The sequence below is a fragment of the Sphaerospermopsis reniformis genome (assembly GCF_005402885.1).
Taxonomy (GTDB): Bacteria; Cyanobacteriota; Cyanobacteriia; order Cyanobacteriales; family Nostocaceae; genus Sphaerospermopsis; species Sphaerospermopsis kisseleviana.
Map to the genome: position 1 here is coordinate 1 of NZ_BJCE01000010.1, position 50,368 is coordinate 50,368.

Annotated in this window: 55 protein-coding genes and 2 pseudogenes; 14 read left to right on the plus strand and 43 right to left on the minus strand. The window is 37.8% G+C overall.

Annotated elements, in window-relative coordinates:
* Positions 1 to 124: 124 nt before the first annotated feature.
* The 7 genes from FFR48_RS02610 to FFR48_RS02640 all read right to left on the minus strand — a co-directional run bounded on the left by FFR48_RS02610 (position 125) and on the right by FFR48_RS02640 (position 7,093).
* Positions 125 to 904 carry a photosystem II electron transport protein, Sll1252 family gene (locus FFR48_RS02610; RefSeq protein ID WP_137666271.1) on the minus strand — a complete coding sequence of 260 codons (780 nt, stop codon included), beginning with the start codon at positions 902 to 904 and terminating at the stop codon, positions 125 to 127.
* A 117-nt stretch (positions 905 to 1,021) separates the two neighbouring features.
* Positions 1,022 to 1,522 carry a hypothetical protein gene (locus tag FFR48_RS02615; protein WP_096571699.1) on the minus strand — a complete coding sequence of 167 codons (501 nt, stop codon included), beginning with the start codon at positions 1,520 to 1,522 and terminating at the stop codon, positions 1,022 to 1,024.
* Between the two features lie 95 nt (positions 1,523 to 1,617).
* Positions 1,618 to 1,995: a hypothetical protein gene (locus FFR48_RS02620; RefSeq protein ID WP_137666272.1), complete on the minus strand. Its 378-nt coding sequence runs from the start codon at positions 1,993 to 1,995 to the stop codon at positions 1,618 to 1,620.
* Between the two features lie 293 nt (positions 1,996 to 2,288).
* Positions 2,289 to 4,199 (minus strand): TolC family protein, encoded by a 1,911-nt coding sequence (locus FFR48_RS02625; RefSeq protein ID WP_137666273.1) that lies wholly within the window; start codon positions 4,197 to 4,199, stop codon positions 2,289 to 2,291.
* Between the two features lie 127 nt (positions 4,200 to 4,326).
* The gene (gene kaiC, locus FFR48_RS02630; RefSeq protein WP_096571702.1) at positions 4,327 to 5,871 is read right to left on the minus strand and encodes a circadian clock protein KaiC; all 1,545 of its coding nucleotides are present in this window, start codon (positions 5,869 to 5,871) and stop codon (positions 4,327 to 4,329) included.
* A 137-nt stretch (positions 5,872 to 6,008) separates the two neighbouring features.
* Entirely contained in the window at positions 6,009 to 6,323 is a 315-nt protein-coding gene (gene kaiB / locus FFR48_RS02635) for a circadian clock protein KaiB (protein WP_137666274.1), read from the minus strand.
* A 173-nt stretch (positions 6,324 to 6,496) separates the two neighbouring features.
* Positions 6,497 to 7,093, minus strand: a complete 597-nt coding sequence (locus tag FFR48_RS02640) for a KaiA family protein (protein WP_137666275.1) — start codon at positions 7,091 to 7,093, stop codon at positions 6,497 to 6,499.
* Positions 7,094 to 7,737: 644 nt separating this feature from the next.
* On the opposite strand from FFR48_RS02640, the gene FFR48_RS02645 reads away from it, so the two are divergent.
* On the plus strand, positions 7,738 to 11,016 hold the full coding sequence (locus FFR48_RS02645) for an ATP-binding protein (protein ID WP_137666308.1): 3,279 nt from the start codon (positions 7,738 to 7,740) through the stop codon (positions 11,014 to 11,016).
* 58 nt (positions 11,017 to 11,074) lie between these two features.
* Here FFR48_RS02645 and FFR48_RS02650 read toward each other — a convergent pair whose 3' ends face one another.
* Positions 11,075 to 12,892: an ArnT family glycosyltransferase gene (locus FFR48_RS02650; RefSeq protein ID WP_137666276.1), complete on the minus strand. Its 1,818-nt coding sequence runs from the start codon at positions 12,890 to 12,892 to the stop codon at positions 11,075 to 11,077.
* 233 nt (positions 12,893 to 13,125) lie between these two features.
* Positions 13,126 to 13,740 carry a hypothetical protein gene (locus tag FFR48_RS02655; protein ID WP_137666277.1) on the minus strand — a complete coding sequence of 205 codons (615 nt, stop codon included), beginning with the start codon at positions 13,738 to 13,740 and terminating at the stop codon, positions 13,126 to 13,128.
* A 158-nt stretch (positions 13,741 to 13,898) separates the two neighbouring features.
* On the opposite strand from FFR48_RS02655, the gene FFR48_RS02660 reads away from it, so the two are divergent.
* Complete coding sequence (locus FFR48_RS02660) at positions 13,899 to 14,231, plus strand: DUF565 domain-containing protein (protein WP_137666309.1); 333 nt, start codon at positions 13,899 to 13,901, stop codon at positions 14,229 to 14,231.
* Positions 14,232 to 14,416: 185 nt separating this feature from the next.
* Positions 14,417 to 15,472, plus strand: a complete 1,056-nt coding sequence (locus FFR48_RS02665) for a glycerate kinase (protein WP_137666278.1) — start codon at positions 14,417 to 14,419, stop codon at positions 15,470 to 15,472.
* Between the two features lie 44 nt (positions 15,473 to 15,516).
* Here FFR48_RS02665 and FFR48_RS02670 read toward each other — a convergent pair whose 3' ends face one another.
* The gene (locus FFR48_RS02670; RefSeq protein WP_137666279.1) at positions 15,517 to 16,965 is read right to left on the minus strand and encodes a protein adenylyltransferase SelO; all 1,449 of its coding nucleotides are present in this window, start codon (positions 16,963 to 16,965) and stop codon (positions 15,517 to 15,519) included.
* A gap of 234 nt (positions 16,966 to 17,199) precedes the next feature.
* Positions 17,200 to 17,769, minus strand: coding sequence for a GNAT family N-acetyltransferase (locus FFR48_RS02675; RefSeq protein WP_137666280.1), 570 nt, complete (start codon positions 17,767 to 17,769; stop codon positions 17,200 to 17,202).
* Between the two features lie 76 nt (positions 17,770 to 17,845).
* Between FFR48_RS02675 and bioB the strand changes: the two genes are divergently transcribed.
* On the plus strand, positions 17,846 to 18,850 hold the full coding sequence (bioB, locus tag FFR48_RS02680) for a biotin synthase BioB (protein WP_201277565.1): 1,005 nt from the start codon (positions 17,846 to 17,848) through the stop codon (positions 18,848 to 18,850).
* 82 nt (positions 18,851 to 18,932) lie between these two features.
* Here the strand turns inward: bioB and petL are convergent, their stop codons facing one another.
* Positions 18,933 to 19,025 (minus strand): cytochrome b6-f complex subunit PetL, encoded by a 93-nt coding sequence (gene petL / locus FFR48_RS02685; protein ID WP_096571713.1) that lies wholly within the window; start codon positions 19,023 to 19,025, stop codon positions 18,933 to 18,935.
* Between the two features lie 161 nt (positions 19,026 to 19,186).
* Between petL and aroB the strand changes: the two genes are divergently transcribed.
* On the plus strand, positions 19,187 to 20,284 hold the full coding sequence (aroB, locus tag FFR48_RS02690; protein ID WP_096571714.1) for a 3-dehydroquinate synthase: 1,098 nt from the start codon (positions 19,187 to 19,189) through the stop codon (positions 20,282 to 20,284).
* 132 nt (positions 20,285 to 20,416) lie between these two features.
* Here the strand turns inward: aroB and FFR48_RS02695 are convergent, their stop codons facing one another.
* Complete coding sequence (locus FFR48_RS02695) at positions 20,417 to 20,632, minus strand: Txe/YoeB family addiction module toxin (protein ID WP_096571715.1); 216 nt, start codon at positions 20,630 to 20,632, stop codon at positions 20,417 to 20,419.
* On the minus strand, positions 20,613 to 20,819 hold the full coding sequence (locus tag FFR48_RS02700; protein ID WP_096571716.1) for a type II toxin-antitoxin system Phd/YefM family antitoxin: 207 nt from the start codon (positions 20,817 to 20,819) through the stop codon (positions 20,613 to 20,615). Before FFR48_RS02700 ends, FFR48_RS02695 begins: the two co-directional genes overlap by 20 nt.
* 61 nt (positions 20,820 to 20,880) lie before the next feature.
* On the opposite strand from FFR48_RS02700, the gene FFR48_RS02705 reads away from it, so the two are divergent.
* A complete protein-coding gene (locus FFR48_RS02705) occupies positions 20,881 to 21,114 on the plus strand; it encodes a hypothetical protein (protein ID WP_137666282.1) in 234 nt (77 codons plus the stop codon).
* Here FFR48_RS02705 and FFR48_RS02710 read toward each other — a convergent pair.
* The 11 genes and pseudogenes from FFR48_RS02710 to FFR48_RS02750 form a co-directional block, all read right to left on the minus strand.
* Entirely contained in the window at positions 21,111 to 21,299 is a 189-nt protein-coding gene (locus FFR48_RS02710) for a type II toxin-antitoxin system HicA family toxin (RefSeq protein WP_002765632.1), read from the minus strand. The two genes, FFR48_RS02705 and FFR48_RS02710, sit on opposite strands and share 4 nt — an antisense overlap.
* Before the next feature lie 2 nt (positions 21,300 to 21,301).
* A complete protein-coding gene (locus FFR48_RS02715; RefSeq protein ID WP_002765634.1) occupies positions 21,302 to 21,520 on the minus strand; it encodes a type II toxin-antitoxin system HicB family antitoxin in 219 nt (72 codons plus the stop codon).
* Between the two features lie 210 nt (positions 21,521 to 21,730).
* Positions 21,731 to 22,060, minus strand: a pseudogene (locus tag FFR48_RS02720) (XisI protein).
* Positions 22,048 to 22,272 (minus strand): annotated as a pseudogene (locus FFR48_RS02725) (element excision factor XisH family protein); the annotation flags it as partial. The pseudogenes FFR48_RS02725 and FFR48_RS02720, both read right to left, overlap by 13 nt.
* Before the next feature lie 146 nt (positions 22,273 to 22,418).
* Positions 22,419 to 22,700, minus strand: a complete 282-nt coding sequence (locus FFR48_RS02730) for a type II toxin-antitoxin system RelE/ParE family toxin (protein ID WP_137666283.1) — start codon at positions 22,698 to 22,700, stop codon at positions 22,419 to 22,421.
* Positions 22,697 to 22,912 carry a hypothetical protein gene (locus FFR48_RS02735; RefSeq protein WP_027400994.1) on the minus strand — a complete coding sequence of 72 codons (216 nt, stop codon included), beginning with the start codon at positions 22,910 to 22,912 and terminating at the stop codon, positions 22,697 to 22,699. The genes FFR48_RS02730 and FFR48_RS02735 overlap by 4 nt, the downstream gene beginning before the upstream one ends.
* A 287-nt stretch (positions 22,913 to 23,199) precedes the next feature.
* Positions 23,200 to 23,361 carry a hypothetical protein gene (locus FFR48_RS28870; protein ID WP_190346708.1) on the minus strand — a complete coding sequence of 54 codons (162 nt, stop codon included), beginning with the start codon at positions 23,359 to 23,361 and terminating at the stop codon, positions 23,200 to 23,202.
* A gap of 2 nt (positions 23,362 to 23,363) precedes the next feature.
* A complete protein-coding gene (locus FFR48_RS02740) occupies positions 23,364 to 23,837 on the minus strand; it encodes a type II toxin-antitoxin system VapC family toxin (protein ID WP_137666284.1) in 474 nt (157 codons plus the stop codon).
* 22 nt (positions 23,838 to 23,859) lie between these two features.
* Positions 23,860 to 23,991 (minus strand): hypothetical protein, encoded by a 132-nt coding sequence (locus FFR48_RS29965; protein WP_265586230.1) that lies wholly within the window; start codon positions 23,989 to 23,991, stop codon positions 23,860 to 23,862.
* 99 nt (positions 23,992 to 24,090) lie between these two features.
* The gene (locus FFR48_RS02745) at positions 24,091 to 24,489 is read right to left on the minus strand and encodes a PIN domain-containing protein (protein WP_137666285.1); all 399 of its coding nucleotides are present in this window, start codon (positions 24,487 to 24,489) and stop codon (positions 24,091 to 24,093) included.
* Positions 24,490 to 24,493: 4 nt separating this feature from the next.
* Positions 24,494 to 24,712 carry a hypothetical protein gene (locus FFR48_RS02750; RefSeq protein ID WP_096571719.1) on the minus strand — a complete coding sequence of 73 codons (219 nt, stop codon included), beginning with the start codon at positions 24,710 to 24,712 and terminating at the stop codon, positions 24,494 to 24,496.
* Between the two features lie 203 nt (positions 24,713 to 24,915).
* On the opposite strand from FFR48_RS02750, the gene FFR48_RS02755 reads away from it, so the two are divergent.
* Genes FFR48_RS02755 through FFR48_RS02765 form a run of 3 tightly spaced genes read left to right on the plus strand, consistent with a single transcriptional unit; the run spans position 24,916 to position 25,660 of the window.
* Complete coding sequence (locus FFR48_RS02755) at positions 24,916 to 25,131, plus strand: hypothetical protein (RefSeq protein ID WP_137666286.1); 216 nt, start codon at positions 24,916 to 24,918, stop codon at positions 25,129 to 25,131.
* 21 nt (positions 25,132 to 25,152) lie between these two features.
* On the plus strand, positions 25,153 to 25,428 hold the full coding sequence (locus FFR48_RS02760) for a hypothetical protein (RefSeq protein WP_137666287.1): 276 nt from the start codon (positions 25,153 to 25,155) through the stop codon (positions 25,426 to 25,428).
* Positions 25,421 to 25,660: a hypothetical protein gene (locus FFR48_RS02765; protein ID WP_137666288.1), complete on the plus strand. Its 240-nt coding sequence runs from the start codon at positions 25,421 to 25,423 to the stop codon at positions 25,658 to 25,660. Before FFR48_RS02760 ends, FFR48_RS02765 begins: the two co-directional genes overlap by 8 nt.
* On the opposite strand, the gene FFR48_RS02770 is transcribed toward FFR48_RS02765, so the two are convergent.
* The 9 genes from FFR48_RS02770 to FFR48_RS02805 form a co-directional block, all read right to left on the minus strand.
* Positions 25,628 to 26,023 (minus strand): type II toxin-antitoxin system VapC family toxin, encoded by a 396-nt coding sequence (locus tag FFR48_RS02770; protein ID WP_137666289.1) that lies wholly within the window; start codon positions 26,021 to 26,023, stop codon positions 25,628 to 25,630. The two genes, FFR48_RS02765 and FFR48_RS02770, sit on opposite strands and share 33 nt — an antisense overlap.
* Positions 26,020 to 26,247, minus strand: a complete 228-nt coding sequence (locus tag FFR48_RS02775; protein ID WP_137666290.1) for a DUF2281 domain-containing protein — start codon at positions 26,245 to 26,247, stop codon at positions 26,020 to 26,022. The genes FFR48_RS02770 and FFR48_RS02775 overlap by 4 nt, the downstream gene beginning before the upstream one ends.
* Before the next feature lie 32 nt (positions 26,248 to 26,279).
* Positions 26,280 to 26,405 (minus strand): hypothetical protein, encoded by a 126-nt coding sequence (locus FFR48_RS29970; RefSeq protein WP_268932391.1) that lies wholly within the window; start codon positions 26,403 to 26,405, stop codon positions 26,280 to 26,282.
* Positions 26,402 to 26,959 carry a Uma2 family endonuclease gene (locus FFR48_RS02780; RefSeq protein ID WP_137666291.1) on the minus strand — a complete coding sequence of 186 codons (558 nt, stop codon included), beginning with the start codon at positions 26,957 to 26,959 and terminating at the stop codon, positions 26,402 to 26,404. Before FFR48_RS02780 ends, FFR48_RS29970 begins: the two co-directional genes overlap by 4 nt.
* The gene (locus tag FFR48_RS02785; protein ID WP_162501832.1) at positions 26,956 to 27,093 is read right to left on the minus strand and encodes a hypothetical protein; all 138 of its coding nucleotides are present in this window, start codon (positions 27,091 to 27,093) and stop codon (positions 26,956 to 26,958) included. The genes FFR48_RS02780 and FFR48_RS02785 overlap by 4 nt, the downstream gene beginning before the upstream one ends.
* Entirely contained in the window at positions 27,083 to 27,877 is a 795-nt protein-coding gene (locus tag FFR48_RS02790; protein ID WP_137666292.1) for a leucine-rich repeat domain-containing protein, read from the minus strand. The genes FFR48_RS02785 and FFR48_RS02790 overlap by 11 nt, the downstream gene beginning before the upstream one ends.
* A gap of 210 nt (positions 27,878 to 28,087) precedes the next feature.
* A complete protein-coding gene (locus tag FFR48_RS02795; RefSeq protein WP_137666293.1) occupies positions 28,088 to 36,187 on the minus strand; it encodes an Ig-like domain-containing protein in 8,100 nt (2,699 codons plus the stop codon).
* A gap of 749 nt (positions 36,188 to 36,936) precedes the next feature.
* Positions 36,937 to 38,268 carry an O-antigen ligase family protein gene (locus FFR48_RS02800; protein ID WP_137666294.1) on the minus strand — a complete coding sequence of 444 codons (1,332 nt, stop codon included), beginning with the start codon at positions 38,266 to 38,268 and terminating at the stop codon, positions 36,937 to 36,939.
* Positions 38,250 to 39,092: a YaaW family protein gene (locus FFR48_RS02805; RefSeq protein WP_137666295.1), complete on the minus strand. Its 843-nt coding sequence runs from the start codon at positions 39,090 to 39,092 to the stop codon at positions 38,250 to 38,252. Before FFR48_RS02805 ends, FFR48_RS02800 begins: the two co-directional genes overlap by 19 nt.
* 87 nt (positions 39,093 to 39,179) lie before the next feature.
* Here FFR48_RS02805 and FFR48_RS02810 point away from each other — a divergent pair, with 87 nt between their 5' ends.
* Both FFR48_RS02810 and FFR48_RS02815 read left to right on the plus strand, forming a co-directional pair.
* Positions 39,180 to 40,253 carry an NAD(P)/FAD-dependent oxidoreductase gene (locus FFR48_RS02810; RefSeq protein ID WP_137666296.1) on the plus strand — a complete coding sequence of 358 codons (1,074 nt, stop codon included), beginning with the start codon at positions 39,180 to 39,182 and terminating at the stop codon, positions 40,251 to 40,253.
* 528 nt (positions 40,254 to 40,781) lie between these two features.
* A complete protein-coding gene (locus tag FFR48_RS02815; RefSeq protein ID WP_137666297.1) occupies positions 40,782 to 41,159 on the plus strand; it encodes a hypothetical protein in 378 nt (125 codons plus the stop codon).
* Between the two features lie 178 nt (positions 41,160 to 41,337).
* Here FFR48_RS02815 and FFR48_RS02820 read toward each other — a convergent pair whose 3' ends face one another.
* The 9 genes from FFR48_RS02820 to FFR48_RS02860 form a co-directional block, all read right to left on the minus strand.
* Complete coding sequence (locus FFR48_RS02820) at positions 41,338 to 41,571, minus strand: hypothetical protein (RefSeq protein WP_137666298.1); 234 nt, start codon at positions 41,569 to 41,571, stop codon at positions 41,338 to 41,340.
* Between the two features lie 137 nt (positions 41,572 to 41,708).
* A complete protein-coding gene (locus FFR48_RS02825; protein WP_201277566.1) occupies positions 41,709 to 42,059 on the minus strand; it encodes a type II toxin-antitoxin system PemK/MazF family toxin in 351 nt (116 codons plus the stop codon).
* Positions 42,037 to 42,225 carry a hypothetical protein gene (locus FFR48_RS02830; protein WP_137666299.1) on the minus strand — a complete coding sequence of 63 codons (189 nt, stop codon included), beginning with the start codon at positions 42,223 to 42,225 and terminating at the stop codon, positions 42,037 to 42,039. Before FFR48_RS02830 ends, FFR48_RS02825 begins: the two co-directional genes overlap by 23 nt.
* 197 nt (positions 42,226 to 42,422) lie before the next feature.
* On the minus strand, positions 42,423 to 42,812 hold the full coding sequence (locus FFR48_RS02835) for a hypothetical protein (protein ID WP_201277567.1): 390 nt from the start codon (positions 42,810 to 42,812) through the stop codon (positions 42,423 to 42,425).
* Positions 42,812 to 43,021 (minus strand): hypothetical protein, encoded by a 210-nt coding sequence (locus tag FFR48_RS02840; protein WP_137666301.1) that lies wholly within the window; start codon positions 43,019 to 43,021, stop codon positions 42,812 to 42,814. Before FFR48_RS02840 ends, FFR48_RS02835 begins: the two co-directional genes overlap by 1 nt.
* 7 nt (positions 43,022 to 43,028) lie before the next feature.
* The gene (locus FFR48_RS02845) at positions 43,029 to 43,244 is read right to left on the minus strand and encodes a hypothetical protein (RefSeq protein ID WP_137666302.1); all 216 of its coding nucleotides are present in this window, start codon (positions 43,242 to 43,244) and stop codon (positions 43,029 to 43,031) included.
* On the minus strand, positions 43,237 to 44,121 hold the full coding sequence (locus tag FFR48_RS02850; RefSeq protein WP_137666303.1) for an ATP-binding protein: 885 nt from the start codon (positions 44,119 to 44,121) through the stop codon (positions 43,237 to 43,239). The genes FFR48_RS02845 and FFR48_RS02850 overlap by 8 nt, the downstream gene beginning before the upstream one ends.
* 785 nt (positions 44,122 to 44,906) lie before the next feature.
* A complete protein-coding gene (locus FFR48_RS02855; RefSeq protein ID WP_137666304.1) occupies positions 44,907 to 45,251 on the minus strand; it encodes a XisI protein in 345 nt (114 codons plus the stop codon).
* A complete protein-coding gene (locus tag FFR48_RS02860; protein WP_137666305.1) occupies positions 45,239 to 45,655 on the minus strand; it encodes a XisH family protein in 417 nt (138 codons plus the stop codon). Before FFR48_RS02860 ends, FFR48_RS02855 begins: the two co-directional genes overlap by 13 nt.
* Before the next feature lie 147 nt (positions 45,656 to 45,802).
* Between FFR48_RS02860 and acnB the strand changes: the two genes are divergently transcribed.
* From acnB to FFR48_RS02875, 3 genes are all read left to right on the plus strand, one after another.
* Positions 45,803 to 48,367, plus strand: a complete 2,565-nt coding sequence (acnB, locus tag FFR48_RS02865) for a bifunctional aconitate hydratase 2/2-methylisocitrate dehydratase (protein WP_137666306.1) — start codon at positions 45,803 to 45,805, stop codon at positions 48,365 to 48,367.
* A gap of 177 nt (positions 48,368 to 48,544) precedes the next feature.
* Positions 48,545 to 49,642, plus strand: a complete 1,098-nt coding sequence (locus tag FFR48_RS02870) for a DUF262 domain-containing protein (RefSeq protein ID WP_137666307.1) — start codon at positions 48,545 to 48,547, stop codon at positions 49,640 to 49,642.
* Positions 49,639 to 50,265, plus strand: a complete 627-nt coding sequence (locus FFR48_RS02875) for an MAE_28990/MAE_18760 family HEPN-like nuclease (RefSeq protein WP_162501833.1) — start codon at positions 49,639 to 49,641, stop codon at positions 50,263 to 50,265. Before FFR48_RS02870 ends, FFR48_RS02875 begins: the two co-directional genes overlap by 4 nt.
* The last annotated feature ends 103 nt before the right edge of the window (positions 50,266 to 50,368 follow it).

Below are 50,368 nucleotides of genomic sequence, written 5' to 3' on the forward strand. Positions count from 1 at the left end.
ATACATTTTGATGCACCTTGATGCAAGGGTTTTTACCTATTTTACCCTTTTTCCTTGCACTTTGTTCCTCTTTTTTGCCCCTAAACTCTTCCTTTATCTAGGTTTTGCGTTTATTCAGCAAACCCTACATATATCTTGTTAATTGCACGCGGTAACGTTCTTTTTTAGTCACGGCAATTTCACCAACTTCTAAACGTCCTTTACCGCGAATTGCTATTAAATCTCCGGTTTTGACTTGCGAACTCGCTTGAGTAATTTCTTTCCAATTTACCCGCACATCACCAGAGTCAATTAAATCAACCATTTTATTACGAGACATCCCAAAACCAGCAGAGGCGATCGCATCTAATCTTAATGAAGCTTCTACTGTGGTTAATTCTTTCTTTTTCGGTTCTCTAATTTTTAGTTCGTTAATATCAATAGGTTGAGTTTTCACAGGAACAGAACGCACCTGTTTTAAATTCATTTCCAGAAATTCTACCAGTTCAGGAACTACAATTGCTTGCGCTCCTCTTTCCCCCAAAATAATAATATCTCCGGTTTTTTCCCTGACAATTCCTGTACCCAACATTGCTCCTAAAAAATCACGATGGGTAGCAGTATCAAACAAAAAATTACCAGCAATTTCTAAAGCGGTGATAGCAACTTGAGATGAATCTAAAGGCAGTTCAGAACGGGCGATCGCCACTCTTTGACGTTCAGCTTGAGGATATCCACCCCAGGCAACTAAATGCACCTCTGTCAATCGGCTAAAAACCAGTTGAATTTCTGCTAACTCTGGCGGAGACAAAAAATCAGTTAAGACTACTTCCCAGGTCTTTATAGATTGCTCTGCTTGGTCAATTACACGGGCGATACTATCGCGGTTTTCAATACCTTTTAAAAGTTCTTCTCTTGGTAACATGGTGATTGGTGATTGATGATTGGTGATTGGTAACTAACTGGTGACTGGTGACTGGTGATTGGGAAAAATTACGAATTATGAATTACCCATTACCAATTACCAATTACCTATTACCTATTACCCATTTTCTGCATAACCTTGGATATTTTCGGGGTCATACTGCCGTAAAATGCGGTTTGCTTGGCGAGTCAGAGTTTCTGAACCTTGAACCACAATTAAATATTTACCAGCATCCAAACGGTTACGGTAGGGTAAAGCATCACCACTACCAAAAACCAAACCCACACCACCACCAACAAAGACGCTACCCATAGCACCGCTACCAGCACCAAGCAACCCACCGATAACATGATTACCGATTTCACCAGCCCAAGCAAAGGTGTTTAAACCAGTGATGAGACTGAAGGTAAAACCAGCAAAAAAGCCGAATGGTATTAACCAGAATGCCATCAATCGTACTTGTTTTTTCGCTTCTTCTTTGGGGTCTATTAAACCAAACTCATCAGCGGTTTTGTATCCTCTACCCAGGATAGTGCTATTTATGCCTTCTTTTTCTAAGCCTAAGTAGGCAGATTCAGCTTGGATACGGTCTGGTAATACGGCTACAAGGTAATTCATTGGTCTAAAAACAGTTATATAAAACAGGGTTTCTTTAATTATCTTTAATTAACAGAATATCAGCACTGGTTCAACGACAGATTCAGCACCAAATATTATTTTAAAGAATCTAAAGGTTCACAGAAATTATTTACACCTTGCTTGAGGACATATATCAAAACTGGTGTTGCCAAAATTTTGGGAAACTCTGGAATACTTCTCAGGTTTGACATCATCCCAGAAATTGAACCATTTAATAAATTATCTCTATATTCTTGTTCGCAGATAACAGCACGCCATTTTTTTGCTAAAGCGTCTAACCATTCGGAATTTGTTCTACCAGGTTCTTGTCCCGCTTTAATAGCCAGGGTCATGGCTGCATCTTCTAAGTCTCCCTCGCAGTCTTCTATCAAGTCTAATGCTTCCATTGCTTGAATATCATCTGCTAATTGAGAGCGAAATTGGGCTATTTCTTGTGATGTGATTTTAGTCATTAGTCATTAGTCATGCTAGGGAACAGGGAGCAGGGGCAGGGGGCAGGGAATAGGGAATAGGGAATAGTAGGAATTTAGTTTTTACCCAGTCACCAGTCCCCAATCACCAATCACCTGTAACAAATATAGCGTTTTTCACTAAAAAGCCTCATTTTACAGTCTAATAACTGGCAATGAGGCTTTTTGGGGTTTGTAAACAGTTTTTATAGCCGTAGACAGAGCAGTTAGGACATCAATTAATCACAAACCTCTTACTACAAAAGGGTTTTACTCCTGACTCCTGCTATATTTGTTTACTTATTAAAAGCTCTGGAGGTGACGAAGCGTTGTAACTCTGTCAAGGCACGATTGTAATCCAAAATGGCGCGAATGCGATTACCTTCGGATCTGGTGAGTTCATTTTCTGCGTTAATGACATCGGTTTGAGTCCCTACACCAGCTTGAAAACGTAAACGCGCTAATCTGAGGGATTCTTTGGCTTGCTCAAGAGCAGCGTTCGCAGTTTGTACGTTTTCCAAGTTAGCAAGCTGGGTAGAATAAGCTTGTTCTACTTGAAAGCGGATTTCGTTGCGTTGTTGAGCAAATCGAGTTTCCTGAATTGCTATATCAGTTTTTGCCTGGGCTGCTCTTGCTCTTGCCGCGCCACCATCATATAAATTCAAAGCGGCTTGTACTCCCACAGAATAACCGTCACTGACGTTGACACTATCATTAAACACATCTAGCAAGTTATATCTGGCAACCAAACTAATTTGTGGTCTTAAAGATGCTAGAGCTTGTTTTCTGCGCTGTTCACTAATATTGCGCTGTGCTAACTGCTGTTGTAATTCGGGACGATTTTGATAAGCCAAGACAATGCTATCTTCTAAGCTTCTTTCCCACAGACCAGCTAATTGTACAGGATCAGCGGCACTAATATTTGCGGACTGGGACAGATTTAACCGCACCGCTAACCGTCGCCGAGCAATGATTTGCTGAGAAAGGGCATTAGTTAAGTCTTGTTGGGCATTGGCTAAATTCACCTGCGATCGCAACACATCGAATCTTGTACCCACTCCAGCCCGTTCTAAAGCCAAAGCATCTCGCAAACTAGCCTGAGAATTTTCGACTGCTGATCGAGAAATCCGCACATTTTCATCTGCTTGTTGCAAACTATAGTAATCCGTGGCTATATTTAAGCGTATTTCTTCAGATTGCCTTTCTACATCTAATTCCTGAAAACGCACCTGTTCCTCAGCCTGTTTGATAGCAGCGTTTCTGCTCCCAGAGGTATAAAGGTCATATCTCAGTTGTGCTTCAGCATCGAAGGTTGTATTGGCTGTAGCATCAGGTGTATCAGGAAATTGCTGCTGTTGTCTTTTGGCTACTAGAGTGTCGGAAGTGCTACGGCTATTAATGACATTGCCATTCACACTTACAGTAGGTAACAAAGCAGCTTGAGCCTCCCTTAGAGCCGCTTTACTCCGTTCAAGTTCCAACAGAGAAACTTGGAGTTCATTACTATTACGCTTTGCCAATGCTAACGCCTGTTCTAAAGTAATCGGCTGAGTTTCCTGAAGTTTTACTTCCTCTGGTTTAGTAGGAAATACCAGAGGATTAGAACTGGGACTCAGGTTTTCCAGTGTTGTCTCCGTAGAACTTGTAGGAGTAGGTGTTACATTTTGTGTATTCTGAGCAGGTAGCTCTGTATTTGGAGTTCCTGATTCAGTAGGAACATTTACCTGGGCTACCTTTTGACTATCCTTATCTACATTTTTTTGTAAACAACTACTTGTGGACAGGAGCAAAGCTGCTTGGCTTTTCTGTTCTGCCTGTAAACATTTATTGACCTCTGTCAACCGTGCTACTTTTAACTCAGTGAATGAAATTGGTAAAACTGTTTTCGGCCTTTTTTCTGTTGGTACATTTGTAGTTTGAAACGCGGTAATTTCTGTCACACTCTGATTAGCCACAGGCTGATCACTGAGTTTACTGAAATCCAGCGTAGGTACAAAAGCTGGAGAATTATCAACCGCAGTAATGGGCAGTTGCCTATTGATTTCCACAACTGAGGTTTTCACATCGGTTGCAGCCAAGACACTAGGAGAAGACACCAGCTTTACCTCATCAACTTTGACTGTTCCAGCCCAAGCTGATTGAGTTGTTAATACTGCTGCTGTTACACCAGGTAAGAAACTATGAAATAATAATTGCTGTCTTTTCACCGCATCCCCTCACAAGAAAAACCATTTAGCGGCAGAAAACTTGTCTTCTCACAGAATATAACATGATGCTAAATGAAGCAAATAACATACTATATACCGAATTTAGCTTCTTTCGGGATTTAGCAGTTTATTTGTCTTCAAAACGTTTAACAATGCGAGAAAGTTCCGCCTTTTCGTCTATGCTAACGCGGCTAGGCGCTCCACTGACAATTCTCTCGTAATTACGGAAGGAATCTTTAATATTAGGTCCATCAGCCGTAATATTGTACTCCCTAATCCCTTTATCGTGCCACGAACCCCGCATTTTAAAGACGTTTATTGCCCGTGACATTTCTCCATGAATTTCTACGTACTGCAACATAATAATTGTGTCAGTGATGGTGGAAATATGAGAATCTGTAATGGAATGTGATCCCATAAATTGGTCACTGGTATTGGTAAAGAAGCCTGTAATTTCTTCTTGTTTGGCATAACCTGTTACCCCAATTACAAATTGCCGAAAAGCATTATTACTTACGCCTCTAGCTAATGCGGAAAGGGAGTCAATAGCAATGCGGGCTGGTTTAAAATCGGCAATTTCTGATTTAATAATTTGTAAGTGATCTTCTAAACCTGTTGATTCAGGATAGGTACAAATTATTTTTAATAAACCTTGGTGTTCTAATTCCTCAAAGTCAATTCCCCAAGAATAAGCATTTCGAGACAGTTGAGCGCGGGATTCTTCATAAGCAAATAATATTGCTCGTTCACCGCTGACACAACCATCTTGAATAAATTTGCTGACTAAGAGAGTTTTACCAGTACCTGTAGCTCCTGTGGCTAAAATAATCGAATCTTTGAAGAAACCACCACCACACATTTCATCTAGGGTGCTAACTCCTGAAGATACACGGACATTTGAAGACCTTTGTGTTAAACGCATTGCTCCCAAGGGGAAGATGTTAACTCCAGCATTAGTAATTGTGAATGGATATTCACCTTTCATGTGGGTTGTACCGCGCAATTTGAGAATTTCTATGGTGCGGCGGCGGCGTTCTCCTTCTAAAACGTTGCGAACAATTACTACGTTGTCAGACACAAATTCTTCTACCCCAAAGGAAGCTACAGGTCCATATTCTTCTCCCCGTTCTGTTGTAATGAGTGTGGTGACGTATAATTGTTTAAGGCGTGCTACGAGGCGGAATATCTCGCGCCGCACTACTCCCACTGCTTCATATTGTTGGAAGACTGCGGTAATGGAGTCAATTGAAACACGATGGGCTTTGTATTTGCGAATAGCATATTGCAACCTTTCAATTAAAGCGGAAAGGTCAAAGTTACCCACAATATCTTGCCCTTCGGGATCGGGGGAAGCGTCGAGAATAAACAGTTTGCCTTCTTCAATTAGTTTTTGTAAGTTCCAGCCAAAAATATGGGCATTTTTAATAATGTCGCTGGGTGATTCTTCAAAGGTAACAAATACTCCTGGTTCATCAAAGTAGGTGATACCATTATAAAGAAATTGCAGGGATAATAAGGTTTTCCCAGTACCAGATGTACCGCTGACTAAGGTTGTTCTGCCCACTGGTAAACCGCCATGACTAATATCGTCAAAGCCCTCAATCATGGTGCGAATTTTCTCTACACCACCACTTGCTGGTTTTTGTTGTTCTTGTTGCTCTTGGTCACTCATTGTTGATTATATAGGTCTTTAACCCGATTTTTTAAATTCCTAAATTCTGTACAGAGTTTTTATGAAAAAATGTTCTTTACTAGGGTCAAGAGTTTTAAAAAGCTGAATACTGACTGCTGAATGCTGACTGCTATATGTTACTGTTCCCAGTCTTCTTCATTTAATTCTTCATAAAGTAAGTCTAAACCGATTAAAACTCTTTCTCTGTCTGAAAGATCACCTATGATTTTGCGAACGGGAGGGGGCAAAATCTTTGATAATGTCGGTGTGGCTAAAATTTTGTCTTCTTCTGCCAATTGTGGGTTTTTGAGAACATCAATTACTTTTAGGGCATAAACTCCTTGAAACTCCTGTTCTAATATGTTTTTGAGTGTGTTTAATGCTCGCACGGAGTTGGGTGTGTTCCCTGCGACATACAGCTTGAGAACATAGGTTTTTTGGACTTTATTCATAAATGCACAGTTTAGATATCAGAATAGGAATACAAAATAGGCTGATGCATTTGTTGAAACTAATAACAGATGCCTGTTGCAATAGGATTAATCTTAAACAATTTAAAAATCAATCCTGTCAATTTTTGATTCTTTAACTCATGAGTCAAAATCTAAGATAGCATGAATTTATCTCAGTTCATTTTAGACATAGAACATCTATATACTTCACACAAATGTGCCAGAATATCTATCAAGGTCAGCCTGTAATCTAGTAATGTTTCATCGCTCCTGCCTTCTAATTTTAGCTGTTTGGAAAATTCGTCAATCAGTTCTACATGAATTTCTATAATTTGTGGCACAGGAATATTAGCATAAAATAAGGTGTTGATGAATTTATCAATTGCAGTTTTGAGAGTTTTGTCTGTGATAAAATAATTGATGAGAATTTTCCGGTAATCAGATTTGAGGTTCGCTAATAGTTCCTGCTTTTCCGATGGACTCATTTCTTGAAACCATTGCTGGCTTTTCTGTTCATTACACGCCAATACATGATTATTCTTATTAAGATGATTCCCTGATAGATTGTTATTTAACTGCATCCTATTGTGTAAAAACTGTCCGTTGATAGGAGTGGTAGCAGTCAGCGGCAACCCAAAAAATTGAGAAAAAATCTCATCAATCAAATTCCTGCACTGCCCGATTAAACCAGCTTGGGTATTTGCCGCATCAGCATTATATAAATATTTCTTAAGAATTGCTGGACAAATCAATAATATAGGTAATAACATTTATTGTTTATATATATTGTTTATATATGATGAACGCTGAGAGTGTCGCTTCAGTGCTGATTCAGTTTGATAAAAACTTTTCAGTAAAATCAGGGTAAAGAACGCCTTTTGTCAAAAATTATTGAGAAATTACCAATTCCTAACTGGTTTTGTCCGTCAGTGATATAACTTAGTAGGTAATCGGTGAAGCGTTCAACAGAGAATGTGTGGTAGCTAATCTGATGATCTATAAATGTCTATCTATCGGCATATAGATTTTTCCATTGTACTCCTTGATAAGATGCATAAACAAATTTAAAGTATGGTTTCATTTTAAATCATTATAATTCCTCAAGGTTCTAAAATAATCTTTGGAGCGATAATTGTTTTAGCTGTAACTATCGATCAGGAGTTTCCATACCAGTAAGATGCTGGTTGTTTACTCATTCATAAGAGTGGCACATTCAAGTATAACTGCTCTGGGAATGATGAAATTGGGAAATTGCCGATCAAAGTGAGTGAATCGCTGGAATAGATTTACAGTATCTCTAGGAAAGATTTTATGCGTCTTTTAGGAGGATATGGCTTCAGGCCTGAAAAATATCAGCACTTTGGCAGATGTTGATGCCAGAGGCAATTACAGGAAGAAAGATCCCCTAAGCTTTATGTTAATGCTACAGTACCCGCTTTATGACTTTCTAGCAACCGTACCCAGTTGCTCCCAAACAAGCACTCTGGCAGTGGTGCTGGAGATTTTGGAGAAAGAACAGTGCGATCGCTTGGTAGTGGTAAATCAACAACAAAGTCCCATAGGATTATTGTATTCTGCCCGTTTAATCCCAAAATTATTAACAGCAGCCAGTGGTGAAACGTTTTTAAATCTACAGCAATCAATTTCCACTTTGAGTCCTAGTCTGATTTCGCCCATCAAAACCATACCAGCTTCTGAACCACTGGATAAATTAAGTTTGTTTTTACGTCACCAACAAAACCAAAAAAATAAAAATTTAGATTGGGCGTTGATTGATGCAGATGGTAAATTTTTAGGTCTGCTAGATAACCTACGCCTACTCAGCTTTTTAGCTAAAAATAAAGTTACAATTGCCTCTAAAGTTGCTGGGACGACGGAAAATAATACTAGAAGAAAAAATCGCTCTTATAAGCAGAATCAACATCAATCACCGAGATATAACGCCTTAGTGCAGTTATTGGAAAGACTGCCTTGGCCTTTAATGTTGCAAACAAGCACTGGTGAAGTTTTAACACAAAATCCTGCTTGGTGGCAACAATTGGGAGTTTTGAAAGATCCAGAAGGAATTAGGCTACAAGTAGAAACTATCCTATCTCCTGTCAGGCGTGAAGATCCAGAATATATCCATCGACAAACATTCAAGGCTTATTCTGATGCACCTATTAGCAAGGGTGCAACTGAAGATGCTGTGACGCTGATGCCAGAAGCCAGAGGTCATAACTTGCCTACAAGCAGTCAAGCGCCTCACTCCACATCGGTTTTAGCAATGATGCAGGAGCAGCAAGGAAAAGCAAATGCTACATCCAGTCATTGCTATTTGGATGCTAAACAAGGTACTTGTACTTGTGTTGTTCAGGTGCAAAATGGTCAAGAGCGAATTTGGCAGTTTGCTAAAATCCTCTTGGATAGTCCTGAATTAAAAGTTGGGGGTGGTGATGCAGAAGTTGTCAACTCAACTAATAATTCAGCAAATTTCACTGATAATTTGTGGTTGGTTTTAGCTACGGATGTGACCGAACAACAACAGCTTTTTAAAGAATTGGCAGCTAAAAATGCTGATTTAATTCAACTTAATCGGTTAAAAGATGAGTTTCTAGCTTGTATTAGCCATGAATTAAAAACGCCGTTGACAGCAGTTTTAGGCTTGTCAAGATTACTGGCAGATCAACAATTAGGAGAACTGAACGAAAGACAAGCACGTTATGCGGGTTTGATTCATCAAAGTGGCCGTCATTTGATGAGTGTGGTGAATGACATTTTAGATTTGACGCGGATGGAAACGGGACAGATGGAACTGACTCCATCGCTGGTACAGATTCGGGAAGTGTGCGATCGCGCTTTATCAGAAGCCAGAACACTTCACAGTCAACCGAGCAAAAGCACCGATTTTTCGGATGATCACCAATTCAGCCTGACCATTGAACCTGGTTTAAAGGAGATGGTAGCAGATGAATTACGCTTGCGGCAAATGCTGGTACACTTACTTTCCAACGCCTTTAAATTCACTGAAACCACTGGGAAACTGGGGTTGCGGGTAAATCGCTGGGAAGGATGGATTGCTTTTACAGTGTGGGATACAGGTATTGGTATTCCTGAACATCAACAACATTTAATCTTTCAAAAATTCCAACAGTTAGAAAATCCCCTAACTCGCCAATTTGAAGGCACTGGTTTAGGGTTAGTATTAACAAGGGCTTTAGCTCGATTACATGGTGGAGATGTGAGCTTTTTGTCTCGTGAAGGTAAAGGTAGCCAGTTTACATTGTTATTACCTCCTTCTCCTCCCAAAACCAGTTTTTCTGAATCAGAGGGGGGAAATTTAGAAGTACATCAACCTATTTCTTCTCAAAGGTTAATATTAGTAGTTGAGGCAGTAGCGCGATATATTGAAGACCTGACCCAAAATCTGAAAGGTTTAGGTTATCGGGTAGTGATTGCGCGTTCAGGGACAGAAGCATTAGAAAAAGCGCGGCGCTTGCAACCAAAAACGATCTTTTTGAATCCCTTACTACCCCTGCTTTCCGGTTGGGATGTACTGACTTTACTAAAATCTGATAGTGCAACTCGCCATATTCCTGTGATTATCACCGCTACGGGGGCAGAAAAAGAACACGCTTACGCTAACAGGGCTGATGCTTTCTTGAGTTTACCAGTGGAACATCAAGCTTTAGTACCCATTCTAGAAAGATTGTGTGCTACACCAGAAGTTCAGCAGGTAGGTTTAACAAATACCGATATTGTACCGGAAAAAACTCCGTTGCGGATTCTGCGGTTGGTGAATCCAGAATTAGAGTCTGTTAATCCCCAACCCTCCCTGCGTGAACATCGAGTCATTGAAGTAGATGATTTAGATCAGGCAGAAATTTTAGCGCGGGTGTGGCAGTTTGATGTGATTTTGTTGGATGTTGACAGTTCTAATGCCCAACATTATCTGCAACACTTGATGAAGTACCAAAGGTTAGCAAAATTGCCTTTGGTGACTTGTGATGTAGCCACAACCTTGGCAGCTTCCCAAATACCAGGATTGGGTGTATTTCCTTGCTTAACGCCATTGGGTAGGGAAAATGAGCATGGTCACGGCAAACCAGATCCTTTATTATCAGTGTTGGAAATTGCTTCTAATATTGGTTGTCCTCCTAATATTTTAGTCGTAGATGTGGCTAAGTTGGGTGATTTGCCACAGGTAAAACGCAAGTCAGCTAAGGGTTATAGGTTACAAAAGAAATCTGCTGTACAAGATATTAACCAAACACTCACAAATGATCAGGAAATGGGTTATTCTGCACAGAATAATGAAAGGGGATATGAGTGGTTTCAAGCTTTAATTCAGTATTTACAAACTGCTGGTTTTAAAGCTGCTATGGGTAACTCTTGGACTGAAGTTTTGCAACAAATTCGCCATCAAAGTGTTGATTTACTATTAATTGGTTTGGGAGAATCTGCTGCTGATAAAGAAGCACAAGAAGCGTTAAAAGCTTTGTCAGATTTATCTTTTAATTTACCTCCAATTTTGGTAATTGAGAAAAAATTAAATCAGGTAAATACAGCCATTGATCAAACCCAAAATAATCAAAATAATGATTATTTGTTGGGAGAAATACCCGAAAGTATCGCTATTCAGAGACTGCCTCATTCGATTTCAATGGCAGACTTATTAAATCAAATTAATCAAGCATTAGGAAAGGGTAGTTGATAATTGACAATTGATAATTGATAATTGACAATTGTCAACCTATTCCCTTGTTGACAAATTACGAAATTTTCATTTTTTCCTTTTTATCTTGTTTCATGCGTTGGAAGGGTATGCGAATCAAATTATAAGCTCCTTTAGTGGCAATATCTTTGTAATTATCTGGTGGTAAGTCCATTTCCATCAACTTTTTATGTTCGGCTAAAAGTAGTAATGATGGTGGATTAGTTTTTTTGGCTGCTTGAGTGTGAATATAATCTAAAGCTTCTTGTGCAGCAGAAAGGTAAGTGACTTTTTTTTGTGAGTAGAAAGTTACTGTTGGTTTTTTGAAACCTACCATGACTAATTCTTCATTAGGTTGTTTTTCTTCAACTGCAAGTACAGATAATTGTCTTAAAGGTGCTTGTCTTTGTGCATCCATCATAAATAATGCTGGCATTAAAACAATTGCCAAAAATGCTACAAATCCCACAATATTAATAGCGATGATGGGACGGAAACTACGAATTAATATGAAAGCGGCGATAATAATCGCAGTAACCAGCCAAATTATACCCCCCCAATTTGTTAAACCTGAATTTTGAATTTGCTGGTAAAGTTCCGGTGCTGCGGGATCTGTGCCTACTAATTTAAAGAGGTTAAATAAGGCGACTGCTATTGTAGATACAAAGGCAACGTTTACCCAACTGCTGATGCGGAAAGATTTTTGTGTTTGGGTGTGGGAAAATAGATCACTCCAAAATAAAGCTACCAGAATAGCTGCTGCTGGCATTAAAGGTAATACATAACTGGGAAGTTTGGTGACAGCGATGGTGAAAAACCCAAATACACCTAAAAACCAAAAACAGACAAATAAACCTAAGTGTTGAGAACGTTCTTGGTTGAGAAAGTGGGAACGCCGCCAAAATTTTAGTCTAGCTATAGATGCAGGGATAAAAACTGAATATGGTGCAAACCCCAATAACACGACTAAAAAGTAAAAATACCAAGGCGCTGAGTGACCGTTAACTACTTCTGTAAAGCGTTCTATGTTGTGATAGCCAAAAAAGGCATTAATAAAATTCCAGCCATTGCGCCAAGCCACTAAGATGTACCAGGGAGCAGATACGAGGAAGACTAGGAATAGTCCGAAAATTGGGCGCATTTCTCGCCATAGTTGCCAGAATTTGCCTAAGTATACAGCAAAGGCGATCATGATGAAACCTGGTAAAACTATGCCGACTGGTCCTTTGGTTAAAATTGCTCCACCCATCAACACATAACTAGCTAAATACCATTTATTAGGGAAGCGGGAAGGGGTGGAATTTTGAGCGTATCCCAAAAAGAAACATAGTAAGGCGGAGGCTATACAACCGGTGAGTAACATATCAGATACACCGATTCTTCCCCAAACTATCATTTCTGGGTTGAGTGCCATGATAGCTGATGCTAGGGCGGCTGTTAGGTAACGACGGGTGGGGTTTGCTGTTTGTTCTAGTTGATCTTTTTTGGCAAAATGCCACTGCACAATGTAGAACGATAAAGCTGTGACAGCAGTTGCGGCTAGTGCTGAGGGTATACGTGCTGCCCATTCGTTTACGCCCATAATAGAGTAGGCGATCGCTTGACACCAATAAATTAACGCTGGTTTGTCAAACCGAGTTTCACCATTAAAAAAGGGTGTGATCCAATCTCCTGTAACTAGCATTTGCCGGGAAGCTTCGGCGAAAAGTGGCTCTGTTTCGTCAACTAAGCCGATACTACCCAAATTCCAAACAAAAGCTATGAAGTTAATCAACAGCAACCAGAGGATAGCAATAGTCACAGCAGGGGCTGGACGCTGTTCTATGTTTTTAAACCATTGGTCAATAGGAGGGCGATCGCTCAATTTTATCCTCATAAATCCATATTTACAGACACGGTAAATTGTGTCTTTCCCATAAACACAATAATTCAAAAGTCGTTTATTAGTTATATTTTGTTCTCAGGTCACAGCTAGAGTGTGGGGTGTGGGTAAACCTACCGTATTTGCGACAATAAAAAACTTTTGAAACAACCTCTAAAGTGGTTTTACCTGTTTGTTCCGGGATCAATTTTAGATGAGGGAATAGGGAATAGGTGACAGGGTACCCATTAAGGAATTAATATTAATTCCCATTCTTCGGTTTGGGGATTCCATTTTGGTGAGGGAGTTTTCCCAACAACATAAGGACCCCAATAGCGTCGAGAGCCATCTTGGGCAAAGGCCACTAAAATATCTCCTTGATCTAGTTTTAAATTACCCTCTGGCAGAAATAAAATTAAACCTTTTTCACTACCTTCTTGGGGATCAAAATCCCAATGTGCCGGAACATTATATTTATTTTTATTGGCTGAGGTATTTTTAACTGTTGAATGTTGCCCTAAGAGGACCAAACGCACAGGCTGATTTGTTTTATTACTCATTCGCAAACTGCCAAAGTTTGTAGTTTGATCAGTTTGGGCAGGTGAATTTTCTGTAGTGGGTTTTTCTGTTTGCTTGTTGGTTGCACTGGCGACATTAGTTGTACTAGCAGATAGAACTTGCTTTGACGCACTTGGTGAGTTTGTCTGTTTTTCTAATGTAGCGGTTTGATCTGTCAGTGTTGATAAAATGTCTGGCTGCTCAGGCTCAAAGGATACACTCAGTCCTAAGCATCCGGCTACAAGTCCTAGTAATCCTAATGCAAAAGTTATCACTGCCAAATTGCGATACATAGAAAATTTCATAATCATACTTTTTAGAGATAAGATTTTTTTCAGTTGTGATTGGTGATTGGTGATTGGTGATTGGGAAAAATATAATTAATTACCTATTACCTACTACCTATTACCCAGTCCCCAGTCCCCAGTCCCCAGTCCCCAGTCCCCAGTCCCCAGTCCCCAATATGCAAAATACTCGTCTTAACAACCTATTCAGTACCATTGCTAGGAGTGTGGAGCAATGGTTTGTTAATCCTTGGCGGCGCTTATCCCTACTTTTAATCAGTTGGTTATTTGGTTTTTTTATGGGATCGGCAGTATCTACTACCGCTGGACAAAAGGCCGAGTTGGATATGGTGTCCGCTGCTTTTTTGGTTCTACTAACGGAGATCACCAGCAGGATTTTTTACAGTCGCCGCTTTTTGGCTAGACAAGCTCTGTGGGTGGAAACTCTGAACTTTCTGAAAGTTGGTTTCATCTACAGTCTATTCTTAGAAGCCTTTAAGCTGGGTTCGTAAGATTTCAATGATGGACAATTAACAATGAAAAATTGACAATTACCTCTCCGGTTCAAGTCAGAGTCTTGAAAAAGCAGAATTTTTGACTTTTTTCCCTGAAAAGGGCAGTTTTTCAGAGTTGAATGAAACAATTATCAATTGTCAATTATCAATTGATCAAGTTATTTTGGTAATGGGTGCTAGTTATGCTCAGTGAGTGGCTAAATGAATTTTTGCTCACAGGTGAAATAGATGCTGATTGGCAAGTGTTAGCACAAGCAGCAACACTCGCTGATCCTGTGAGGGCAAAGGTTTTTAATATTACCCCCAACAATGTAACTCAAGTTATTCAAGAGCGATCGCAGCTACTGAAATCGGTTTTCCCTGCTTTTAGCCAATTTTGTGAAAATAACCTGCAAATTCCCATTCAGGCTATGTTACAGGTATTGTGGGATTTATGGCTACCGTTGGGAATGAAAATTGCATCCCAGCGACAAAAGTTAGGCAGACCTTTCATTCAGGGGATTTTAGGTGGACAAGGTACTGGTAAAACCACAATGTCCCGGATTCTCAGTTTGATTCTCCAGGAGTTGGGATACTCTACTTTAAGTTTATCTTTGGATGACTTATACAAAACATACAGCGATCGCTTGACTTTAACGCAGCAAGATCCCCGTTTGATTTGGCGTGGTCCACCAGGAACTCACGATATCGACTTAGGTTTAAGTGTACTCGATCAAATTCGTCAAGGCAACAGTCCTGTGACAGTTCCCCGCTTCGATAAATCTGCTTACTCTGGTGCTGGCGATCGCTCTACCCCAGAAATAGTTACCAACATTGATATAGTCCTGTTTGAAGGTTGGTTTGTGGGTGTACTACCCATTGATCCCCAAGCTTTTACTACCGCACCACCCCCCATTATCACAGATGATGATCGGGTTTTTGCTCGTGACATGAATCACCAACTGCAAGCTTATTTACCACTATGGCAACGCTTAGATAGCTTGATATCACTTGATCCCAGCGATTATCGTTGTTCTTTAGAATGGCGTAAACAAGCTGAAAGAAAAATGATCGCTGCTGGTAAATCCGGCATGAATAATCCACAAATCGAGGAATTTGTCAATTACTTTTGGCGTTCATTACATCCAGAATTATTGATCAAGCCATTATTAAGATCCTCGAAAGTTGATTTAGTCATTCAAGTGAATACTGATCACTCTTTTGGTGCAATCTCTAGTTATCACTCTGACAAATGTTAACTGAAATTACACCTGTTTAACCATCAGAATCTCAATCAAACGTTCTATTGAAATCCTTTGACTAAATCATAAAAAGGTTGCCAGTTGTCTGACTCCACAATTGGTTGCCAAATAGACTCAATCACTGGTCTTAATAAATTTGCTTGGGGATTATATTTAGCTAAAGTTTGGGAAATTGTCTGCATTTGCTCAGGGTCAAAATTATTCAGGATTTTATGATAAAGCAGACACCAATTATCAAAAATATTTGATGAACCTACAGATGGTACAATCTCACAACCATTCATTACTAAACCTGGTTCATCACGCCATTTAATTGAAAAAGTCTGCGCCATATCTGCGAAAAATTGATGATAATTAATTTGACTATCTTTCAAAAAAGTAACTGTCAAATCTAATAAATCATCACCTTCCGCTAAGTTACTATCTTCAAAACCTAACTTTTTCAACATTAAATTTCGATATTCCAGATGATAGTATTCGGCAAATTTACCTAAACCATGATGCAAATCAGCAAGATCAATGATTGCTTTTAACGGTTCTTGCAATAGTTCTAAATTCAGATGACAAATACTTGGTTGCTGTCCGTAACAATAGCGGCGATAATAATCAAAATAAGCAGCAGTAAAGTATAGATCATAGGAAGGAATAAAAGCATAAGGTCCATAATCAAAACTTTCACCGGTAATTGACATATTATCAGTATTTAAAACTGCATGACAAAAACCTGCTGCCATCCATTGCGCTACTAACTCGGCTACTCTTTTGACTAATTCAGCATAAAATAAAGCATATTTGTCATCTTCATTTTTCAAGTTTGGGTAATATTCATCAATCACATGATCTAACAATTTCTGAGTTAAATCAGGACGTTTCAAATAATGCAATCTTTCAAAAGTTCCAAACCGAATATGAGATTTACTCATTCTAATCATGACTGAGGAACGAGTGGGAGAAGGTTCATCACCACGCCATAAACTTAACCCGGTTTCAATCATACTTAAACAACGGGAAGTTTTCACACCTAAACGATGTAATGCTTCTGCGGCTAAAACTTCTCTAACTCCTCCTTTCAGAGTGAGCATTCCATCACCACCACGGGAGTAAGGTGTTCTTCCTGAACCTTTTGTCCCAAAATCATATAATTCCCCATCTATTCCCCTAACTTGTCCGTAAAGAAACCCTCTACCATCGCCTAAATGGGGATTATATTCACCAAATTGATAACCGTGATAACGCAATGCTAAAAATGGTTTTCTGCTTTGAAATTTACCAAATGCGTGAATAAAATCTTCGTCTTTTACTGTTGTTGCTTCAAGTCCTAAGCGTGGTAAAATTGCATTATTACGCCAGCGCAAAATGTGTTGAGGAAATTCTTCGGCTGCGACTTCATCATAGTAATCATTACCTAATGATTCTAAGGCACTTTCATATTTAAGTGATAGTAAAGGATTACTTGAAGTGGTGGGATTTGGAGTTTCAGCAAGTGTCATTTTTAGTAGTTTTTAATTGGTGTTCTCTTTATCTTACATTATAGGGAATAGGGAATAGGGAATAGGGAATAGGGAATAGGGAATAGGGAATAGGGTTAAAACATCAATTCTTTATCCTGACTCCTGACTCCTGACTCCTGTACGGGCGAAGCATTCGGAAAATAGCCTTTTCATAAAATTGATAATTTGTCGTCCGAATGCTTCGCCCCTACGACTCCTGACTCCTGACTCCTGTTAATACGGTTTCCAGTTATAATTAGTTAAACTGGTAAGTATATGATCTTCCCATTGACCATTAATTAATAAATAGTCTCTAGCATATCCTTCAATTACAAAACCTGCTCTTTTTAATACATTACCACTACGGCGATTATGGGGCATATAATTGGCCATGATCCGGTGAAAATTTAGTTCATTAAATATATATTTATTTCCCGCTTTTAATGCTTCTGTCATGTAACCATGACCTTGTGCTGCTTCTGCTAAACTATATCCAACATTACAAAAACTAGCTGCTCCGCGTATAAAATTACTGAAGTTGAGAACGCCGATTATTTCTTTGGGGTTGTTTTGATGATGTATAAAGAATCTTAAACCGCAACCGTGAATAATTTCTAGATGATATTGCTCAATTTGATATTGCCAATATTCTGCTGTGAAAAAACCATCAGCCCAAGTAGGTGAAAATGGAGTAAGATGGTCTTTATTTATAGTAAAATATTTGATGATTTGCGGTATATCTTCGGAAGTAGCTACTTTTAAAAATAAGCGGTTAGTTTTAATTAGTGGCAGTTCTGATTTCATATACTAAAATTATTATTTTGCTGTTTTTGCTGTAATTTTGTTTATTTTGGTAACATTCTAAAAAAGGATAGTCACGGTGGGAATACGCTACAATTGGCAAAAAGATGAGATTTTGGCTATTTATAATACACCATTTCTAGAGCTTGTTTATCAAGCTGCTACTGTACATCGGCAATTTCATAATCCTAAACAAATACAGGTTTGTAAGTTGATATCTATTAAAACTGGTGGTTGCCCGGAAGATTGTGGTTATTGCGCTCAGTCGTCACGCTATAAAACCGAGGTAAAACCGGAAGCACTGTTAGAAAAAGAAACTGTGCTAAATATTGCTAAAAAAGCAAAGGAAACCGGTGTAAGTCGGGTGTGTATGGGTGCTGCTTGGCGGGAAGTGCGGGATAATTCCCAATTTGAGCAAGTCCTGGAGATGGTAAAAGATGTCACCTCTATGGGTTTAGAGGTTTGCTGTACTTTGGGGATGTTAACTGCAAACCAAGCTCAAAGTTTGGAAGATGCGGGATTATATGCTTATAATCACAATTTAGATACGTCTGAGGAATATTATAGCACTGTGATTACTACTCGGACTTATGGCGATCGCCTAAACACCATTGAAAACGTCCGCACGACTAATGTAACCGTGTGTTCTGGTGGTATTCTCGGTTTAGGTGAAAGCATTGAGGACAGGGTAGGAATGTTATACACCCTTTCTAATTTACAACCCCATCCCGAATCAGTACCTATTAATATTCTCTCACAGGTTGAGGGTACACCGTTGGCAAATCAGCCGGCAGTTCCGATTTGGGAAGTGGTGCGGATGATTGCCACTGCTAGAATTATTATGCCCACTTCTGATGTGCGTTTAAGTGCGGGGAGGGCGAAACTTTCCCAAGTTGAACAAGCTTTATGTTTTATGGCGGGTGCTAATTCGATTTTTTCCAGTGATGATAATAAGATGTTGACGGTGACTACTCCCTGTCCTGATTATGATGCAGATCGGCAAATGTTGAATTTATTGGGTTTAGAAATGCGGCCACCGTTTGAGAAGCAGGGGAAAACACCTGCTGGTCAGGTGACAGAGTAGAAAACCTGTTAGGGTTTGAGTTTGTTTATCAAGGGCGGGAAAACCCGCCTCTAGAAAGGGTTTTAGGGTGAATAATTAGGAATTAGATGATCTTGGCGGAACGTAGACCAAATAATAAACCAACTGCGATACCCATAAACACGACTAAAAATGCAATGTATTCAACGATAGCCATTTGTATTACTCCAGAAATTAGTTCACTAAATATATTGAATCATTAATAATTCGTAATTCGTAATTCATAATTCATAATTATCAACTACTACCCATTCACCAGTCACCAGTACCCAAACTGCGATAAAATACGCGAAATTGTGATGATATCAGGGTTGTTAAATGAGTTCTGTAATTAAAGTTGATATACCAGAAAATTCTTATGAAATCACTGTTGCACCAGGGAGTTTAGATCAACTGGGTGAACAGATGACGGGTTTAAAACTGGGTAAAAAGGTACTGTTGGTTTCTAACCCGATGATATTTAAACATTATGGGGAAAGGGCGATCGCCTCTTTAAAAAATGCTGGTTTTGATGTGGTTCACTACAACCTCCCCCCTGGAGAACGCTACAAAACTTTAAACTCCATCCAAAAAATCTATGATGTGGCCTTAGAACATCGGTTAGAACGTTCCTCAACGATGGTCGCTTTAGGTGGTGGTGTGGTTGGTGATATGACTGGGTTTGCTGCTGCTACTTGGTTAAGAGGAATTAATGTTGTCCAAGTTCCTACCAGCTTATTAGCAATGGTAGATTCATCTGTAGGTGGTAAAACCGGCGTTAACCATCCTCAAGGTAAAAACTTGATCGGTGCATTTCACCAACCCAGTTTAGTATTAATAGATCCTGAAGTCCTGAAAACCTTACCAGCAGCCGAATTTAGGGCGGGAATGGCGGAAGTGATCAAGTACGGCGTAATTTGGGACGCTGAATTGTTTACTCAATTGGAAGCGAGTAAGCACCTTGACCAACTCCGCTATGTAAAATCCGACCTGATAAATTACATATTAACTCATTCTTGTCAAGCGAAGGCAGATGTTGTCAGTCAAGATGAAAAAGAATCTGGACTGCGGGCAATTTTGAATTATGGTCATACTATCGGCCATGCGGTGGAAAGTTTAACCAATTATCGCTTGTTGAAACATGGTGAAGCTGTGGGTATTGGCATGATAGCAGCAGGGGAAATTGCTGTAAAATTGGGACTTTGGCAAAAAGCCGACACAGAACGTCAAAATGCACTGATTAAAAAAGCAGGTTTACCGACAAAATTACCAGCAGGTTTAGATATTGCAGCGATTATTGATGCTTTGCAATTAGATAAAAAAGTCAAATCTGGGAAAGTGCGGTTTGTGTTACCTACCCAAATAGGTGCAGTTAAAGTGACAGACGAAGTACCAACGGATACTATCAGGCAGGTATTAGAGGAAATGGCAGGTTAAAGCATTTCCACATCAGTTTAGCGGGCAAGATGCAACCTCCTCTAAGATACAAGGTTGGGTTGAGGAACGAAACCCAACATCTTCAACAATTTGTTGTTTTTATACAATAGGTTGTTTAAGTATAAAATTTCGTTAACCGAATAGTATTGGACGATGTTCTTGATCTATTCGCCTTGACCAGCAGCCAGATAGATCGTGTTTTAGGGCTTCAGGTTGTCCTGTGCTTTCAAATGGATTACGTTGTACTTCACGAATTAGTTTAATGATTTTTAATGCTTTTTTACGATCAGTTTCGATCCACCAAGCTAAGTCCTCAAAAGCATCCATATCAAATTCCAAGTTTTTCACAGGCTGCTTCCAAAGAAATTCCTTCTTGACGTTTTCTAGCTGCAAGTAATCTTGCTTTCATGGCTGAACTGCTTAATAGATAAGCGGTTTCTCTCTCAGCCATTATTTCTTGCCAAAGGGCAATGGGTACAACTACGGAAACTGTTTGCCCTTCTGAATCACAAATATATTGTAATGCGTTATTCATAGCTGCGAATATAACTTACTGGGTTGTTAACAATTATAATTGCAAAAGTTTTGATGAGCTATTGGTGTTAGCGGTAGCTTACCGTAGGTATCGCTCTCTCACATCCAAAAAAAGCGAACTGCTTGCAGCAGCGCTTCGCTATCGCCCCTCCACATCCCAAAAAGCGATCGCACCTGCAAAACCCTCATTATCAAAGCGATCGCACCCCCACATCCCCCAAACAGCGATCGCTAAAGGCGATACCTACTATTCTCTGAATAGCAAAGCGTCCCATGAGAGATCCGGTAATATTTAAAACTTAGGTAATAAATCTGCTTGTTTGCAAATTGCATTTGCCGTAATGCGATCAATTGTGCGATGTCTTTTGACAGGAATAGTTTTTAGATCATTAGTATAAATCGAATGATTTCCACCTTCCCGTAATAAATAATATCCGTTTTCTTCTAAATATTTAATTAAATCTTTTCGTTTTACTGACATAATCAAACTTCTACCGGAATTTGTTCAAGTAAAGAGCTTCCTGTGGGAATTTCTTTATTTTGTTGACGATAAGCAATGATCATTTCTTTGAGAGCATCTTGTAACATAATTCTACATTCTTCTAAGGTTTCTCCTTCAGTAATAACTTCTTGCCATTCAATCAGTTGTCCCATATAGCCGCTATTAACTTTTGTATATTTGGCAGTGTATGTAGTTAGCATTATTTTCTTTTTGAAGATAATTACATATAATTAATTATAAACCTATTTTTACCAAAAATGCAAGGTGTTAGTATTGCTAAACCCCTACAAATCATAGATGGTAGATGAGTGATCGCATTCCCAACAAGCGATCGCACTCCTCCACATTCTCAAAAAGCGATCGCCCATAATCACAAGCGATCACCATTAAATACCTGAATTACATAAGATTCAAATAGCTGCAAACTCAGTAAATTTCCGTTTGTATGGAGCTTTAAATGCTAAAACTATATCTTGTTTAGGAACTCCAACTTCTACTAATTCATTAGCAATTCCTATTTCCGTTCCATCGCGTTAAATCCAAATTTTACCGTCTTTAATTTCTATATAAATAATACATCCAAATATTCGCGTTAAATCTTGCCAACCAAGATTAAGAACTTGATATCTATCACGCTCTGTATCAAATATTAATTTAACTTCTGTCTGACTATGGAAGCTATTTTTTACATGATTTTCCAGAATTTTTTGGACTATTTCTTTGTAATTTAGTCTCTCCATATCACAATCTCCTCTTGTTCTGGGTTAAAAATTAGTAATTTTAGTTCATACTCAGTAATTATTCTCTGAATAAATCTTCGACTAAAAAACTCATTATAAACATCTACGGGAATAGCTAAATACAGCATCCGCTCAGGTTCAGTCAATTTCAAAGCTGAACGGTAATTGAGACATTGACCAAGTGCTAGGTGAAATTCAGTTACTTCTGATGCTCCTAAAAGCGATTCCTACGGAGCGCTTCGCTATCGCACCTTCCACATCCCAAAAGCGATCGCCCCTTCACATCCCCAAAAGCGATCGCCCTCTCACATCTCCTAAAAGCGATACCTTCAGTGGGCTTCGCTATCGCACTTTCGTATCAATATACTTCATCATGAGTTCCCAAATTGAGCAACAAAATAGCTTCTTGTTGGTCTTCAGTATTTTCAACAAATTCAAACAAAATACGATAATTATAGTCAATTGAACAAGACCAGACATTAGCTAACTCACCTTTTAGTTTGTGAGTACGTAAACTAGGATAAAAAGGATCTTCAGCTAATTGCAATAAAGTTTGTTCAATCAGAGGTCGAAGATTTGGATATTTTCGGATTAGACGTTTAAAAGAACGCAATGATTTAGGAGTCCAAGCGATGTTCATGGTTGATCAAGTTCTCCTAAGAATTGATTAACTGAACCAAATTGAAAGTTTCCTTCATAAAATTCCTGACGAACTTCTGTAATTTCTTGAGATAGTTTGGTTCTTTTTGCTTCGTGCAGTCTTTTTTGCAGAAGGTTAAGTAATATTTCTTGATCTTCTATTGATAAAATTTCGACTGACTCAATAGCTTTCTGGAATGCTGATGTTTTCATGGCTGTACTTAATTAGTTTGACTTATTTTAATTTAATGGTATCGTTCTTTTTGAAGTTTTGCGATCGCCCCTTACATCCCAAAAAGCGATCGCCCTCCACATTCTCAAAAAGCGATTCCTACGGAGCGCTTCGCTATCGCACTCCCACATCCTCAAACAGCGATCGCCCTCCCACATAACAAAAAGCGATTCCTACATCCCTAAAAAGCGATCGCCCTCCCACACCCCAAAAAGCGAACTGACAAGTCAGCACTTGCGCTATCGCCCCCTCAATACCAAAACTTAGTTTAGGATAGTGATTTGATGAGAGGTTGAGTAATAATTTTTCTGTTTTTAGCTACCTGTTTTTTCCTTAAATCTTGACAAATTTCATGCAAATCATAATTAAAAGATTTAGCGTGTTCTTCTCGAATTTTGTAAATTTCTTCTAATACTTCATCTTTCCACATTGTTAATCTCCCATAAGTTCATAGGGTGTACAAATTGTTGGTAGTTCATATCCAGATTGAATACTAATTTGTGAGAGTTTTTTCTGGATTTGTGCGTTAGCGATATGTTTACAGTTCCATGTTAACAAATAATCTACTTTATAAACAGTGGCTAAGGCAATATGCAAAGCATCATCAGATGCTTTAGGAGGAAGATTGCTTTTGATCAGAAATTGCTGGGCTAATTCTTCCACTGCTTCATTGATTGCTAATAATGGTAATTCACTTATTAGCTCTAGTCTTTTAGTAGCTATTTCTTGATCTCCTCTCGCTAATTCTTCTAAAACTACTTCCGAGATATATAGAGTAAAATTTTGCCGACGAGTATCCCACCAATTTTGTGTAATTACTGAATTTGAAGCAGTAATTAGATTAGTGCTTGGTCTAATTGTAAGATAGCCAATAACACTGGTATCAAGATATAAACTTTCAATCATTATTAAATACTTATAAAATGATTTATTTTTGTATTATATCATGTCTAATGTTTCCTGCTTTAAATTCTAAGAACTCGATAAATTTAATTACTTCATTGCGCTGTTCAAGAGGTAATTGTTTAATTTTAGCGATCGCCATTTCTAAAGTGATCATTTATTTGTTTTTCCTGTAACTTTAAGTTACTTCTATTTTAGCAAATGATTTTTAGGTCGTGCTTCGCGATCGCCCTCCCACATCCCAAAAAGCGATCGCTTAGAGAAAAGGATTAATAATTTGTAATCCTTCCACTGTAAAACCGTGTTGCATATCCTCTGAATAGAGTTGATTCATATTAACTGATAGTGCGCTGGCGATAATTAAACTATCCCAAAATGAGAATAAATATTTTGTTCTTAATGTGGATGCTGTTAACAATATATTCAAATCAAGTTCAATGATATGATGAATTTGATAAAAACCTTGAATAAGATTTTGAATTTGATTTTCAGAAAAATTTCCTTTTTTGATTAAGTTTACACAAACTTCATTGATTACCTGGGTACTTAAATAAAGTCCTGTTTGTGTGGCTAGATGGTTAGCAATTTGATGTTTTCGGATATCTTGACTCTGATTAAGTGCATATATCCAGATATTTGAATCTAAAAATGTCATTTTTTTATTCGTTTTCGTAAATTTCTTCTCGTTTCATTGGAGTTAATTTTTCTATATTTAACGGATGTTCTAATAAATATTGGAGGTAATTTCCAGACTGTTCAGAAGTGTCTTGTTGAAGAGTGACTTTAACTATATTGGGTTGTTTTAACTGTTGTTGGTACTGTTCGGGAATTTTGATCATCCCATTTTCAATAGTGGTTTGAAATTCTACTGTAATCATATCTATTTTCCTAGTCTTTATTTGCTTGTTAGTTCTATTATACCTCAGTTTATTTCCTTTACCATTCCTGAAAGCATCAGAGGATGTTTTAAAAGTCGCTGATGGTGTATCAACTATTTCTAGATCCCCCTAAATTCCCCTTGAAAAGGGGGACTTTGACTCTAGTTCCCCCCTTTTTAAGGGGGGTTAGGGGGGATCATGAAGTGCCTAAAATCACGATCCAAAACTTTTCAAACACCCTCTCACATCCCAAAAGCGATCGCACTCCTCCACATTCTCAAAAAGCGATTGCATCCCACATCCCAAAAGCGATTCCTACGGAGCGCTTCGCTATCGCACTCCCACATCCTCAAACAGCGATCGCCCTCTCACATTCCCAAACAAGCGATATCTTTGGTATAATTAGAATATTAGTTTAATTGCAATATTAAGAACATACTATGACTGTACAACGGTGGAATGATGAAATGCTTGATGATTTGGCTTCCAGTGTGACTGAGTTGCGAGAAAGTATAACTGAAGTTAGGGAAAGTATAACTGAAGTTAAAGATAGCATAGATGGGTTGAGAGTAACGGCTCAAGCATTGCTACAAGTAGCTGCTCAAAATCAGCGTGAAATGGAATTGATCAAACAAAGACAAGCTGAAAGCGATCAGCGATTTAATATTTTATTGGAGGAAGTCCGTTATTTAACTCGTGGAAATAGAGATGATTAGTTCTCGATTCTCCACATCCCCAAAAAGCGATCACCCCTTCACATCCCCAAACAGCGATCGCACTCCCACACCCCAAAAAGCGATCACCCCTTCACATCCCCAAACAGCGATCGCACTCCCACATCCCAAAAGCGATCGTACTTCCTCCACATCCCAAACAGCGATCGCACTCCTCACATCCACAAAAGCGATCGCATATTTACCAAATCGTTTTTACATGGGGATAATTTAAAATTTTGGCATCACAGGTAACAAGGGGAATTTCATAACGTCTAGCAATAGCAACTAAAATTCTGTCTGCTGGATCTTTGTGAAAATTGTCTGGTAACTGTGTACTGGCAATTGCATCTATGGGTGATAAAGGTTTTATGATTATACCTGAATGAGTTTGCGCTAACTGATACCATTCATCAATGGGTAAAGGCAAAACTAATTTACCGACACTAGATTTAACTGCTACTTCCCAAACAGAAATAGCGGAAACTAATAAGCCATTTTGAGATTCTTCACTTTCAATAGCTGCTTGTGCTGCTTGTGATAATTGACTAGGATCGTGAAGTAACCATAGCCAAATATGGGTATCTAGTAAAATCATTCTGCTAATGCTTCCCAAAGTTCCGGCAAAGGTTCATCAAAATCATTAGCAATGGTAATAGGTTTTCCTCTCAGTGGGTAATTTTTTGTAGTTTTTGTTTCTTGGGAAGCAAGATCAATGTTTCCTGCTTTAAATTCTAAGAACTCGATAAATTTAATTACTTCATTGCGCTGTTCAAGAGGTAATTGTTTAATTTTAGCGATCGCCATTTCTAAAGTGATCATTTATTTGTTTTTCCTGTAACTTTAAGTTACTTCTATTTTAGCAAATGATTTTTAGGTCGTGCTTCGCGATCGCCCTCCCCACATCCCAAAAAGTGATCGCCCTCCCACATCCCAAAAAGCGATCGCCCTCCCCACATCCCCAAAAGCAATCCTGTCAAAAAATCAACCAGCTAAAGACTTCTTGAACGTTTAGCTCTAATGAAATCCCTGTAAGAACAGGCAGACGATCACTATTTTTAAATTCCCTCACTCGGCGATCGCTATCTACAACTAAAATGCTTTCATCTTCAGCATCTAGCAACCATCCCAATTCCGTCCCATACTCGGCACAGTGTAATAGTTTGGCTAGGACTTGTTTATATTTTTGATCGGGCGAGAGAATTTCAATCGCCCAATCGGGATAAATTTCAAAACGATTGGCAATCCGTCCTGACGACAATCGAGGAATTCGCTCCCAACGAAATACAGCTATGTCAGGAACGATCGCTAATCCACCAAAAACACAGCGTAGTTCGGGAAAGGCTTTGGCGATTTTTTGAGGTTTGGCAATTTGATTAATTCTTTCGCAGAGGTCAATCTGAAGTTGACTATGTTCCCCTTGAGGCATCGGTTTTTGTATGATCTGTCCATTAATAAATTCGGAAGCAGGTTCTGTTTCTGGTAATTGCAAAAACTCTTCGATTGTTACGGGTCTAATTGCTGTAACTATCATCGCTTCATACCCTCCAAAATCTCTTTAATTGTAACAGCGATCGCCCTCCCACATCCCCAAAAAGCGATCGCCCCCCACATCCTCAAAAAGCGATCGCACTCCCACACCCCAAAAGCGATCGCACTATGGTGCATAACAAGAAGGAAAAAGTCTTTTTTTATCAATTGTATTAGTATCAATATTGCAAGGTGAGATATATTGACTTAATTTTTTAAAGCCATTTTCGGTAATATTTGTGTCATTTAAACTTAGACTTTGAAGATTGCTGAGTGCCTCCAGTTTCTCAAGTCCAACATCAGAAATTTTGGTTGAATCTAAATTTAATTTCCTCAATTGTGTTAGTCCAACCAAATAAGATAGTCCAGCATCTGTTACCTGAGTCCATCCAATATTGAGAGATTGAAGTTGAGTAAGTTGTTGAATCTGCTGAAGACCAGCATCACTGACATTGGTATAATAAAGTTCCAGATTTTCCAATTGTGGTAGTTCTTTAACGTAGCCCAATGCGCCATCACTAATTTTTGTTTTAGAAAGATTCAATGATTGAAGATTAGGGATTTTTTTAAGGTTAGCTAGGCCTGAATCGGTAACGCTTGTGAAGGTTAGATTCAACGCTTTTAATCCAGAAAGTCCCTTGAAGTAAGCGAGCCCAGTGCCAGTAATTTGGGTGTTAGAAAGATCAAGGCTTTTTAACCCTGATAATTGTTGAAGATGGCTTAGTCCTTCATCTGTTACTTGGGTATTGTATAAAGATATTGCCTGTAAATCATTTGGGTTAAGAGTCGAAAGGCTTGAAAGGCTTGAAAGATCAGTAGAGGCTTCGGGACTTATCCGTAATTCTAGTAACCACCCTTCTGGTACGACAACAGGAACCCTACCTTGTGCTTCTCCTTTTTCTTCCTCACCTGAACCGCTCAAAAAATGAAGATTTTCTTATAGGATATAGAGTTTACCTAAAGAACGATTAGTCGGAAAATTAAGAGTACGTTCTGACCCTCGATTCTGCGTAATGGGAGAATTACTCAGACCGCAACTAGTAGCTAAATATAGCATTACTGTTAATAAACCTAGACCTCTGAGACTCTTTTTATTCATTTAAGTCCAAACCTTATTTGGGATAAGATAACTTTACTTAATTTTCAGGGTCGCATCGAAACCACCACTTAAATCCCAGAAATTATCATCAGGATCAGCATCACTAAAAGTGGCAATTAATTTACCATCCGCTTGAAGGGCTGCTAGAATTGCATCTCCATTCAGAGGCGTTCCTGAAACTGTATTTCTGAAATCACTGGCATCATTTGGCCAACCATTTAAGATAATGCCCGTATTGATGTCGTCCAGATAGAGGGTTAGATCATTGAAATCAAAATCTCCTGGTGCGCTGTCACCATCATCCATAACAAAGCTAATCTCAATATCCTGAATTTGAGTCGGTAGGGTCGTGTTGGGGGCAATTTCAAAGGTTGTAATCAGAACGGGAGTTCCAGAAAAGCCGACAAAACCAGATTGAGGAGCGGTGAAAATTAATTCTGGGGTAATATCAAAGGTTTTAATGACATCTTCAACTCCGAGGGCATTACCTGCGCGATCGCTTAATTGAGCGGCATCAATAACTAACTGATAATTCCCCACTGCCAAGACGGGATAGGTAAGTTGAATGGTGCGATCGCCGTCTCGGAATTGAATATTTTCAGGCACACTTGTCTGATTAGAGCTATTGATCAAAGTAAAGTTAGCGGCAGTAATCTTAGTTGTGTCTAAGGCTTCTGAGAAACGAATAGTCGCAGTACGCATATTGGCAGAGAAACTGTCAATACTAGGCGCAATGGTGTCGGGAACCAGATCGAAGGTCAGAATATTGGAAAGGCTGGTATTGCCACCTGTATCTGTCACTCGTGTTTGTACGTTAACGACTGGTGCGTTGGGATCATTACTCAGCGCGATCGCATTTAAGTCAAAGGGGAAGGAAAGATCATTGCTGACGACTTGCCCATTGACTAATAATTCGACATTACGGACTTGAACATCATCGGTGACATTAGCTTGAATGGAAATAGAACCACCTTCTGTAATTTGAATACCCGCCTGATTGGGGTCTAAGTCAACTACAGGACTGGTAATCATAACGGTAGGAGCAACACCTTTATTATCGAAGGGTAGATAGTTGATAACCTGTAAACCACCAGTACCGTCGGCAACATAGGCAATACCAGACGCTAAGGCTACACCATAGGTAAAGCCAGGAGTGTCAATAGAGAAGACTACATTATTTGTATTTTGCGGATCAATAATGTCATAAACTCCAATGCCCTGATCCTCTGACGCAATTAAAGCTAATCCTGAGCCATTAAGAGCTATGTTACGAGCCGTGAAAAATAAATCTGAATCACTAATTAAAGTGGGATTAGCAGGATTAGAAATATCAATTGTCCGCATTCCACTACCTGCAAGATAAGCGACTCCATTACCAGCAAATACGCCCACATCAGTGGAAGCAATGGAAACTGTTAGCTGCCCTTTGAGGGTTACGGCGGCGGAGTTGCTAATATCAACAGTGAAGAAAATATCGGGGCCACTGATGAAACCATAGAGATAGGAGCCATCTCGTGCTAAACCTGTAACTGTTCCTGAACCAGGTAATGTTACTTGTTGGATTTGTTCTCCACTGAGTAAGTCAACAGCGCGTAAAGATGTGCCAACAGTAGCATAGGCAATTCCATCTACAACTTCAACTTGACTGGCGTTGATATTGATGGTTTGTTTAAGGACAGGAAGCATGGGGTCAGATACATCTACCAGTTGTAAACCGCCATTATTGCTGGCCACTGCTGCAATTTGCAAGTTGGTATCCACTGCAACGTCTGTAGCGTCACCTCCTGGTAAATCAAGTTGACCGAGGATGATGGGGTTATTGAATTGAGAGGCGTTAACAATAGCTAATCCATAAGAACCTGTGGCCACATAAGCGGTTTGATTTTGTGTATTAGTGGTTGATCCTGTAACTGTTATTGCTTTAGCTTCACCAAATAGGGGGAGAGAGGAGATAATTCCTGTGGGGAAAGCTTGGCCACCAAGAGGATCTAATCCTTGTTGAATTTCTGCTAAATCATTAATGCCATCGTTGTCTGTGTCTTTTTTGTTAGCAGTTGTGCCGATAATATTTTCTGCTTCATCAACCAATCCATCATTGTCACTGTCAGGAAGCCCATATAAATCAGCATCCGAAAGTTCATTGATGAGGTCTTCTGGTAAGTCTATTCCTTGTTGTTGATAAACTTTAGCAATGCCTTCTGTTGTTACATAGGCAAGAGCAGGAATTTCAGTAGCAAAACCAGATGCAGTAGTCTTGCCCGTATATGTAGCGATTCTGCCACTTTGGGCATCATAAATTGATAATTTAAATTCGGTATTGGGAGCTAAAATAGTATCGAATTGACCATTTGCATCAGTTCTTCCTCTTGAAGCAAAATTGCCATACTCTATTAAATAATAAGCATTGGCAGGATAATCAAGTAATTCACCTGCCATTTGACCAACGCTAGGTTCTAAGTCTCCAATTTGTTGTCCTACATCTTCTAAAATTTCACCCATTTCTGCGCCGGCTTCTGCGTTAACTAAAAACCCTTCCATTTCCCCAATTAACTTGGGAACTAGAGTTTTAAGTTCTTCTAGTGTTTCTGGTGATACGGTATCTGATTCTGCTTGAATATTGATGCTATTAACTCCTATTCTTGCTCCTTCATTTTGTGCTGCAAATCCTAGCAAAGAAGCGATTTGATCAATTGTGCCACAGGCGAGAGCAAATAAACTTTCTTTCAATCCTTCTTCCGCTTTTTCAATCAGAGAATTCACCTTACCTAAAGTTGATTTAGCTAAATCCAACCCATTGCAGACAGTTTTCACGGCAATAGTGTTACATCCACTATCCTGTTCTGTAATTTTGCCGCAAACACTAGCACTAAAACCAAGTAGATTTTCTAAACATTTAGAAATAGCAAGGGCTTTTCCTAATGGATTTTGATCTTTAATCCCATCAAAGGTGGATTTGAGAATTTTCTTAGTAGAGTTGATGCTTTGAAATAATGCTTGTACATCACTGGCATTTAAACTACCGTCTTCCAATCCTTTTAATAGTTTGTCAGCACTACCAATTAGAGACTTTGCTTCTGAAGCAATCTCAAATACTTTTGCAATCAATCCTTGTATTTTAAAGAATCCTGCCGTACATTTAGTAACTTGTTCAAATAAATCAATTGCATTCTCAATAGTAAATACATCTGGATCACAATCATCTGGTTTATCTGGTTTTGTTGGACCATTTGTTGGTGTACCAGGATTCACAAAATGCCACCCCGGCGCTAAAACCCCAACCCCAGGATCAGATTTAATCGTCAACCCATCCTCACTAACCGTACCCGTACCAATTACAATCCACTTACCAGCATCATGGTCAAAAGACCAGAACAAACTCTTCTCACCCGGTTTCAACCCCTCCAAATTGGGGAACTGTATCGGTGCAGGTACATCAAAATTAGTCGCCCCACCATCTGCTTCTCTATTAAACCCATTTGCACCACCAGCTTGAATAGAAATCACCAACTGTGGATCTACACCTGGAGGTAACGGTGCTGGTAAACGCTGCGGATCTACAGGTATAATCATCGCCTGAGTAGCTACATTACCTGCATCATCCTGAGCCGAACCTGCAACAAACGTCACCTGTACCTGTGTCCACACATCAGGATCAACATCAGGGAATAACTGCTGTAAAAATGCCTGAGAAACTTCCCCAAATCCAACTTGAGTATCTTCCGTAGTAGATAATGGTTTAACATCACTAGCCGCCATTGGTGGTAAATATACATCAAATGGCAGACCATCCATAAACAACTGCGTAGACTGTCCTGGTACGCTGTGGAAAGGCTTACCTAAACTAGCATACTGAGTAGCAGCCGGCGCACCTGTAGCGGTTGAACCATCAATGTAAACATAAAAGTCTGGTGCAGGTACATCTTCAAGAATGAAATAACCCTTATCATCAGTGACAGCAAACACATTTGGTAAAGCATCCAAACGAATAGTTACACCCTTGATAGGAATATTAGAACCATCGGGATTTTTGTTGTAGGAATCATACACATAACCCCAAACATCTGTTCCAGGAATGCGAGTAATGGGAAGTGTGGTAAAGTCGGCTGTAGCTATACCACCAGCAACACCATCTAAATTTCCATCAATGGCCACACCATCACGGCCAATTATCTTACTACCATCAACAACTACCCGCACTTCTGTAGAAGCTGGTAAGGGATTTGCATAGAAGAAAGTAGCAAATTCTTCTGTACTGGAAACTTTGATATTTCCAGCAATTCTTTGACCATTAGCTATGAGATAGAAACTATCATCTTTAACAGTTGTGGGATCTATTTTCTTACCAAATCTCACCACTGTTTCCCGATTTAACCCTACCATCTCTTCCCCATTATTAGGAGAAATTTCTAGGGGTGCAGCCGCAATATTCAAATCAAAATTCTGTGCTGTTGTGGTGGCATTTCCAGCTATATCAGTAAGACCTGAAGCAACAGTTAATTTATAATTTCCTGTAGTAAAAGCTGCTGCTAAATTTAATCTAACTAAGGTAGAACTGAGTTTTTCTACTGAACTAATCGTCACAGCTTGACCATCATTAACACCACCAGAAATCACCAAGCTGTATTTATCTGCTGTAAATGAACTATCTTGTACTGGTTCATTAAAGGTTAATTCTACAAAAGATGTCGCTGTTGATGGAGTGCTAGAAATAGCAACAGTGGGAGGTATGTTATCTTTAGGTGCTAACAAATTCTCCAGAACATAATTACCCACACTTCTACCAGTTGCTAAACCTTCCACATTAGCCGAATTAAAATGAATACCTCCATAAATGCGACTAATTCCTGCTTCATTAGCTGCATTTGTAAAGTTACTGAAGGTACGATAAATACCAGGAGTTCCTAAAGAATTAGTGGTAAAACTAACATTATTACCCAACAATCCTGTTAAGATAGTTTCCGCCGCACCACTAAAGGTACTATGTCCAGAAACATATTCAGGGAAAGGTGGAGTAGTTAATAAAGGTGTCCAACTAGCATCAGCAATAGTATCAGCATTTCCATCACTATCTGCATTTTGAATAGCGGTAATTGGTCGCCAGAAATTATAATTATATTTCGCATCCCAAGCGGCAATTCCTGCATCAGCTAAGGAAATATCTAATAATGCAAATAACCGGGCATTATCTACTAAAGAATTACCTTTAGTTGCAGCGACATTTTGGGCGATTTGATTCCAATGTCCAGGCGGTGTAAATGTACCAGAACCATCAGCCCAGAATTTAGCAATTTGTGTTTGTTCCGTCGTGCGATTAGTGCTATTTTTACTACCTAAATCTTTAACTTGATTAAATTCTGTGGTATATTCAGCACTGTTTAAAGCTGGTGTACCATCAGGACGGAATTGATCACCACTGGTTAACGCAAATGGTGTCACTTGTCCCCATTGCGGTAATAAAGCAGAAGCAAATCCTGGGGACGTTGGTTGCCATTGTCCGGGGTTAGTTCCTGGTGTATAGGTAATAGTACTACTAGACCCATCTCCACTTCTGAAAGTTAAAATAGCATCGGCTACAGTGCGTCCAAATGTCACACCATTATCTTCTGCTGTACCGTCGGTAATTTCTGCTAAGGAAGCGGTTAAAGCATTATCAAAATAGGATTTTTGTCCAGGATAGAGATTAATTAAAACCTGATGTGCGGCGCTTGCTGCTGCGGCTTCTGCTGATACAATTGTTGGCGCTGTACCTGTGAAGTGATAGTTTTTGTAAGTTCCAGTAATTGTATTTATAGCATCAAAAACCGCAGTTTGGGTGATGGCCATATTGCGAGAAGCTACTGGTGGTGTTGTCTTATCTTCATAAATGGCATTTAACAGCGTGGCGTTCCAATCTAATACTACATCACCGTTATCTTGCTCAACTCGTTTAATAATTGTGGTAAAGGTGCTGGTGTTTCCTGCTATATCTTGTGCATTAACAGTGAAGGAATTATCGCCTAATGCTAGTTCCACGTTAGTAAAATTAAATTTACCAGTAGCATCAGTTGTAATTGATGTTCCTATTCCTTGTAATTTAACGGTGGTGTTTGCTTCTGTTTGTCCTATGAGTTTGACATTGGTAAATGTTGTCCGAGAATCACCAATGGGAGCAGAATCAAGGATTGTATCTAACATGAATCCTGGTGTTTGTGGTGCAGTGATATCCAGGGTAAAGTCTAATTTCACTTCGCTAGAAACATTACCAAACTTGTCTTCTGCTTTGAGTGTTAGTTGATAAGTCCCATCTGGTAATTGTCCACCATTAATTTGAGTTAATGTGGCTGTATCTAAAGTAAAATTACCATTTTGCAACTTAGCTAAAACATCTACAAAGTTGCCAGAATTTAACTTGGCTTGGAATGTTGTGATTTCACTGCTATCTGTGACTGTTCCTGTGATGGTAGAATCGAAAGTGATACCATCGGTGTTGATGCCTGTATCATTATTAAGACTAGCAGTAATTAATGGTGCTGTTGTGTCTGGTGTTGATTGAGTAATCACCACGATTTGCGTTGTTTCTGTGCTATTTCCGGCTAAATCTATGGCTTTAATAATCAGGTTTTGTTGTCCTGATGATAAACCTGTTAAATTCAATTCTACATCAAATGCACCTTGGGCATTTACTGGTACATTAATTTCACTACCATCACCAAAACGATAAGTTAATTTATCTATTATTGAACCTGTACCATTTACAGTACCTTGCAATCTTGCACCTGTAGTTAGTTGTGCATTAGCTTGAGGATTGGTAATATTAATTTGTGGTAAGGCTGAATCAATGGTAAATTCTTTAGTACCAGCATCACTCTTATTACCGGCAATATCCGTTGCTGTGATAGTTAAATTTTTCAATCCATCGGTAATTTGAGATGTGGTAATTTCCCAAAAACCATTAACAACTATGGTTTGTCCTAATTTATTTTGTCCATCCAATATTTCTATTAATGCACCAGTTTCACCTTTACCTGTGATAGTTGGTGTATTTTGATTGGTGACTGTATCACTATCATTTTTTAACCCTATTTCTGTGGGTATTCCTGGTTTGGTGTTATCTAAGGTAAATTTAACTAAAAATTCATCTACATTACCTCCTTGATTTTCTGCACGTAAAGTTAATTGATATTCACCATCCGCTAGTTGACCACCATTGATTTGTGCTAATTTATTTTTATTTAAAACAAAATTTCCATCGGGTTTTAATTCTGATAATATATCAGCAAAATTACTACCACCCAATCTAGCTTGTAACTTGCTGATGTTACTAGCATTGTTTAAAGAACCAACAATTTCAGGATTATTGGTAACACTATCTACAATGCCTGTATCTTGAGCTAATTTAGCTATTAAACCTATACTTGCAAAGGTAATAATTTCTTGACCAAGGGGAAGATTTCGCCAATCTTTACCCACCGCAAATAATTGGCCGACTTCTGTTGTTGTTCCTGTTGCACCTTTAATTTGAAAGATGATATCGTTATAATCTGCATCTGTATTTTGGTCAACTCGGATATCTTCCCATCCGAAAGTACCTGGTACTAATTGTCCCATTTGTGTGGCGTTATTGGGATTAGCCGCAGCAATGGAAAATAAGGGACGTTGATTATTGCCGACGTTGGGATTATCAAATACTTGTTGCACAGTTCCTTGCGGAACTAACATCATTGCTATTTGCGATCCTGGTGTAAAATCGAATGTTTTTATACCGCTATAATTTCCTTCATTTTGATTATTCTCTCCCAGTTCTCCTGTAAATTTCGCGCCTTCGTTGGGATCGATAATAACTATGTATCCCAATGGGGAATTACTTAAAGCTCGACGGGCTGCTTCTTTGATATAATCACCTGAACCTGGTGTGAAATTATCTATTCCTTGCAGACTAAATATAGCCATTTCACTACGATAACTACCCGCATCGGCTAGGAAGTTAATTGAGATTTTCCCTGTGTTATCTACTAAGAATATTCCTGGTGTTTCTGCGTGTTCTACTGCAAATTTTTCACCTCTTAACTCAAGAAAACTATGATCGTTTTCTGCTTTTAATGCTGCTATTACTTCTGGTGCTAAAACTTGATTTTGCACTAGATAAGCAAACAATTCTCCTTCATCTCCAACTGCATCTTGAATATTGATTTTATCATCTATATAATGTCCTATTTCTTCTAATAGAACATTGACAGCTTGACTGGAATTAGAATTTTTAGGGTTAACTAAATCTTGGGAAAGATAAATGGTATTGTTGCCAAAAGCCCCATCAGCTTGTAGTTGAGATTGTGGTATAATTTCGATATTAGGAATTAATTGATTATCGTATCCCCAATTTCTAAATTTGTATCTGATGAAAAATCAGCAGCTAAACCAATACATTCCGTCTACACGCAATGCAATTGGATAATAAATTGATGAACATAATAGCTCATTGCAGCAGTTTTCATGTCTTTAGACCACAGTCAGGGCGAAGCATTCGGATGATAGTCTTAGGTAAAAACCGATAATTAATTGTCCGAATGCTGATGCTTCCAGCACGCTTCGCGAACGCGCCTACATTGTTGACGCGAAACCTAAATCAAAATGTGGTTTATTTACCTGAAAATAGCTGTAATAAAAGTAAATATCTCTTACCCTCTGAGTAAACTCAGACAAAATCACGTTAGTCGCTAAATGATCCCCTGAGATAAATAATACCCTGGAAATAATATATGCTGACTATGCTTATATGGTCAATATATTAATTGTAAATATTTACACGATTAAATTAAGTATTGTAACGATTGTTTTCAAATTACAACAAATTATACATGGTAGGGGCAATTCATGAATTGCCCCTACGGAAATATAGCGCCACCTCACATAGAATTGGTATGATGACGTGACTTATACTGATAACATACACCGCATAGGGCAGCTAAAAATACCCAAAATAATGTACTTAACCGTAAATCAAATGTTGTGACATCGACTGTATTAAATATTATCCAACCGATAAAGGCTAATAAATAACTAAAAAAGATGATTCTGTTTTCTGGTTCTAACGATTTTGATTTCCATAGAGTTTTACTAGCAGTAATTAAAATCCAAATTAGTAACCCACAAAATAACAAAGTGGTGATTAAACCGGTTTCTGCTGATAACATTAAAAATAAGTTATGGGGATGACCAGGATCAATTTGCATTTTGGTTTTATAAAGTCCGCTAAAACTGCGTAAACCCCAACCTGTAAAGGGATGTTGTTGTGTTAAATTCCAAGCAAATTCCCATTGAGTTTTTCGCATTAATGCTACTGGTCGATCAGGGAACATTTGATCATTTAATCGCGCCCAGATAAAATAAGGAACGAAACGACGGAAAAATTGAGCGATCGCTTCTGGTGCAAAAGCTGCTAACAATATGCTAGTGGCAATACTCAAAAAACCAGCGACAACTAACCGCCAACCTTGATATAAAGCATAAGCTAAACAGGTAATAATCGCTATTCCCCAAGCATTTCTAGAGTTGGTTAAAATCAAAGCTATAAAATTCGCAATTACTGTTATTGTTAAGAAAATAATGGGATGGTAATTAGTTGTGATTTTCTGTGGGATTTTTTGTTGGAGTTTTTGATAATTGTCTAGCCATAAACCCAAACCCAAAATAAAAATTGTCACCAAATAAGCGGCTAAAGTATTGGCGTGCATGAACACAGAAGCCATGCGTCCGGGTGGATCTCCTCCAGGGGCAATTGTCAAATCTATTAACACCCAAAGAAATTGTATTTTAAAACTCCAACCTAAAAATAATTGTCCAAAACCGATAATTACCACAGGTAAAGAACCTATGATCATAATCCCAGATATTCGCCGTAATTGAGCAGGTGTTTGAATTAGGGATGTTAATCCGGCAAATACGAAAAAATAAGGTAAGAAGTTGAATAAACCCAGGAAAGCCTCTAATTTATGAGAGGCAAACCCGGTAGTGATCAACAACAATAAACTTAAAATTGCAAATCCTTTGTGCAGGGGTTTTTGGCTAATGGTGCGGTATTTTTTCGCCCAAGTTATTAATGCTGCCAAACAAATAGTTACAGCCCCCAAAAATGGATTGACAGGGAAAACAAGCAACCCAAATTGAAGACTGTTCCACGCAGGTTGCAAACTAGAATCAGGATGATAAAAAGCCTTGTTCAAGCTAACTCCCAACATTCTGCACGGGTGAGACGAATTTGCGCGAGGGTGAAAATAGTAGGAATAATGCGACCATAGTTAGTAGCGATCGCTCTCCAACCTAAATCAGCAAAAAACCAAGCCCACATCATTGGTCCGACAACAGCAAATACTGTGCGAACTGCACTATATCGGGCTGCACTTACAGTCATTCCCCTTCGCGCCATTTGTGCTGTGACATAGCTTTGAAACTGTTTGCTGGCTACTTGTGTACCTGTAATTGCGGCTTCTTTGGCTACTTGATAGGTAGCTAAATGAATGGCAAATTGACGGGCAATTTGTTGAAGTACATAAGGCTGAATCACGGAAGTTACAGCTAAAGCACTACCACCTTTGAAAATTAATCCTAAAGGATCTTTTTGTAATGACAGAGGTAATGGTTTTTGCTCCTCTGATGATAATAACTGACGTTGTATTTTAGTGGCAATTTTTTGTTGTTCTTGTTTTGGCAATTTTTTCCACACCTTTCCTAAAAGATGCAAAAATACCTCTGCTTCTAAATCAATGGTTGCTAAATCGTCATAATAAGGAATTTTCAAATATTTACATACTTGAATTAATGCTTGTCGGTAAGTTACTTGATCAGTGCGCCCCCGTAATACCGTGATCCCATCAGCCGCTAAAAAGCGAAAGCGGTTTTCTATTGCATCTAACCAAGCTTGACGATCTTGGCTTTGCACTACGATGGGTTCGGGTGTGTGAACATAATCTAGGGGATTAAATTTGCGACTAAACAGAATAGCTGTTAAGTCTTGTAGTTCTTCTTCGGTGGCTAACTCTAGTACCGCCCTTAGTTCATCCAATTTCCCATCCTCCCTTCCATGCTGCTAGTCTGTACCCTATTCTACTATTAGCTTTTAATAGTTATTGTCAAGGTTGAATTGTGAAATATGTCAAATTCTCATCTTACTGATATTGCGGTTATTGGTGCGGGTATATCTGGTTTAGTTTGCGCCCAGCGGTTACGTCAAGCTGGTTATGGGGTTTTAGTGGTGGAAAAATCTCGTGGTGTGGGGGGAAGGGTTGCTACTCGGCGTTTACAGGGAACTTGGGCTGATCATGGTGCTTGTTATCTAAAACCTAAGGGTGAATTATTCAGTAAATTTGTGGATTTATTGCAAAATCGGCAAATTCTGAAAATCTGGACAGATATAGTTTATGAATTTTCCATCACTGAAGGTATATCTCAACCAGCAAACTGTAGTCCGCGTTATGTTGCACCAGAGGGAATGAGCAGTATTGCTAAATTTCTCACTCCTGGTTTAGAGATTTTATTTAATCAGCGTGTGATCAAGATTAATCTTACCAAAGAAAATGCTTGGTGTCTTACTTTAGACAATAATGAACAATTAAACGCCAAGGGTTTAATAGTTGCTATTCCTGCACCCCAAGCTGGAGATTTATTAGCGCCTTTGGGTAAAAGTTTATTGGGTGCTGATTTTTTCGATAGTTTGCATTCTGTTGAGTTTTACCCTTGTATTAGTGTCATGGCGGGATTTTCCCCCAACTCTCAACCCTTACCCCATTGGAAAGCTTTAACTTTTAATGATCATGCTGATTTAGCATGGATTGGATTCGATAGTAGCAAGCGTCCCCAATCACAACCACCGCATTTTGTGTTACAAAGTAGCGCCAAGTTCGCTCAACAACATCTAGAAACCCAAGATTTACAACCTGTTGGTAATGATATGTTGCAAAAAGCAGCAGAAAATTTAGCACTTCCCTGGTTAGAAAATCCTCAATGGATGCAAGTACATCGTTGGCGTTATGCTTTTCCTCGTACTCCTTTAGATATACCTTGTTTATCTGCCAATACTCCTTTACCTTTAGTTTGTTGTGGTGATTGGTGTGGCGGAAATTTGGTAGAAGGAGCAATGGTTTCGGGATTAGCTGCTGCTGCTGAAATTGATCAGCAACTGCAACATCTATTGATGGAAGATGTGGACTTTTTAAGATTTTTTTAATATGTAAATTACACTTTAATTTTTCCCTCAGAATATAATTCTGGGGAAAGACAAAATAAGCCCACAGACGGGGGCATAATTAGGAGCAGCTTCATATAGAAATAATATCAGAGGTAATGTAAATCTTATTGTGAGTTTAACTTTACTTTCAGGTTAAGCATAATTAACAAAATTTTTTGTAAATAAAGGTAAATAAAATTGATCCCTAATAGTTTATGCTGCGTTTTGTGTAGTTTTTCACCAAAATAGCGTAAATATGAAATAATTATATTTGTATAGCTCTAACATCGGTAATTAAGCAGTAGCTGGATTCCTATTTGAAAATAACATCTTTAAATAGGTATAAATTACAACTAAATATCATCAACTTTGAATCATCTGATATCTTGCCAAGATTAAATCTTGAATTGGGGGTGTCGGGTATGGTGTGGGAAAGGGTGATCACTGCTTATCATTACCAAATTGCTATTGAGATAAATGTTTTGTTGCACCAATCATTTATTTGCATGGAAAAGGAGATAAGAACAAATGAAAACCGTAGTTAAGTTAACACAGCAATCTGTTATTAGTGAAATTGAAAGTGTTTTGCATACATACCCCTACCAACCTTATCAACAGGTTTTTGCAGTTCCTGATTTACGTCAAGAGCTAATTTCTTTTGTAATTGATCGTCTTCCTGGTGTTGATAGTCGAGTTTCTGAGACTCAAATATTATTAGCTGAAAATCCCAAAGAGAGTTTTTTCAATCACAAGTTATCCCGTAATCCTTTAGAACAAAAATTACATCTACAAAACTTGATTCACCAAGGGATTTTTTCAATCATGCAAGCAAAAGCAGAGTTTATTAGTCAACACCTTTGTGAAACAATTCAACCAGGTTTTCAACCTTCTAACTGGTTTGGTTGATTTCTGTTAATTCCTAGACAACTTTCGACTATCATCAGATCCCTGGCTTTTTCCAGAAGTCTGGGATCTAACTCAATAGGGTTTACTGAAAAAGTCTTTTTTTATGGCGTTGGAATCACTACTATTTAAGATAAAACGATCAAGCCAAATATTGGAATCAATAAAGTATTTTGTCATTTTACCACCGTTCATTTGCTTCTTCTCTTGTCAGTGGTTGAAAATTAGCAATTTTGATGGGGTTTGCAGTTAAGTTACTAATTATTCCTGTTGCTGGGAATTGTTTCTTTTTGGGGATAGGTTGTAAAATCACAATTTCGACTATTTCCGCGCTGTTTATTTCTTCTTGATATTTCAGGGGAATTTCGATTTTCCCGTGATTTACTTTTGCTTGAAAGTGGATGTTTGTGGTCATTATTGATGTTACTTTATATATTTTGGTTGACTAATTATAGCATATTGTCAGAATCAGGATGTCTAGGATTTAAGGATTTACAGGATGGGGTTATTTTTGGGGATGAAAGGTTAAGGAATCAATCTTTTAATTAACCTTTAATTACCTAAATTAAGAGAGATTGTCAAAGCTAAATTTAATTTTTCTATCAACATTGGTGATAAGATACCTAATTTTTTCTGAAAAACAGATTGATTCACAGTTGCTATTTTATCACTCCTAATTATTGAGCTTTTTTTCAGACCAGTTTCCTGAAAATCATCGTCTTTATCAGAAACTAAAACCCAAGTATCTCGTAAATTACCATCAGGTATTTTTGAGAAAATCCTCAAAATAATTACTTCTTCTCTGTGAATAGCAATAACTAAAGCAGGTCTAAGTTTATTACTGCTTAAATCGCTAAATGGAAAGGAAACTAACCAAATTTCATGAATATTCGGTTCCATCATTATAAATATCCTCTTCTGGATCATTCCACTCTGTAAATCCTGTTTCTGCTAATTTCATAAACTCTCTCATTTCCAAAGTTTTTCTAATTTCTGCAATTAATTCATTAATTTCTTCTACAGGAAATTGGAGAATCATGGCTTTAAGTTCTTCCTTTTTCACTTTCATTATTCACAACTCCTTGTTTTTATTGATTTGTAGCATTGATTTTTCTTTGAAATCATTAGGTAGATTATAGCATATTGTCAGAATCAGGATGTCCAGGATTTAAGGATTTACAGGATGGGGTTATTCTTGGATATTAGTGTTAAGGTGCGTTAATATAACGCACCATTATTTATCACCACCAAAAGTTAACGATAACTTTAAGTAACTCTTTGTAGATAAGAATATTGAGAATTTTCTAACACTTTTAGTATTTGCTGAAACTTTCTCAGAGTATAAGTTTGTTGCTTATATTCCTCTTTTGAGGGTAGAGTATCACCTTCACCTAATTTCTCTAGCATAGCTATACTTTCTTCAACAATTGCTTCTTTAAAAAAATCTATTAATCTTGTTCGATTACTGATTTTACCCTTATCCAAATCAACTACTTCAATATCATCTGCTTCTCCATCTTCTATATTGATTTTTTGTTTGCGGGATGTTCCTATTTCTGAAAAATCTGATTTAGTGAGCTTTTGATAAAATTCACTAGATAATTCAATAGTGACAGGTGATACACCATTTTTGCTGTAAAACTTAATGTCTAACATTATTCAAATTCCTCCGCTTCAGATTCTAAAAATTGTCTTTCTTCGATATTTTCAGCCCAAGCAATACCAGCTTGATCTAAAAGTTTTTTGGCATTATCTGAAATTCTACCTGTGGTTAATACTCCACTGACACAACCTTTGGATATAATTGCTTTTACATCCCCTGGATAAATAGTTGTTTTTCGGGCTTTTATTTCAATATATTTCATAAGGTAATTATTGATTATACTCTTGTTGTATTTTCCGAATCATTTCTTGTACTCTCGGTTCATCTTCAGGATTAATCAATAATATATCTCCATTAGGATCATTACCAGTAGTTCTTTGACATTCAATTCCTTCTGCTTTCAGTTTTTTAATCAACCAGCCAATCATATTTTTATGAATGAGTAGTCTTTCCATCATCTTATCTTCATCAGTTTGATCAGTCATTACCAATTAGCTCCTTTTTGGTTGCTGCAAGATGTTCAGAAGTTGAAAACCCTTGTGAAAAGAGTTCTATGATTTTCTTTTCAATTAGACTTTGTTCCACATTTTTGCATAAAAAATCAATATAAATCTCTTTGTAAAAATTCTTTACATCCCCCGCAGTTAAATTTCTTTGTTGATAAAGATCATATAGCTGTTTTTTGATTTCTAGAGCAGGAGAATATTTAATTGTATCACCCAAAACTTCTAAATAATTGTTAAAAGAAGTTACATCCATTTGTGTCTGCATCTCTTTTTTTAAAGAGAATCGCCTCACAACTGCTGTATCAATTGACTGTGGAATATTGGTAATTCCAAAAATCAAAAGTTTGTTATCTTTACTAGGATGAAGTTTATCTAATTCTAGCATGAGAGTTGTCATAGCTCTTCTGATAGCATCATGTTCTTGAGTTCTACTTCTACTCATACAAAAAGTATCTAATTCATCTAATAATAAAAATACAGAAGAATCTTTTTTGCATTTACTTTTTAAATCATCAAAAATATCTCCTATATTACGTGAAGACTGACCTAAAGCTGGATCAAGCATCCGTCCTATATCAATATAATAAAAGTTAATCTCAGGGGTAACTTCTCGTTTTAACTTATCAAACAATGAATAACATAGCGTTGTTTTACCAGTATTAGGAACACCATAAAGTAAAACTGATGGTGTTAAATCATAGTAGCTAAAATTCTCAATTTGCTTTTGATCTGCTGTTAAACAGATTTTGCAGAAATTAAAAAGATACTCAAACAAATCATCTACTCCAAAAAGTTTCTGATGATTTATTTTATGTCTAATTTCAGCAGATGTTAACTGTATTAACCCATTACTCATTAGATTTACAAGTTAAAAATTTGATTTTGACAATAAAGTATTATACCTCGATTAACAAAAATTAATTGCCACATATCATAAAAATTTAATATTTCTTATATTTTTTTTAAAAAGCGTAGATAAAGATACATCTACCTTTTTATGATTTTAGGACTTACGCATTGACAGGATCAACCAAATATGGGGTATGGGTTTCGGGTACTTTAACATGATTTTTTGATGATTTTTGAGCGATAGCGAAGCACTGCTGCAAGCAGTTCGCTATTGATCGGAAGTTAATCGCCAAAAGCCTGAAACGACGGATTTTCGTTCATGCACATGATGGTGAGTTTGTACAGTGCGTAAGTCCTAGATTTTTATATTAATTCTGATGTTAACAAGCTAGTCCAAAAATCCCAATTTTTACGTACAATTATTATACCAAAACTAATATAAGATTTGAATATATCTTTGCCGTTTTCCCATCCAGTTTTACAATCATGAACCAAACATAAACGCAAAGAAAATATTATTAACATAATCAGTAATCCAATTATGTAATAATAAAAATCTAAACCTATTATAATCAACGATGTAGAAAGCATAAAAAAGATAATAAAGAGTTTTAAAAAACAATTCCAAACAACTTTCATAATTACCTCACTTTAGTGTTTTACAAAAATTACAATCAATCATGTTTTTATTGGTTGTCAAGCAAGTTTTACTACTCACTTATATTGCTACCGCAGTTGATATTACTCATTAAAAATATTGTGTGTCACTATCATAACCTACATTATTAAAACCTAAGCCACAGCAAATTCTGTAAACTTCCGAGTTTCAGGATCATGAAAAGCTAAAACAATATCTTCCTTTGGTACACCTTCCCTTAATAACTCAGTTGCAATACCTTCTTCTGTCCAATCTTCCTCAATGTAAATTTTCTCATTTTTAATTCTCACATAAACAGTAATACCTCTAATTTTATGATCATTCTGCCAACCTGTTTGAAACCAAAGATATTGATCTCTTTGTTCATCAAATGCTAATATACTATCAACACCTTCAGGATTAGGTGTTTGTGATGCTAATTGTTCATATTCTGTGAGAATTTTCTTGATCACATTGCGATATAGATTTAATTTCTCCATTGAATTATTTCCTCCTTATTCAAATCAACAACTATTAATCTTAAACCATTTTCTTCTATAATAAACGAAATCGCTTTTTGTAAAAAGAAAGATTTATAAATACCACGACTTACTCCTAAATAAATTTTAGCTTCAGGAAGAATGACCTTTAATAAGGTACGATAAATAATATATTGCCCTAAAGCTGTTTCCAATTCACGCATGGGTGAACGACTGATAAAACTCTTCACTTCCACAATAATCTGTTGTCCATTGCGTTCAATTTCTAAAGTTCTATCAGCTAATAAGTCGGCAAATAATTGGATCTCCTCATATTTAATAGTATAAGGATCACGAATAATCATCCAACCATCTTTGATTAAGGCATTTTTAATTGCTTCATGGTAAGTATCCCTGGCTGACATAAAAGTTAAATTTAGTAAAATTTTTAATAATCTGATTATAAACTATAAACTGTTTATATCTGACAAATTCGTTTACCAGTAACTCCTGTAACAATTCTTTTACAATAAAATAAAGAAAACAAGACATAGCAGGAGAAAAGCTAAATCATGTTAGCAGAATATCAACAACATACCCAAGAACGCGCCCAATTAGGTATTCCCCCCCTTCCTTTAGACGCAAAACAAACATCAGAATTATGTGAATTACTCAAAAATCCCCCCCAAGGACAAGAAGAGTTATTACTACATTTATTACGCGATCGCATACCCCCCGGAGTAGATCAAGCAGCTTACGTTAAAGCAGGTTTTCTCACAGCTATTGCAAAAGGAGAAATTACCAGTCCCCTAGTTTCTCCCCTAGAAGCAGTAGAATTACTAGGTACAATGGTAGGCGGTTATAACGTACAATCATTAATTGATTTACTCAGTTCCTCTGTAGCAGAAAGCGCCGCCACAGCATTAAGTAAAATTTTATTGGTTTATGATGCGTTTCATGATGTATTAGAACTAGCAAAAACCAACAAATACGCCAAAAAAGTGATAGACTCTTGGGCAGCAGCAGAATGGTTTACTTCTCGTCCCACACTCCCCGAAGCTATCACCGTTACGGTTTTCAAAGTTCCTGGAGAAACTAACACCGACGACTTATCACCCGCAACCCACGCTACCACCCGTCCTGATATTCCCCTTCACGCTTTAGCAATGTTAGAAACCCGTCAACCGGGAAGTTTAGAAACCATTGCAGACTTGAAGAAAAAAGGACATCCTGTTGCTTACGTCGGTGATGTGGTTGGTACCGGTTCATCTCGTAAGTCTGCAATCAATTCTGTATTATGGCATTTAGGCAATTATATTCCCTTCGTTCCCAACAAACGGGCAGGAGGTTATATTTTAGGTGGGGCGATCGCACCTATCTTTTTTAACACAGCCGAAGATGCAGGTGCATTACCCATACAATGCGATGTTACCAAAATGGAAACCGGTGACGTAATCACAATTTACCCCTACAAAGGACAAATTACCAAAGCAGGAGAAGTGATTGCCACCTTCACCCTCAAACCTGACACCATTTTAGACGAAGTTCGCGCTGGTGGACGCATTCCCCTATTAATTGGACGTACCCTCACCGACAAAACCCGTCAAGCTTTGGGTTTAGAACCCAGCAAATTATTTATTCGTCCCCAACAACCAGCAGACACCGGAAAAGGCTTCTCATTGGCGCAAAAAATGGTCGGGAAGGCTTGTGGTTTACCCGGTGTACGTCCGGGGACATCTTGCGAACCAATTATGACTACAGTCGGTTCTCAGGACACTACAGGACCGATGACAAGAGACGAGTTAAAAGAACTTGCTTGTTTAGGTTTCAGTGCAGACTTAGTAATGCAGAGTTTCTGCCATACCGCAGCATATCCCAAACCAGTGGATATTAAAACCCATCAAGAATTACCAGACTTCATCTCCTCTCGTGGTGGTGTAGCTTTGCGTCCTGGTGATGGTATCATTCACTCCTGGTTAAACCGGATGTTATTACCGGATACAGTGGGAACAGGAGGAGATTCTCACACGCGCTTTCCTTTGGGTATATCCTTTCCTGCGGGTTCTGGGTTAGTTGCGTTTGCAGGTGCATTGGGTGTAATGCCTTTAGATATGCCAGAATCAGTTTTAGTGAGATTTCAAGGAGAATTGCAACCAGGAATAACTTTGAGAGATATTGTTAACGCTATTCCTTATGTTGCCATCCAAAAAGGATTATTAACCGTCGAGAAAAAGAACAAGAAAAATGTTTTTTCTGGACGGATCATGGAAATTGAAGGTTTACCCAATTTAAAAGTAGAACAAGCATTTGAATTAACAGATGCTTCCGCAGAACGTTCTTGTGCTGGATGTACAATTAAATTGAGTGAAGAAACCATTGCCGAATATTTGCGGTCAAATATTGCCCTGTTAAAAAATATGGTAGCACGGGGTTATTCTGATGCGCGAACCATCATGAGAAGAGTAGCAAAAATGGAAGCATGGTTAGCCAACCCTGTGTTATTATCAGCCGATGGAGATGCGGAATATGCAGAAATAATTGAAATTGATTTGAATGAAATCAAAGAACCAATTGTTGCTGCTCCCAATGACCCTGATAATGTTAAGTTATTATCGGAAGTTGCTAATGATCCTGTACAAGAAGTTTTTGTTGGTTCTTGTATGACAAATATCGGTCATTATCGGGCAACTGCCAAGGTTTTAGAAGGTGCAGGTGAGGTAAAAGCAAGGTTATGGATCGCACCACCTACAAGAATGGATGAACACCAATTAAAGGTAGAAGGTGTGTATGATGTTTTCGTAGGTGCAAAAGCGAGAACTGAGATTCCTGGATGCAGTTTGTGTATGGGAAATCAGGCGAGAGTGGAAGATAATACTACTGTGTTTTCTACCTCTACTCGTAACTTCAATAATCGCATGGGAAATGGCGCACAAGTGTATTTAGGATCGGCAGAATTAGCGGCAGTTTGTGCGTTGTTGGGAAGACTTCCTAATGTGCAGGAATATTTGGATATTGTGGGTGAGAAAATCCATCCTTTTGCGGATAATTTGTATCGTTATTTGAATTTTGATCAAATTGTTGGTTTTGAGGATGAGGGTAGGGTAATTAGTAAGGAGGAACAGGCGGCTTTGGTGTAATTTAGGTTAGGGTGGGTCTTGATGGACTCACCTTGATTTTAAGACGTTGATATTCAATCATCAATTATTAAGATTTTTTACTCTAGCTAAATTCACCTATTTCAGTGGTAAAATGTAATTAATTCACTCAATCAAAAAACTCTAATTGTAAACATTAACAAAAATAAATTGTCAAATATGGTAACTCAAATAGAAATTACAGATCAACGCAAAGAAAATGCGGAACAAGAAATCCGTGAAAAAACAAAGCGTGTTGACTACAACACTTTAGAATACCCCATTGAGATAATTGTTCAAAAATATTTAGATGGAGAAGAGGAAGGTGAAAATGAAATTTTTATTCCAGATTATCAAAGAGAAATGTCTTGGGATGAAGATAAACAATCAAAATTTATAGAATCTCTAATGTTAGGCTTACCAATACCTTATATTTTTGTTGCGGATATATCAGGATCAGAGGATTTAGCCCGTTTAGAAATTATAGATGGTACGCAACGTATTCGTACTTTATCTAAGTTTATTAAAAACCAACTACAATTACAGAATCTTAAAAAATTACAACATCTGAATGGGTTTACTTTTCAAGATTTACCACTACCACGCCAACGACGTTTTAACAGAACTACTATTAGAATGATTCAATTAACAGAAGAAGCAGATGAAGAGATTAGAAGGGATCTTTTCGAGAGAATTAATACTGGAAGTCTTGAATTAAACGCAATGGAGAAACGTAGAGGAGGTCAACCAGGAAAGTGTCTTGATTTAATTGAAGAACTTTCAAAAAATCAACTGTTTAGAGATTTATGTTCCTTTACTGACACTGAAATTAACAAAAGAGATCCACAAGAATATGTATTACGTTTTTTTGCCTTTTTAAATAATTATCAAAATTATGGCAAGTTTGATAACAAAGTTCATGAATTTTTGGATGAATATTTAAAGCAGGAAAATAAATCTGATTTACAAAAAATAAATGATATGAGAAATGAATTTTATGTGATGTTAGAATTTATAGAAAAATATTGCTCCAATTCTTTACATATTTATCGAAAAAATAAGGACTGCTATGAACCTACAACTAGAATTAAGTTTGAATCTATTACAGTAGGTATTGCTTTGGCGTTAAGAGAAAATCCCAATTTAGTGCCAAAATCTACTGCTTTTTTAGATTCTGATGATTTTAAAAAATTAACTAAATCTGATGCTAGTAGTTCTCAAAATAAAGTCATTCGTCGTATTGAATATGTTCGTGATCAGCTTTTAGGTAATTCATGAAAAGTACATTATTTCAAAATTTTGATGAACGCGCCAAAGAAGTTAGTAAATATTTTTACTTCTTAAAAAACCTAGATCAAGGTTCAATTCAATTAAGTATGGGTAATTCTAACAATATCAAAACAAAACCAATAGATGATGATTTAGAAAAGACTCTTAAAGCGACAGGATATTTGTTACTCTACAACCTAGTAGAAGCTACAATGAGTAATGCAATTGAAACAATTTTTGATGAATTAAAAACTCAAAGAGTTTCTTTCGATGACGCGAGAGAAGAAATTAAAAAGATTGTTATTAATCATGTCAGGGATAAAGATATTCAATCAACAGATTCTCTTTTGATAAATCTTAGAAATATTTCGGTTGATATTGTATCAGTTACCTTTGATGCTCTGGTGAAGAAAGAAAATAAGAAAAGACTATTTTCAGGTAATGTAGATGCACAAGAAATAAGAAATACTGCCAAAATTTATGGTTTTTCATACCAAACTAATAAGAGCAAAACTAGAGATGGGATTGATCTACTGACAATTAAAACTAATAGAAATGATTTAGGACATGGTTTTAAGTCATTTGAGGAAGTTGGTAGAGATGCTACTTTGAGGGGGCGACAAAGGAGCTAAAGAGGTTGCTGGATAAGCATTACAGCCCTCAAACCCTGCTGATAAAATGGCATCTTATTGCGAACAGATGCCATCATTTCCAAGACCAATTCTTGGCACTCAT

Excerpts from the sequence above, each read along its gene's own strand:
- FFR48_RS02615 (WP_096571699.1), bottom strand. The coding sequence starts at position 1,522 with ATGAATTACCTTGTAGCCGTATTACCAGACCGTATCCAAGCTGAATCT.
- FFR48_RS02820 (WP_137666298.1), bottom strand. The coding sequence starts at position 41,571 with ATGACCACAAACATCCACTTTCAAGCAAAAGTAAATCACGGGAAAATC.
- kaiB (WP_137666274.1), bottom strand. The coding sequence starts at position 6,323 with ATGAATAAAGTCCAAAAAACCTATGTTCTCAAGCTGTATGTCGCAGGG.
- kaiC (WP_096571702.1), bottom strand. The coding sequence starts at position 5,871 with ATGAGTGACCAAGAGCAACAAGAACAACAAAAACCAGCAAGTGGTGGT.
- FFR48_RS02835 (WP_201277567.1), bottom strand. The coding sequence starts at position 42,812 with ATGTTAGACATTAAGTTTTACAGCAAAAATGGTGTATCACCTGTCACT.
- FFR48_RS02735 (WP_027400994.1), bottom strand. The coding sequence starts at position 22,912 with ATGAAAACATCAGCATTCCAGAAAGCTATTGAGTCAGTCGAAATTTTA.
- FFR48_RS02770 (WP_137666289.1), bottom strand. The coding sequence starts at position 26,023 with ATGATTTTACTAGATACCCATATTTGGCTATGGTTACTTCACGATCCT.
- FFR48_RS02840 (WP_137666301.1), bottom strand. The coding sequence starts at position 43,021 with ATGAAATATATTGAAATAAAAGCCCGAAAAACAACTATTTATCCAGGG.
- FFR48_RS02860 (WP_137666305.1), bottom strand. The coding sequence starts at position 45,655 with ATGTCAGCCAGGGATACTTACCATGAAGCAATTAAAAATGCCTTAATC.
- FFR48_RS02620 (WP_137666272.1), bottom strand. The coding sequence starts at position 1,995 with ATGACTAAAATCACATCACAAGAAATAGCCCAATTTCGCTCTCAATTA.
- FFR48_RS28870 (WP_190346708.1), bottom strand. The coding sequence starts at position 23,361 with ATGTGGAAAGATGAAGTATTAGAAGAAATTTACAAAATTCGAGAAGAA.
- FFR48_RS02715 (WP_002765634.1), bottom strand. The coding sequence starts at position 21,520 with ATGCTAACTACATACACTGCCAAATATACAAAAGTTAATAGCGGCTAT.
- FFR48_RS02730 (WP_137666283.1), bottom strand. The coding sequence starts at position 22,700 with ATGAACATCGCTTGGACTCCTAAATCATTGCGTTCTTTTAAACGTCTA.
- FFR48_RS02825 (WP_201277566.1), bottom strand. The coding sequence starts at position 42,059 with ATGATGGAACCGAATATTCATGAAATTTGGTTAGTTTCCTTTCCATTT.
- FFR48_RS02800 (WP_137666294.1), bottom strand. The coding sequence starts at position 38,268 with ATGTTGGGAGTTAGCTTGAACAAGGCTTTTTATCATCCTGATTCTAGT.
- FFR48_RS02700 (WP_096571716.1), bottom strand. The coding sequence starts at position 20,819 with ATGAATAACGCATTACAATATATTTGTGATTCAGAAGGGCAAACAGTT.
- FFR48_RS02765 (WP_137666288.1), top strand. The coding sequence starts at position 25,421 with ATGATTAGTTCTCGATTCTCCACATCCCCAAAAAGCGATCACCCCTTC.
- petL (WP_096571713.1), bottom strand. The coding sequence starts at position 19,025 with ATGGCTATCGTTGAATACATTGCATTTTTAGTCGTGTTTATGGGTATC.
- FFR48_RS02665 (WP_137666278.1), top strand. The coding sequence starts at position 14,417 with ATGCTCAGTGAGTGGCTAAATGAATTTTTGCTCACAGGTGAAATAGAT.
- FFR48_RS02850 (WP_137666303.1), bottom strand. The coding sequence starts at position 44,121 with ATGAGTAATGGGTTAATACAGTTAACATCTGCTGAAATTAGACATAAA.
- FFR48_RS02855 (WP_137666304.1), bottom strand. The coding sequence starts at position 45,251 with ATGGAGAAATTAAATCTATATCGCAATGTGATCAAGAAAATTCTCACA.
- FFR48_RS02845 (WP_137666302.1), bottom strand. The coding sequence starts at position 43,244 with ATGACTGATCAAACTGATGAAGATAAGATGATGGAAAGACTACTCATT.
- acnB (WP_137666306.1), top strand. The coding sequence starts at position 45,803 with ATGTTAGCAGAATATCAACAACATACCCAAGAACGCGCCCAATTAGGT.
- FFR48_RS02760 (WP_137666287.1), top strand. The coding sequence starts at position 25,153 with ATGACTGTACAACGGTGGAATGATGAAATGCTTGATGATTTGGCTTCC.
- FFR48_RS02810 (WP_137666296.1), top strand. The coding sequence starts at position 39,180 with ATGTCAAATTCTCATCTTACTGATATTGCGGTTATTGGTGCGGGTATA.
- FFR48_RS02745 (WP_137666285.1), bottom strand. The coding sequence starts at position 24,489 with ATGACATTTTTAGATTCAAATATCTGGATATATGCACTTAATCAGAGT.
- FFR48_RS02710 (WP_002765632.1), bottom strand. The coding sequence starts at position 21,299 with ATGTCAGTAAAACGAAAAGATTTAATTAAATATTTAGAAGAAAACGGA.
- FFR48_RS02815 (WP_137666297.1), top strand. The coding sequence starts at position 40,782 with ATGAAAACCGTAGTTAAGTTAACACAGCAATCTGTTATTAGTGAAATT.
- FFR48_RS02640 (WP_137666275.1), bottom strand. The coding sequence starts at position 7,093 with ATGTTATTACCTATATTATTGATTTGTCCAGCAATTCTTAAGAAATAT.
- FFR48_RS02775 (WP_137666290.1), bottom strand. The coding sequence starts at position 26,247 with ATGATCACTTTAGAAATGGCGATCGCTAAAATTAAACAATTACCTCTT.
- FFR48_RS02645 (WP_137666308.1), top strand. The coding sequence starts at position 7,738 with ATGTTAATGCTACAGTACCCGCTTTATGACTTTCTAGCAACCGTACCC.
- aroB (WP_096571714.1), top strand. The coding sequence starts at position 19,187 with ATGAGTTCTGTAATTAAAGTTGATATACCAGAAAATTCTTATGAAATC.
- FFR48_RS02740 (WP_137666284.1), bottom strand. The coding sequence starts at position 23,837 with ATGATTGAAAGTTTATATCTTGATACCAGTGTTATTGGCTATCTTACA.
- FFR48_RS02675 (WP_137666280.1), bottom strand. The coding sequence starts at position 17,769 with ATGAAATCAGAACTGCCACTAATTAAAACTAACCGCTTATTTTTAAAA.
- FFR48_RS02750 (WP_096571719.1), bottom strand. The coding sequence starts at position 24,712 with ATGATTACAGTAGAATTTCAAACCACTATTGAAAATGGGATGATCAAA.
- FFR48_RS02830 (WP_137666299.1), bottom strand. The coding sequence starts at position 42,225 with ATGAAAGTGAAAAAGGAAGAACTTAAAGCCATGATTCTCCAATTTCCT.
- FFR48_RS02650 (WP_137666276.1), bottom strand. The coding sequence starts at position 12,892 with ATGAGGATAAAATTGAGCGATCGCCCTCCTATTGACCAATGGTTTAAA.
- FFR48_RS02655 (WP_137666277.1), bottom strand. The coding sequence starts at position 13,740 with ATGAAATTTTCTATGTATCGCAATTTGGCAGTGATAACTTTTGCATTA.
- FFR48_RS02670 (WP_137666279.1), bottom strand. The coding sequence starts at position 16,965 with ATGACACTTGCTGAAACTCCAAATCCCACCACTTCAAGTAATCCTTTA.
- FFR48_RS02875 (WP_162501833.1), top strand. The coding sequence starts at position 49,639 with ATGAAAAGTACATTATTTCAAAATTTTGATGAACGCGCCAAAGAAGTT.
- FFR48_RS02610 (WP_137666271.1), bottom strand. The coding sequence starts at position 904 with ATGTTACCAAGAGAAGAACTTTTAAAAGGTATTGAAAACCGCGATAGT.
- FFR48_RS02870 (WP_137666307.1), top strand. The coding sequence starts at position 48,545 with ATGGTAACTCAAATAGAAATTACAGATCAACGCAAAGAAAATGCGGAA.
- FFR48_RS02785 (WP_162501832.1), bottom strand. The coding sequence starts at position 27,093 with ATGCACCATAGTGCGATCGCTTTTGGGGTGTGGGAGTGCGATCGCTTT.
- FFR48_RS02660 (WP_137666309.1), top strand. The coding sequence starts at position 13,899 with ATGCAAAATACTCGTCTTAACAACCTATTCAGTACCATTGCTAGGAGT.
- FFR48_RS29965 (WP_265586230.1), bottom strand. The coding sequence starts at position 23,991 with ATGATCACTTTAGAAATGGCGATCGCTAAAATTAAACAATTACCTCTT.
- FFR48_RS02780 (WP_137666291.1), bottom strand. The coding sequence starts at position 26,959 with ATGATAGTTACAGCAATTAGACCCGTAACAATCGAAGAGTTTTTGCAA.